Source organism: Streptomyces smaragdinus (assembly GCF_009604385.1).
In the GTDB taxonomy this organism is placed as follows: domain Bacteria; phylum Actinomycetota; class Actinomycetes; order Streptomycetales; family Streptomycetaceae; genus Streptomyces; species Streptomyces smaragdinus.
In genome coordinates, this window is record NZ_WEGJ01000019.1 from 56,816 (window position 1) to 113,753 (window position 56,938).

The 56,938-nt window shown below is 70.0% G+C and carries 53 protein-coding genes, 1 tRNA gene and 2 pseudogenes (2 of these 56 cut by a window edge); 30 read left to right on the forward strand and 26 right to left on the reverse strand.

Annotation, left to right across the window (positions count from 1 at the left end):
• On the reverse strand, positions 1–1,227 hold the 5' portion of the coding sequence (locus tag SRB5_RS21955; protein WP_153454684.1) for a hypothetical protein. 150 nt of this gene lie to the left of the window's left edge; 1,227 of the gene's 1,377 nt are visible here — the first part of the coding sequence; the start codon lies at positions 1,225–1,227; its stop codon lies off the left edge, out of view.
• 130 nt (positions 1,228–1,357) lie between these two features.
• On the opposite strand from SRB5_RS21955, the gene lepB reads away from it, so the two are divergent.
• Complete coding sequence (lepB, locus tag SRB5_RS21960; RefSeq protein ID WP_153454686.1) at positions 1,358–2,011, forward strand: signal peptidase I; 654 nt, start codon at positions 1,358–1,360, stop codon at positions 2,009–2,011.
• A gap of 21 nt (positions 2,012–2,032) precedes the next feature.
• On the opposite strand, the gene SRB5_RS21965 is transcribed toward lepB, so the two are convergent.
• Positions 2,033–2,722 carry a DUF6882 domain-containing protein gene (locus SRB5_RS21965; RefSeq protein WP_153454688.1) on the reverse strand — a complete coding sequence of 230 codons (690 nt, stop codon included), beginning with the start codon at positions 2,720–2,722 and terminating at the stop codon, positions 2,033–2,035.
• A 135-nt stretch (positions 2,723–2,857) separates the two neighbouring features.
• Between SRB5_RS21965 and SRB5_RS21970 the strand changes: the two genes are divergently transcribed.
• Together SRB5_RS21970 and SRB5_RS21975 are read left to right on the forward strand one after the other, a co-directional pair.
• Positions 2,858–3,628 carry a hypothetical protein gene (locus SRB5_RS21970; protein ID WP_153454690.1) on the forward strand — a complete coding sequence of 257 codons (771 nt, stop codon included), beginning with the start codon at positions 2,858–2,860 and terminating at the stop codon, positions 3,626–3,628.
• Between the two features lie 45 nt (positions 3,629–3,673).
• A complete protein-coding gene (locus SRB5_RS21975) occupies positions 3,674–3,913 on the forward strand; it encodes a hypothetical protein (protein WP_153454692.1) in 240 nt (79 codons plus the stop codon).
• 57 nt (positions 3,914–3,970) lie between these two features.
• On the opposite strand, the gene SRB5_RS21980 is transcribed toward SRB5_RS21975, so the two are convergent.
• Complete coding sequence (locus tag SRB5_RS21980; protein WP_194292991.1) at positions 3,971–7,612, reverse strand: DUF7507 domain-containing protein; 3,642 nt, start codon at positions 7,610–7,612, stop codon at positions 3,971–3,973.
• A gap of 328 nt (positions 7,613–7,940) precedes the next feature.
• Here SRB5_RS21980 and SRB5_RS21985 point away from each other — a divergent pair, with 328 nt between their 5' ends.
• Together SRB5_RS21985 and SRB5_RS21990 are read left to right on the forward strand one after the other, a co-directional pair.
• Positions 7,941–8,666: a L,D-transpeptidase family protein gene (locus SRB5_RS21985; protein ID WP_153454696.1), complete on the forward strand. Its 726-nt coding sequence runs from the start codon at positions 7,941–7,943 to the stop codon at positions 8,664–8,666.
• A gap of 373 nt (positions 8,667–9,039) precedes the next feature.
• Positions 9,040–11,466, forward strand: a complete 2,427-nt coding sequence (locus SRB5_RS21990; RefSeq protein ID WP_407703952.1) for an endonuclease/exonuclease/phosphatase family protein — start codon at positions 9,040–9,042, stop codon at positions 11,464–11,466.
• A gap of 76 nt (positions 11,467–11,542) precedes the next feature.
• Here the strand turns inward: SRB5_RS21990 and SRB5_RS21995 are convergent, their stop codons facing one another.
• From SRB5_RS21995 to SRB5_RS22005, 3 genes are all read right to left on the reverse strand, one after another.
• Positions 11,543–11,758, reverse strand: coding sequence for a hypothetical protein (locus tag SRB5_RS21995; RefSeq protein ID WP_153454698.1), 216 nt, complete (start codon positions 11,756–11,758; stop codon positions 11,543–11,545).
• Between the two features lie 283 nt (positions 11,759–12,041).
• Positions 12,042–12,545: an NUDIX domain-containing protein gene (locus SRB5_RS22000; RefSeq protein WP_153454700.1), complete on the reverse strand. Its 504-nt coding sequence runs from the start codon at positions 12,543–12,545 to the stop codon at positions 12,042–12,044.
• Between the two features lie 55 nt (positions 12,546–12,600).
• Positions 12,601–13,890 carry a helix-turn-helix domain-containing protein gene (locus SRB5_RS22005; protein WP_194292992.1) on the reverse strand — a complete coding sequence of 430 codons (1,290 nt, stop codon included), beginning with the start codon at positions 13,888–13,890 and terminating at the stop codon, positions 12,601–12,603.
• A 227-nt stretch (positions 13,891–14,117) separates the two neighbouring features.
• Between SRB5_RS22005 and SRB5_RS22010 the strand changes: the two genes are divergently transcribed.
• The 10 genes and pseudogenes from SRB5_RS22010 (at position 14,118) to SRB5_RS22050 (ending at position 17,915) form a co-directional block, all read left to right on the forward strand.
• A complete protein-coding gene (locus SRB5_RS22010) occupies positions 14,118–14,558 on the forward strand; it encodes an ATP-binding protein (protein WP_153454704.1) in 441 nt (146 codons plus the stop codon).
• 231 nt (positions 14,559–14,789) lie between these two features.
• Positions 14,790–15,035 (forward strand): hypothetical protein, encoded by a 246-nt coding sequence (locus SRB5_RS22015; RefSeq protein WP_153454706.1) that lies wholly within the window; start codon positions 14,790–14,792, stop codon positions 15,033–15,035.
• Complete coding sequence (locus SRB5_RS37560) at positions 15,032–15,154, forward strand: hypothetical protein (RefSeq protein ID WP_323378278.1); 123 nt, start codon at positions 15,032–15,034, stop codon at positions 15,152–15,154. The genes SRB5_RS22015 and SRB5_RS37560 overlap by 4 nt, the downstream gene beginning before the upstream one ends.
• Positions 15,155–15,169: 15 nt before the next feature.
• Positions 15,170–15,346 (forward strand): annotated as a pseudogene (locus tag SRB5_RS37745) (DNA-binding protein); the annotation flags it as partial.
• Positions 15,347–15,359: 13 nt separating this feature from the next.
• Positions 15,360–15,638 carry a type II toxin-antitoxin system Phd/YefM family antitoxin gene (locus SRB5_RS22025; protein ID WP_153454708.1) on the forward strand — a complete coding sequence of 93 codons (279 nt, stop codon included), beginning with the start codon at positions 15,360–15,362 and terminating at the stop codon, positions 15,636–15,638.
• Positions 15,639–15,667: 29 nt separating this feature from the next.
• Positions 15,668–15,784, forward strand: a pseudogene (locus SRB5_RS22030) (type II toxin-antitoxin system YoeB family toxin); the annotation flags it as partial.
• 342 nt (positions 15,785–16,126) lie between these two features.
• Positions 16,127–16,393 (forward strand): hypothetical protein, encoded by a 267-nt coding sequence (locus SRB5_RS22035; protein ID WP_153454710.1) that lies wholly within the window; start codon positions 16,127–16,129, stop codon positions 16,391–16,393.
• Complete coding sequence (locus SRB5_RS22040; RefSeq protein WP_153454712.1) at positions 16,390–16,758, forward strand: hypothetical protein; 369 nt, start codon at positions 16,390–16,392, stop codon at positions 16,756–16,758. The genes SRB5_RS22035 and SRB5_RS22040 overlap by 4 nt, the downstream gene beginning before the upstream one ends.
• Entirely contained in the window at positions 16,755–17,033 is a 279-nt protein-coding gene (locus SRB5_RS22045) for a hypothetical protein (RefSeq protein ID WP_153454714.1), read from the forward strand. Before SRB5_RS22040 ends, SRB5_RS22045 begins: the two co-directional genes overlap by 4 nt.
• A 630-nt stretch (positions 17,034–17,663) precedes the next feature.
• Positions 17,664–17,915 carry a hypothetical protein gene (locus tag SRB5_RS22050; protein ID WP_153454716.1) on the forward strand — a complete coding sequence of 84 codons (252 nt, stop codon included), beginning with the start codon at positions 17,664–17,666 and terminating at the stop codon, positions 17,913–17,915.
• A gap of 805 nt (positions 17,916–18,720) precedes the next feature.
• Here SRB5_RS22050 and SRB5_RS22055 read toward each other — a convergent pair.
• Positions 18,721–19,938: a hypothetical protein gene (locus SRB5_RS22055; protein ID WP_153454718.1), complete on the reverse strand. Its 1,218-nt coding sequence runs from the start codon at positions 19,936–19,938 to the stop codon at positions 18,721–18,723.
• Positions 19,935–20,417, reverse strand: coding sequence for a DUF4365 domain-containing protein (locus SRB5_RS22060; protein WP_228390296.1), 483 nt, complete (start codon positions 20,415–20,417; stop codon positions 19,935–19,937). Before SRB5_RS22060 ends, SRB5_RS22055 begins: the two co-directional genes overlap by 4 nt.
• A 384-nt stretch (positions 20,418–20,801) precedes the next feature.
• Between SRB5_RS22060 and SRB5_RS22065 the strand changes: the two genes are divergently transcribed.
• The 3 genes from SRB5_RS22065 to SRB5_RS22075 all read left to right on the forward strand — a co-directional run bounded on the left by SRB5_RS22065 (position 20,802) and on the right by SRB5_RS22075 (position 23,915).
• Positions 20,802–22,031 (forward strand): helix-turn-helix domain-containing protein, encoded by a 1,230-nt coding sequence (locus SRB5_RS22065; RefSeq protein WP_153454722.1) that lies wholly within the window; start codon positions 20,802–20,804, stop codon positions 22,029–22,031.
• Between the two features lie 55 nt (positions 22,032–22,086).
• Positions 22,087–22,524: a hypothetical protein gene (locus SRB5_RS22070; protein ID WP_153454725.1), complete on the forward strand. Its 438-nt coding sequence runs from the start codon at positions 22,087–22,089 to the stop codon at positions 22,522–22,524.
• A gap of 293 nt (positions 22,525–22,817) precedes the next feature.
• On the forward strand, positions 22,818–23,915 hold the full coding sequence (locus tag SRB5_RS22075) for an NAD-dependent epimerase/dehydratase family protein (RefSeq protein WP_153454726.1): 1,098 nt from the start codon (positions 22,818–22,820) through the stop codon (positions 23,913–23,915).
• Here SRB5_RS22075 and SRB5_RS22080 read toward each other — a convergent pair.
• The gene (locus SRB5_RS22080) at positions 23,912–24,784 is read right to left on the reverse strand and encodes a glycosyltransferase family 2 protein (protein WP_323378279.1); all 873 of its coding nucleotides are present in this window, start codon (positions 24,782–24,784) and stop codon (positions 23,912–23,914) included. The two genes, SRB5_RS22075 and SRB5_RS22080, sit on opposite strands and share 4 nt — an antisense overlap.
• Positions 24,785–24,880: 96 nt before the next feature.
• Between SRB5_RS22080 and SRB5_RS22085 the strand changes: the two genes are divergently transcribed.
• Positions 24,881–25,612 (forward strand): LbetaH domain-containing protein, encoded by a 732-nt coding sequence (locus tag SRB5_RS22085; protein ID WP_153454730.1) that lies wholly within the window; start codon positions 24,881–24,883, stop codon positions 25,610–25,612.
• Between the two features lie 252 nt (positions 25,613–25,864).
• Here the strand turns inward: SRB5_RS22085 and SRB5_RS22090 are convergent.
• Positions 25,865–25,935, reverse strand: a tRNA-Gly gene (locus tag SRB5_RS22090).
• Between the two features lie 449 nt (positions 25,936–26,384).
• Between SRB5_RS22090 and dcd the strand changes: the two genes are divergently transcribed.
• Positions 26,385–26,960 (forward strand): dCTP deaminase, encoded by a 576-nt coding sequence (dcd, locus tag SRB5_RS22095; RefSeq protein ID WP_323378280.1) that lies wholly within the window; start codon positions 26,385–26,387, stop codon positions 26,958–26,960.
• 128 nt (positions 26,961–27,088) lie between these two features.
• A complete protein-coding gene (locus tag SRB5_RS22100) occupies positions 27,089–28,600 on the forward strand; it encodes a ricin-type beta-trefoil lectin domain protein (RefSeq protein WP_153454732.1) in 1,512 nt (503 codons plus the stop codon).
• Between the two features lie 69 nt (positions 28,601–28,669).
• Here the strand turns inward: SRB5_RS22100 and SRB5_RS22105 are convergent, their stop codons facing one another.
• From SRB5_RS22105 to SRB5_RS22120, 4 genes are all read right to left on the reverse strand, one after another.
• Complete coding sequence (locus SRB5_RS22105; protein ID WP_323378281.1) at positions 28,670–29,470, reverse strand: Yip1 family protein; 801 nt, start codon at positions 29,468–29,470, stop codon at positions 28,670–28,672.
• Between the two features lie 142 nt (positions 29,471–29,612).
• Positions 29,613–31,130, reverse strand: coding sequence for an FG-GAP repeat protein (locus tag SRB5_RS22110; protein ID WP_323378282.1), 1,518 nt, complete (start codon positions 31,128–31,130; stop codon positions 29,613–29,615).
• An 86-nt stretch (positions 31,131–31,216) separates the two neighbouring features.
• Positions 31,217–32,674 (reverse strand): FG-GAP and VCBS repeat-containing protein, encoded by a 1,458-nt coding sequence (locus SRB5_RS22115; protein ID WP_153454736.1) that lies wholly within the window; start codon positions 32,672–32,674, stop codon positions 31,217–31,219.
• 102 nt (positions 32,675–32,776) lie between these two features.
• Positions 32,777–33,151 carry a signal peptidase I gene (locus SRB5_RS22120; RefSeq protein WP_153454738.1) on the reverse strand — a complete coding sequence of 125 codons (375 nt, stop codon included), beginning with the start codon at positions 33,149–33,151 and terminating at the stop codon, positions 32,777–32,779.
• A 253-nt stretch (positions 33,152–33,404) separates the two neighbouring features.
• Here SRB5_RS22120 and SRB5_RS22125 point away from each other — a divergent pair, with 253 nt between their 5' ends.
• The 3 genes from SRB5_RS22125 to SRB5_RS22135 all read left to right on the forward strand — a co-directional run bounded on the left by SRB5_RS22125 (position 33,405) and on the right by SRB5_RS22135 (position 35,945).
• Entirely contained in the window at positions 33,405–34,529 is a 1,125-nt protein-coding gene (locus SRB5_RS22125; RefSeq protein WP_323378283.1) for an MFS transporter, read from the forward strand.
• Positions 34,530–34,647: 118 nt separating this feature from the next.
• On the forward strand, positions 34,648–35,484 hold the full coding sequence (locus SRB5_RS22130; RefSeq protein WP_323378284.1) for an undecaprenyl-diphosphate phosphatase: 837 nt from the start codon (positions 34,648–34,650) through the stop codon (positions 35,482–35,484).
• A 41-nt stretch (positions 35,485–35,525) separates the two neighbouring features.
• Positions 35,526–35,945, forward strand: coding sequence for an SRPBCC family protein (locus tag SRB5_RS22135; RefSeq protein ID WP_153454740.1), 420 nt, complete (start codon positions 35,526–35,528; stop codon positions 35,943–35,945).
• 4 nt (positions 35,946–35,949) lie between these two features.
• On the opposite strand, the gene rho is transcribed toward SRB5_RS22135, so the two are convergent.
• From rho to SRB5_RS22175, 8 genes are all read right to left on the reverse strand, one after another.
• The gene (rho, locus tag SRB5_RS22140) at positions 35,950–37,107 is read right to left on the reverse strand and encodes a transcription termination factor Rho (RefSeq protein ID WP_267132602.1); all 1,158 of its coding nucleotides are present in this window, start codon (positions 37,105–37,107) and stop codon (positions 35,950–35,952) included.
• 362 nt (positions 37,108–37,469) lie between these two features.
• Positions 37,470–38,246 carry a phosphate ABC transporter ATP-binding protein PstB gene (pstB, locus tag SRB5_RS22145; protein WP_153454744.1) on the reverse strand — a complete coding sequence of 259 codons (777 nt, stop codon included), beginning with the start codon at positions 38,244–38,246 and terminating at the stop codon, positions 37,470–37,472.
• A gap of 28 nt (positions 38,247–38,274) precedes the next feature.
• Entirely contained in the window at positions 38,275–39,348 is a 1,074-nt protein-coding gene (gene pstA / locus SRB5_RS22150) for a phosphate ABC transporter permease PstA (RefSeq protein ID WP_153454746.1), read from the reverse strand.
• On the reverse strand, positions 39,345–40,340 hold the full coding sequence (gene pstC / locus SRB5_RS22155) for a phosphate ABC transporter permease subunit PstC (RefSeq protein WP_153454748.1): 996 nt from the start codon (positions 40,338–40,340) through the stop codon (positions 39,345–39,347). Before pstC ends, pstA begins: the two co-directional genes overlap by 4 nt.
• A gap of 112 nt (positions 40,341–40,452) precedes the next feature.
• Positions 40,453–41,589, reverse strand: a complete 1,137-nt coding sequence (gene pstS, locus SRB5_RS22160) for a phosphate ABC transporter substrate-binding protein PstS (RefSeq protein ID WP_323378285.1) — start codon at positions 41,587–41,589, stop codon at positions 40,453–40,455.
• Positions 41,590–41,690: 101 nt separating this feature from the next.
• A complete protein-coding gene (locus SRB5_RS22165) occupies positions 41,691–42,401 on the reverse strand; it encodes a response regulator transcription factor (RefSeq protein WP_153454750.1) in 711 nt (236 codons plus the stop codon).
• A gap of 221 nt (positions 42,402–42,622) precedes the next feature.
• Positions 42,623–43,606, reverse strand: coding sequence for a PstS family phosphate ABC transporter substrate-binding protein (locus SRB5_RS22170; RefSeq protein ID WP_323378286.1), 984 nt, complete (start codon positions 43,604–43,606; stop codon positions 42,623–42,625).
• 215 nt (positions 43,607–43,821) lie between these two features.
• The gene (locus tag SRB5_RS22175; protein ID WP_267132603.1) at positions 43,822–46,770 is read right to left on the reverse strand and encodes a glycine--tRNA ligase; all 2,949 of its coding nucleotides are present in this window, start codon (positions 46,768–46,770) and stop codon (positions 43,822–43,824) included.
• 181 nt (positions 46,771–46,951) lie between these two features.
• Between SRB5_RS22175 and SRB5_RS22180 the strand changes: the two genes are divergently transcribed.
• Positions 46,952–48,448, forward strand: coding sequence for a glycoside hydrolase family 3 protein (locus SRB5_RS22180; RefSeq protein WP_153454755.1), 1,497 nt, complete (start codon positions 46,952–46,954; stop codon positions 48,446–48,448).
• A gap of 51 nt (positions 48,449–48,499) precedes the next feature.
• Here SRB5_RS22180 and SRB5_RS22185 read toward each other — a convergent pair whose 3' ends face one another.
• Positions 48,500–50,563: a PhoX family protein gene (locus SRB5_RS22185; protein WP_323378287.1), complete on the reverse strand. Its 2,064-nt coding sequence runs from the start codon at positions 50,561–50,563 to the stop codon at positions 48,500–48,502.
• 189 nt (positions 50,564–50,752) lie between these two features.
• Between SRB5_RS22185 and SRB5_RS22190 the strand changes: the two genes are divergently transcribed.
• A complete protein-coding gene (locus SRB5_RS22190; protein WP_194292993.1) occupies positions 50,753–52,018 on the forward strand; it encodes a YibE/F family protein in 1,266 nt (421 codons plus the stop codon).
• An 8-nt stretch (positions 52,019–52,026) separates the two neighbouring features.
• Here the strand turns inward: SRB5_RS22190 and SRB5_RS22195 are convergent, their stop codons facing one another.
• On the reverse strand, positions 52,027–52,236 hold the full coding sequence (locus SRB5_RS22195) for a hypothetical protein (protein WP_153454823.1): 210 nt from the start codon (positions 52,234–52,236) through the stop codon (positions 52,027–52,029).
• 158 nt (positions 52,237–52,394) lie between these two features.
• Between SRB5_RS22195 and SRB5_RS22200 the strand changes: the two genes are divergently transcribed.
• Positions 52,395–53,867: an SPFH domain-containing protein gene (locus SRB5_RS22200; RefSeq protein ID WP_228390300.1), complete on the forward strand. Its 1,473-nt coding sequence runs from the start codon at positions 52,395–52,397 to the stop codon at positions 53,865–53,867.
• 42 nt (positions 53,868–53,909) lie between these two features.
• Here SRB5_RS22200 and SRB5_RS22205 read toward each other — a convergent pair whose 3' ends face one another.
• A complete protein-coding gene (locus tag SRB5_RS22205; RefSeq protein WP_323378289.1) occupies positions 53,910–54,131 on the reverse strand; it encodes a DUF5326 family protein in 222 nt (73 codons plus the stop codon).
• A gap of 159 nt (positions 54,132–54,290) precedes the next feature.
• Complete coding sequence (locus SRB5_RS22210; RefSeq protein ID WP_153454761.1) at positions 54,291–54,608, reverse strand: cupin domain-containing protein; 318 nt, start codon at positions 54,606–54,608, stop codon at positions 54,291–54,293.
• Positions 54,609–54,681: 73 nt separating this feature from the next.
• Between SRB5_RS22210 and SRB5_RS22215 the strand changes: the two genes are divergently transcribed.
• The 3 genes from SRB5_RS22215 to SRB5_RS22225 all read left to right on the forward strand — a co-directional run.
• A complete protein-coding gene (locus SRB5_RS22215) occupies positions 54,682–55,056 on the forward strand; it encodes a phage holin family protein (RefSeq protein ID WP_153454763.1) in 375 nt (124 codons plus the stop codon).
• A 73-nt stretch (positions 55,057–55,129) separates the two neighbouring features.
• Positions 55,130–56,269, forward strand: a complete 1,140-nt coding sequence (locus SRB5_RS22220) for a cystathionine gamma-lyase (RefSeq protein ID WP_228390302.1) — start codon at positions 55,130–55,132, stop codon at positions 56,267–56,269.
• A gap of 274 nt (positions 56,270–56,543) precedes the next feature.
• Positions 56,544–56,938: the start of a LysR family transcriptional regulator gene (locus SRB5_RS22225; protein WP_153454767.1), read on the forward strand. It continues 454 nt past the right edge of the window; only the first 395 of its 849 coding nucleotides appear in the window; it begins with the start codon at positions 56,544–56,546; its stop codon lies off the right edge, out of view.

Genomic DNA, 56,938 nt, shown 5'->3' on the forward strand with positions numbered 1-56,938 from the left:
CGTGACGACCGCGGCAGCCATCTGGATGCCCAGCATCGCCCAGGTGACGTCCGCGCGCAGGGTGAAGAGCAGCACCAGCACGGCGTACGAGAGGAGCATGGCGGACACGTCGAACTCGGCGGCTCCCCACTCGCCGCTGCTCATGTCGCGGTACCGCATCAGCGTCGCCACCAGGGCGGCAGCCCCTGCGGACATCGGCGCCCAGCGAGGGAGGAACGCCGCGGCCGCGAGCGCGAGCAGCAGGCCGAGAAGCGGGGGCCCGAGGATCCGCCAGGGATCGGCGGCGAGGACGTCACGCATCGGCCCCACCGCCCACTCCCGGCCCCCCAGCCCCGTGAACACCGCGACCCCCACCAGCCCCGCCCCCACGGCAGCCGTCCCCAGCGGCCCCTGACGCGGGTCCGGGACCGTCCTCCGGGCCCGTACCCCCAGCGTGGCGACCGCGAGCACGAGAAGCACACCGGCCGTCGCGTACGCCGGATGCACGGAACCGCCCTCGGGGTGCACCGGCGCCTCCGCCACGGCCGCCCCCACCAGCGCGAGGCCGGCCCCGAGGAGCAGCCCCGACGCGAGCTTCGGGGCGTCGTGCCAGGCCTGGCCGGGGGCGATGTGGGCGATCCCGGTCCGCGTCAGTAGCGGCCCCGCCGCGCCCGTGACCAGCACCAGCGCGAGCACCGGGCCCGGGTGCTGCCACAGAGGGCCGGCGACCTCCTGCGGTGAGGCCAGGGCCAGGCAGGGGAGCGTGAGCACGAGGCCCAGGCCCGTACCGGCGCGGACCCAGTGGCGTACGGCGGGCTGGGCGAGGCGGCACCAGTAGACCAGGCAGACCAGGAGCTGGATCACGACGGCGGTGCGCAGGAAGTGGAGGACCAGCAGCTTCTCGCCGTACTGGACGTAGTCCAGGAACGACAGCGCGGCCAGTGCCGGGAGGCAGTAGCTCAGCTGGCCGGCGAGGAGGCCGGGGCGGTCGACGACGTCGGCGCTGCGGACGCCGATGAGGCCGTTGCCGGCGACGACGATGCCCACGACGGCGGCCATGAACACCTTCCAGCCGCCGCTGCCCGCGAGGCTCGTGTCGTCGCGCAACTGCGGGGCGTCGAGGCTCAGCAGGGCCACGGTCATGGCGAGCGCGGCGAGCAGCAGGGCGGCGGGCCCGGCGAGGGGGCCTTCCGCGCGCTGTCTGCGGGCGTGGTCCGCGGCGGTCATCGCCCGTTCGAGATCGATCACTTCGTCCCCCGAGGTCGTGGTCCTCGCAGTGTCCGGGAACGGGGGGCCTCGGCCCATGGGCCGAAGGTGGAAGGTCCGGGTGTCGGTGGTGGGCGCTAGGGTCTGACGATGAGTGGGGAGGGGTGTCGTCATGGGGACGGGACGGTGGTTGCGGCCGGGGGGCTGGATGCTGGTGGTCGTCGGGGCGGCGCTGCTCGCGGCGGCGGTGTGGGCGCCGGGGGGCGAGGTCGGGCGGGAGACGGTCGGGGGGCAGAGCATGGAGCCGACGTTCGCGCACGGGCAGCGGGTGTACACCGAGGCGGTCGACGGCCCGGACGTGCGGCGCGGTGACGCGGTGCTGTTTGAAGGCGGGGACTGGCTGCCGGAGGGGCACCAGGACGAGCTGCTCGTGAAGCGGGTCATAGCCCTGGGCGGGGACACGGTGTCGGGCGGACCCGGCCTGCCGGTCACCGTCAACGGGAAGCCGCTGGAGGAGCCGTACGTGAAGGACGGCGCCCCGGACACGGCGTCCGGCCCGTACGAGATCACCGTGCCCGAGGGGCGGATGTTCCTGCTCGGGGACAACCGGGGGAACTCCAACGACTCCCGCTTCCAGACCGCCCACGACGGCGGTACGAAGCCGGTGTCGGCGGTGCGGGCACGGGTCAGCGCGGACAAACCCGGGTCCCGCGACTACTCCTGGGCGGTCATACCCGCGGCCCTGATCGTCCTCGCGGGCACAGGTCTGCTCGTCACCGCGTCCCGCCGCGCCCGGCGGGCACCGGGGCACGCCGCCCTGCGCTGACGCCGGCCCCGGGCGCCCGCCTCAGCCGGTGACCGTCGCGCGCACCCCGGCGATGCGGCCGGCCTCGTCGAAGTCGACCTCCGCCCGCCGCCCGTTCGGGAGGTCGGCGACGAGACGCCTGCCGTCCGTACGATGCGCCAGCCCGTGGTGGTCGAAGTACCCGGTCACGACCCGGTGCGGCGACCGCCCCAGCAGCCCCGCCCCCGTGATCAGCATCCGCGGCATGGTGACCGCGTCGAAGCCCGCACGCGGGACCTGCGGGTCGTCGGGGAGGAAGTACACGCGCGTCGTCCCTCCGGCGGGGACCCCGATGTAGCCGGGGGACCGCGTCACGCCCATCCCCGCGAACGCGAGGGTCTCCGCCGCCCGCCCGGGATCCGCGTGCCCCGACAGGTCCAGCATCCCCTCGCCGAACTCCGCGATCCCCCGCTCCTTCCCCACCCGCGCCACCTGCTCGGACAGCGCCGCCACGGGCGTCCCGGCCAGCCCCGGGTTCGCCCACCCCCACATCCACGACCGATCACCGCTGTCGTACGACCCCAGCACCCCGACCCGCAACTCCAGCGCCCCCTGCCGGTAGACGCAGGCGGGCAGGTCCGCCGTCCAGTCGTCGTCGGGCAGGAAGTCGGTCAGGGCCTCGAGCTGCGCGGCGCCCCAGGCGGTGTGCGACTCGGTCTCGTCGAGGAAGGCGGGGGTGAACTCCGTTGTCATGGGCGGGGATTCTACGAGGCGGGGATGGGCGGACGGTCCCGGGGGAAGCTCCCCCACGCCAAACGGAATCCCGGGTCGCAATTGAGGTGGAATTGTGACGTGTGCATGAAGCTGCGGTAGCCGTACGATGCGCGCGTGATCGTTCTGGGAGTCGACCGTACGTCGCAGTCCTACGCGTTCGGCCAGGTCGCAGGCACCGCCCTGCTGGCCGCCGTGGGCATCGCCCTGCTCTGGTTCCTGACCCGCCGGTGGCGCAAGGGCCCCCACGCCGAGGGCCCGGACGAGCTCGCCGCCGCCGAGCGGGTGCGGGCGCAGCGCCGCCGGGTGGCCGTCCTGGCGACGGTCGCGATCCTGGTACTGGCGGTCACCCGCGCGGTGTTCCAGTACTCCTCGGTCGAGGAGGACACCCCGGCGGCCGGCTCCACCGTGCGGTACGCGGTGGAGCCGCCCCGGACCGTACGGGGCTACACGGTGACCGGCGACGAGGACGGTGTGCTGTTCGCCGCCGACGAGGGCGGTGACGTGTTCGACGACGAGGGGACCGGGTACGGCAGGTACTGGCTCCTCAAGCACGACGGTATTCCGGCGGGTGTTCTCCGGGCCAGCGTCAAGTACGACTGGTCCCCGGAGCTCACCGAGGAGAGGCGCTGGGATCCCCCGGAACAGAGCCTGCGCAACTGGTTCGACCAGGAAGACGCACGGGACATCCACTGGTTCGACCCGGGCCCCCTCGGCGGCGCGCTTGTCTGCGGCCACCTCGACGTCGGCAAGGGCGGCGTCGTCAGCACGTGCGGCTGGCTGGACGCCTACACCGACGGCTACCTGGGCCTTGCCGACGTCCTGGATCTCGACACTGTCGCCGACATCACCCGCGACCTCCGCGCCGCCACCGAAAAGCCCCTCTGACCCCACCCCTTCACCCGCCCGCCCCGCCCCCCGTACGCTCCACCGATGGTCGTATTCATCGCGGTCTTCACCGGCCTCGGCGTCGGCATCATCACGTACACCTGCCTCAGGCGGCAGTGGTCCCTGGCCGCCAAGCAGACGATCGCCCTGCTCGCCGGCTTCCTGGGCATCGCCCGCAACCACTCCGGCGAAGGCCCCTCCGTCCTCACCGCGGTGATCGTCGCCGTGCCCGCGGCGGCCCTGGTGTACGCCTGGACCCGCCACCGGGAGCGAGCCGCGGGTTGAGACACGAAACGGCCCGGCCGCCCTCCCGAAGGAGGACGGCCGGGCCGGCGGATCACGTCAGACGACGGCGCGCTCCTTGTCCTTGCACGGGTGCTCCTTGTCGCAGACCGGCACCTCCACCACGGTCGTCGCGTCCGGCGACGTGACCTCGTCGCCGGCCGGGTTACGACCGGTGGCGACGGCGGTGTTCTTCACGTGCCCGAGCCTGACGTCGTCCTCGGTGACCTTGTACGGGCCCGCCTCGCACGTCATCGACTCACCGGGTTCGAGGGTCTGCTTCGGGCAGCGGACCTCGCCGGCGACGGGGTCGTTCACGACAACGTTCGTCAGCGTCGTCCCGCCCGTGTTCGTGACCGTGAACTTCCAGCGGATCACGCCGCGACCGTGACGGCCCTTGGGCTTGCTGTGCTTGCCCTTCTTCACCAGCGCCAGCCCGTCCTCCGCGGCCGGCCGGGTGGTCACCGTCGCGTCGTCGGGCGGCGAGGTGACCCGCTCCCCGTTGTTCGCGGCGCCGACGGCCGTGTTGGTGATCTTCCCGGCCGCCAGGTCCGCCTCCGTGACGATGTACCTGCCGGTGCACGTCATCTCCTCGGACGGCGGCAGCGTCTCCGCCGGGCAGGTCACCCGGGGCGGCTCGCCGCTGCCGGAGAACTCGGTGTCGGTGACCGACGGCGCGTGGAGCGTGACGTTGCCGGTGTTGGTGAGCGTGTAGCGGTAGACGACCTCCTGCCCCGCCTCCGTCACCTCGGCCGGCTCGGCGGTCTTGGCCAGCGTCAGCGAGGCGTTGGTGGTGACGCCGAGCTCCGCGTCGTCCGGCTCGGAGCCGACGTCCTCGCCGTCCGGCCGGTCGGCCACGGCGGTGGCGGTGTTGAAGACGCCTCCCGCGTCGAGGTCGGCCTGGGTGACCCGGTAGGTCGCGGTGCAGGTGGCCGACTCCCCGTGCGGCAGCGGAGCCGCCGGGCACTCGATCTGCAGCGGCCCGTCGGAGCCGGTGAAGCGGTTCTCCAGGATCCGCAGACCGGTCAGCGTGGTCTCGCCGGTGTTGGTGACCTCGAAGGAGTACGTGACCTCGTCACCCACCGCGTTCACGGTCGCCGGTTCGACGGACTTCCGAAGGCTCAGCCCGGACGCGTACTCCCCGGTGAGGATCACCTGGGCGTCCTCCGACTCCAGCCCCTGTCCACCGGGCCCGGTCCCGACGGCGTGCGCGGTGTTGCGCACCTCGTTGCGGTCGATGTCCGCCTGGGTCAGCGTGTAGGTCGCGTAGCAGGTCACCGTGCCGTTCGGGGGCAGCGGTCCGGTCTGCTCCGGGCAGTTGATCTGGGGCGGTCCGCCGCTGCCGGTGAACTCCGTCTCCACGACCCCGACGCCGGTCAGCGAGGTGTTGCCGGTGTTGCGGATCACATAGGTGTACGTGATCTCCTGGCCCTCGTGGAAGTACTCCCGGTCGCTGGGGTCGGCCCACTTCTCCAGGCTCACCCCCGGCCGCCGCTCGGCATCGACGTGCGCTTCCGCCGAGCCGGAGTCCACCGGGTCGCCGTCCGCCGTGCGGGAGGTGAGGTGCGCGGCGTTGTCGAAGCCGCCCCGGTCGATGTCCTCCTGGCGGGTCACATAGGTCGCCGTACACCTCATCCTCGCGCCCGGGGCCAGGGTGCCGTCCCAGCCGGGCTCGCACTCCAGCGGGCCGGGGGCGCCGGCGCCGGTGAAGTCGTCCTCCACGAGCTCGACGTCGTACAGGGTGGTGTTGCCGCTGTTGACGAAGTCGAAGGTGTACCTGACCTCCTCGCCCGCGTTCGACACCGTCGTCGGTTCGACGGACTTGGCCAGGTCGAGGGACGGCGTCTGCGTGACGTCGACGGTCTCCGTGTCGTCGTGCCGCACCTCGGTGCCGTCGGGATCGTTCGCGACGGCGCTCGCCGCGTTGACGATCGCGACGCCCCGGTCGATGTCCTCCTGGCTGACCGTGTACGTGGATCTGCAGGTGGTGGCCTGGGCCGGCTGCAGGGTGACGTCGTCGCACTCGATGCCGGTCTTGCCGCCGGTGCCGCTGAAGTAGGTCTCGTCGATGTGCACGTTCTCGAGGACGGTGTTGCCCTCGTTGACGACGCGATAGCTGTACGTCACTTCCTCACCGGCCGCGGCGACCGTCGTGGGGTTCGCGGTCTTGTCCAGGCTCAGCGCCGGGGACTGCACCTCGACCTCCACCCGGGCGTCCGCGTCGTCCCGCACCTCGCCGCCGTCGCGGTTGCTCGTACCGATCGCGGTGGCGTTGTTGGTGATGTAGCCGCGGGCCACGTCCTCGGCGGTGACGGTGTACGGGAAGCCGCACGTGGTGGTCTGCCCGGGCAGCAGGCCGCCGTCCGGGACCGGGCACGGGACCGGGGTGCCGGACAGGGGGTCCTCGACGCGGATGTCGTGCAGGGCGGTCTGGCCGTCGTTGCGGACGGTGAACTCGTAGTCGACGGTGTCCCCGGCGCGGTGGACGACCGGCGGGTCCGGGGTCTTGGTCAGGTCGATGGCGTCGGCGCCGACCGCCGTGTTGGTGACGACACAGGTGAAGTCACCGTCCATGGGTGGGATCTGCACCGTCCAGTTGCCGGTACCGCCCCAGACGTTGACCGGATTGCCGAACGGGTCGAAGCAGTCGGCGCGGGTGTCGTAGCCCGCGTCCTGCGGCCACTGCCAGGTGCCGTCCATCCACTCGTCGATGACGTAGTCCTGCCCACCGTGGATCGGCATGGGCCCCGTCTCGAAGTGGCTCTCGCCGCCCGAGGTGACCAGCTCGCCGACGTTCCCGGTGTTGGGGCTCCACACGTTCAGCCGGAACTGGTCGTCCGGCAGATTGCGGCCCTCGACCTTCTTGACGAGGTTCAGCGTGCCCTTCCCGATCCAGCCGCCCCCGACCCCGCACTGCGCGCCGTCACCGACGACCCGCGGGCCGGCGCCGTTGGGGAGCTCGGTGGCGTAGTTGCCGAAGACGTCGATGCGGTAGGTGATGCCGTTCGAGTACGAGTGCGTGTAGAGGTAGTAGCCGTCGGTGTAGGTCGCCCGGTGGTCGATGGGATCGGGAGGGAACGGGAGGTACGGCAGATTGCTCACCGGACCCAGGTCCTGGAAGGAGCCGGGGGCCTGGGTGTTGAAGTAGACCAGGTGGGCGTTGCCGCCGCCGTACGGGTCACTCACCCCGTACAGGCCGGGCCCGTACGGCCCCGACCGCATGTACGTCCAGTCGCCGGGCAGCCGGCCGTTGGGGGGCGGGGGCGTGTAACCGCTGCGGACCTGGTAGGCGTACCCCGTCGTCAGGTCGAACTCCGCCCACTGGCCGTCGCTGCTGAGCACCCAGTAGTGCCCGAACTCGTCGACGTCACCGGCGATGGCCCGTTGGAAGGGCACGCCGCCCATGTAAGAGAAATTGCCGTACCGGTCGATCCTGACGATGTCGGAACTGCCGTTCACGACCCCGTAGAAGAAGCCGTCGTGCGGGTTGTACCCGACGGCGTCGACGGGATCCTGGCTGGACCCCACCGGATACATGCTGCCGTCGTTCGAGTTGACCTCGAAGATCGTGGCGGGCCCGTACCCCGGCTCACCGGCCTCGAAGTAGTACCCCGTGCCCTGGTCCCCCGACGTGGGGCACCACCACGGCTCCTGCGCGGCCGCGGGAGACGCCGCCATCGCCACGAGAGGCAGTGCGATCACGGTGGACAGCAGCACCGCCCACAACCGGGCCCACCGTCCGGGCCCCCGGGCCCGCCGTCGTCTCGTCGTCGGCATCATCTGTTTCCTCTCGTGACAGCGCATATCGCCTCAAGAGCAAACAAAATGAAAGGTTCGTATAACGCGAAAGAATCGCTATTGCATCTTATGTTCCATCGAATGGGGGACGTCGTTACGGAGGACGCCGCAGCATTGGACCGTGAGGATGATATGAGGAGTTCTCCCACGTCATGCCGCCCTCAACCGCCCATGACATCTGATAGCCCTGATTCCTGACAGCCACATCAGGGAGGGCAGCAAAATGCACCGAATGACCCGGCACCACGTATGGACCCTGCTCTTAGCGATCGCCACCCTCACCGCGCTCGCAACCCCCGCGGCAGCCGCCGCCCCCAAAATCCCGCTCCCGGACATCGAAATCGTCCCGCCCGCCGAAAAGGGCAAACAGGCCCCCTTCTGCTCCACCACAACGGGCCCCCACCAAAAGGCCCTCGAGCGCTACCTGAAGCTCACCCCCGACGGCAAGCAGTCCCCCGCGGACTGCGCCGCGATCCAGCGCTTCCAGGACACGTACGACATCTGGCCGGACACCGGCTACGCGGGCCCGGTGACCTGGATGGCCGCCAAACTGGCCTACGCCCAGGAACACCCCAACGACAAGAACCGCTGCCACCCGGCCCCCCGGGTCATCTGCATCGACCTGACCCGCCAGATCCTCTGGCTCCAGCAGGACACGAAGACCGTCTACGGCCCCATCCCGATCCGCACGGGCACCGACGCCTACGCCACCCGCGCCGGCACCCACAAGGTGTACCTGCGCAACGTGGACCACTGGTCGACGATCTACGACGCCCCCATGCCGTACGCCCAGTTCTTCGACGGCGGCCAGGCCGTGCACGGCTCGTACGGCAGCCTCTTCAGCCCGTCGGGGTCACACGGCTGCGTCAACCTCCACTACGAGGAGGCGAAGGCGCTGTGGGCCAAGACAAAGAAGGGCGACACGGTGCATGTCTTCGGCCGTAAACCGGCGGAGTAACCCCCCGCCCCAGGTCAGTCGTTGGCGTGGCTCATCGCCCAGTACCCCATGAACGCACCCCGGTTGTGCCAGCACCAGCCGACGACCGCCGCGCCCAGCCCGATCACCACGATCTTCCGCGTCCGTGACACGTCTCACTCCCCCTCCGGCCAATGCCGGCCGGTCCCGGCCGACCTGCGCCAACGACCGTCACACACGCCGCCGTCGGTAGCAAGAAGTTCACGTCGGAAACCTTGTTACGCCATGTTCTACGCGCGTATCTTCACCCCTGGACCCGCGACGGGGCACCCCAGAGGCGCCCCCCGCCGAGACCCCACCGACCTGGCGCCGGCGCGGCGACCGGGCCATCCCGTGATGAAGGAGCTCCGCACCGGTGCCCAGCCACATAACGAACCGCCGCTCCCACCGCTTGCTGCTGCGTGCCGCGCTCCCCACCGCGGTCACCGCGTCCCTGGTGCTCGTCCCGCTGCCCGGCGCCGTCGCCGTGCCCTCGGCCGGTGCGGTCATCGCCGAGGTGTACGGCGGTGGCGGCAACTCCGGTGCGACGCTGAAGAACGACTTCGTCGAGCTCGCCAACCCCTCCGGCGCCGCCTTCGGCCTGACCGGCTACAGCGTGCAGTACCTCCCCGGCAGCCCCAGCGCCACCAGCAAGTGGGGCGTCACCCCGCTGACCGGCGAGGTCGCCCCCGGCGGCCACTACCTGGTCGCCGAGTCCGCCGGTACGGGCGGCACGGTGAACCTCCCGGCGCCCGACGCCTCCGGCAGCATCGCGATGTCCGCCACGACGGGCACCATCGCCCTGGTCAACGGCACCGAGGCGCTGACCTGCAAGACCACCGAGGAGTGCGCCGCCGACGCCCGCATCGTCGACCTGGTCGGCTTCGGCACCGCCGTCGTCCACGAGGGCTCCGGCGCCGCCCCCGGCACGTCGAACACCGCCTCGGTGTCCCGCGCCGCGTCCCTCGCCGACACCGACGACAACGCCGCCGACCTCACGGCCGGCGCGCCCTCCCCCGTCAACAGCGCGGGCGAGACCACCCCCGGCGACGGTGGCGACGACGGCAACCCGACCGAGCCCGGCACCGTCCGCATCCACGACATCCAGGGCACCACCCGCGTCTCCCCGCTGGCCGGCACCACGGTCACCGGCGTCCCCGGCGTGGTCACCGGCGTGCGCACGTACGGCTCGAAGGGCTTCTGGATCCAGGACCCGGCCGCGGACGCGGACCCTGCCACCAGCGAGGGCGTCTTCGTCTACACCGGCAGCGCCCCGATCACCGTCAAGGCCGGCGACTCGGTGCTGGTCACGGCCAAGGTCACCGAGTACTACCCGAACAACTCGGGCGGCTCGCAGTCCCTCACGGAACTCTCCGCGCCGAAGACCACGGTCCTCTCCTCGGGCAACGCGCTGCCCGCCCCGGTCGTCCTGAACGGCTCGAACATCCCGGCCGCGTACACCCCGGAGGCGGACGGCGGCTCGATCGAGTCCCTGCCGCTGCGGCCGGACGCGTACGCGCTCGACCTGTACGAGTCCCTCGAGTCCATGGACGTCGAGGTCCGTGACGTACCGGTGACGCAGGCCAGCAACTCGTACCACGAGCTGTGGGTGGACGCCCGCGAGCAGGACCCGCGTTCGGCGCGCGGCGGCGTGGTCTACCTCGGCTACGACCGGCCGAACTCCGGCCGCATCATGGTCCAGTCGCTGGGCCCGGTCGAGGAGTTCCCGGTCACCGACGTCGGCGACACCCTCACGGGCGCGACGGGCGGTCCGCTGGACTACACGGAGTTCGGCGGCTACACCGTCGCGGCCACCCGGGTCGGCTCGGTCGATTCGGGCGGGCTGGAGCGGGAGGTCACGCAGTCCGGTCTGCCGTCGGAGCTGAAGATCGGCACGTACAACGTCGAGAACCTCGACCCGTCCGACCCCGACGAGAAGTTCGCCGCCCTCGCCACCGGCGTGGTGACGAACCTGCGCTCGCCCGACATCCTGGCCCTCGAGGAGGTCCAGGACAACAACGGCGCGGTCAACGACGGCACGGTGGCCTCGGACGCCACGGTCGCCAAATTCGTGGAGGCGATCAAGGCGGCGGGCGGCCCGGCGTACGACTGGCGCTCGGTCGACCCCGAGGACCTGACGGACGGCGGCGAGCCCGGCGGCAACATCCGCCAGGTGTTCCTCTTCAACCCGGCCCGCGTCTCGTTCACGGACATCCCCGGCGGCGACGCGACGACGCCGGTGGGCGTGACGGGCCACGGCGAGTACACCCGCCTGACGGCCTCCCCCGGCCGGATCGACCCCACGAACGAGGCGTGGGAGGACAGCCGCAAGCCGCTGGTCGGCCAGTTCCTCTTCCACGACAAGCCGGTCTTCGTGATCGCCAACCACTTCAACAGCAAGGGCGGCGACCAGGGCCTCGACAGCCGCTTCCAGCAGCCGAACCGCACCTCGGAGGTCCAGCGCACCAAGCAGGCGGCGGCGGAACAGTCCTTCGTCGCCGACCTCCTGGCGGCGGACCCGTCCGCGGCGGTGGTCTCGCTGGGCGACTTCAACGACTACCAGTTCTCCCCGGCGATGAAGACCCTCACCAAGGACGGCGCCCTGCGCGACCTGGTGAACACCCTCCCGGCGACGGAGCGCTACTCGTACGTCTACCAGGGCAACTCCCAGGTCCTCGACCACATCCTGGTCAGCCCCGGCCTGAAGCCCCAGCAGACGTCGTACGACGTGGTCCACATCAACGCCGAATTCGCCACGCAGGCCTCGGACCACGACCCTCAGGTGGTCCGAATCAAGCCCTGACCTGGGGCTGCTCCTCCGGAGGGCCGTTCCCCGCCGCACGGGCGGGGGCGGCCTTCCGGTCGCTCCCGGGGGGTGCCTACCGCTTCGGGTAATCGTCGTACCGCCGGGGCGTCTCCTCGGGCACACAGACGGCTTCCGCCTTGCCCTCGACCTGCACCGACCGCTCCCCGTCGGGGCAGTCGTCGTCCTCGACCTCGGAGCAGGCCCCGAGACTCACGAGGGCCGCCGCCCCCAGGGCGACGCGACGGGAGCGCTGGGGCGGGAGGGTATCGAGGGCAACGTCACCGGACATCTCCAACTCGTGGGCGGGCGCGGCCCATGGTACGGACGCCTCTTGGTGCGGAGCGTCATCACTGTCGTGCCAGCCCGCTGACGACAAGCTCGGCCTCCCGGCCCACCGGTGCGTCTTCGTCGACGACAGCGAAGCGATTGTCGAGGCATCACACCGACTGGGCATGACGCCGGTCCTCGCACTGGACGAACAGGTGGCGACCACGCGTCTGCGTGACCTGCTCGGCATACCCGACCTGTAGGAACTGGGCTACGGCCGGGTGCGCCACGTACGAGGATCGGGGCTACCAGAGAGCCGTGCCGTCGTGCAGATATGCGGTTCGACCCTCGTGCTGTGCCCTCAGAGCTGCCGCCAAGCGCTTCCGCATGCGCTCCCGCACCAGTCCGAGCGCCTCGTCCACGACGATGAACCGCGCCTCCGCCAGCTCCCCGTCCACCGGGTGCAGGTCGTCCCGATCGAGGATCCCACCGTCGAAAATGAACGCAAGCTGGTCGTCCCACGGCCCGTGCGGGGCCACCCAGTCCACGACCAGCAGGCCGTGGAGGGCAACTGCCAGGCCCAACTCCTCGGCCAGCTCCCGGACGACAGCACCCTCCGGCGGCTCGTTGTCCTCGGCCATCCCCCCGGGTAGGTCCCACCCCGGCTTGTACGTCGGACGCACGAGGAGAACACGGCCGGCGGAGTCCCGAAGTAGCAGGTCAGCGGCAACGCGCTTTCGTGCCTGCTTGGCATTGCCCTCGGCGAGATAGGCGTACCAGGCATCCGGGTCGTCGGGCGTGGGCCTCATACGGGTGGCCTTCCCTCGGAGCGGCGTCGCAGCGCGTCTGCATGACCCGCTTGTCTTACCCAACCTCCAGGAATTCACGGACGGCTGGGTGTGCGACATGCGGAGACAACTGCCCACGCAGCCCCTTCAGCTCCGAGGACGAACGCGCGGAATCCACCGACCCGAGGCATGTCGCGGCGTGCCGTGCGGTAGCGATCGCGGCGTCCAGATCGTGCATGGCGAGGTGTGCTTCGGCAGCGCGGGCCAAATAGATCGCGTGGGTTCGCGGATACTCGAAGTCGCCGGGGTACTCCTCCCTGGCTGCCTCGAAATGCTGGAGGGCTTGACGAGGATCATTGAGCTGCAGCGCAGACGAACCGGCGATCATCTCGATCTCGCCGCGGGAGACCCAGTACAGGGTCCGCGGGTCATCGTCGTGCCGTCCCTTGTCCAGGGCAGTGAGTGCCAGATGCAGCTGTCGGGCGCATCCCCTCTTGTCGCCGACTTTCGACAGTGCCCGTGCGGTACGCGCCGCGAGCATGGCGTGCATACGCGGTGTACCCGCACGGCGTACCTGCTCCGTCGCTGTCTCCAGGAGGGAGACGCTTCTGTTTCCCTGTCCGGGAGTGGAGTAGCACTGAATGGCGGCAAAGGAGAGTGCGTAGGCTCCGCTGATCGGATCGCCGGCCTCTGCCGAGGCTCGGAGGGCGCCGTCGAAGAAGCGCTGGGCGAGTCCCGGACACCCCTGGTCGAAGGCCGCCCACGCGACCTGGCGAGCCGCTTCGGATGCCATCGTGTGCAAGTGGCGCGTCGTGGCGGAGTCGTTGCGACCCGACTTGATCAGACGGACGATGAGAGACAGTTCACTTCGCGCCAGCTGAAGTACATCTCCGCTGCCGATCTTGTCGTCAAGGCGCCGCAAGTGATCGAGTCTGTCGTCCACATGCGCTACGAGGGCCGGACCGCTCGTCGTAGCCGCTGCCGCACTGTCGGATCCGCCGGGTGCCACGGCCTTGGACCAACTGCTCGCCGAGACGGAGAGCGCAATTCCCGCCGACAGTAAGCCCCGACGATCCACATTGCTTCCTTTCAGCAGGTGGGTCAGCACAGACAGAGTCTCAGGCTGATTCCAAGGTACTCCGGCAGGACCCAGCAAGCCGGTGTCGTGCAGCGCGTCCGTGAAGGTGCCTTCGGTCCGCAGCACTCTGTCGTAGGCGGCAGCCACGTCTACGGTCACCGATCGGTTCCCGTTCTCCACGTTGCGCAGGTACGCCTCGCCGAACCCCGCCTCACTCGCGAACCTGGCCCACACCATGCCGGACGCCCTTCGCGCCCGGCGCATCTCGTCACGGAGCTGCTCGGACATCGGCCTCGCCTCCGCTTTGGGATCGGTGCTGGATCGGGTCAAGGCATTGTCCACCGACCGGTAGCGCTGTGTGCTTGTTTCAGCACAGAACGCAAGGTACGTGGGCGACCCCATCGCTGCCACCGACCCCCTGATCGGCGGCCATCCGCACCACATGCCCTGCCGTACCCCTCCCAGGAGGTCGACAGGTGACGTCGTCAACAGATCAACGTGCGCGGATGGCCCCGGTGGCTTCCTGGCCACGGACCATGCCCCACCAGCTGGCTCTCGCCACGACAGCAGATCCGGTGCACCTGGCGTTCCTCCGCCGCACCATCAAGCATCAGCTGGCCGGTTGGGGCCTGGACGACCTGACATCGGACGCGATGACTGTCTCCGGCGAGCTTCTGGCCAACGCAATGGAGCACGCCGGAGGCAATATCTACGCACGGTTCACGGTCCGGCCGTCCCAGCTACTCATCGAAGTACTGGACGGCTCCAGCGACGTGCCCCGGATCCGGCCCATCGCGTCCTGGAGCGAACGAGGACGAGGCCTGTCGGTCGTTCAGGCGCTCAGCGCCGAATGGGGCTACTGGCGTACCCCCACCGGAAAGACCGTCTGGGCCGTACTCACCAACCCGCCGCCCGCCTCGCCCGACGCGGGCATCGGCTCGTCCGAGGCCGCATAGACGACTCCGCCCCCGGTTCCTTGCGCAAGGGCACGTACCGGGGGCGGTTCCACACAGCCGGACACCGACAGTGGACTGGCGCACTGCCTATCGGCAGCTGTCGTAGCGGCCTGTCGACTACCCCGACGTCATCCACCGCGCTTCGGTGGCGTTCCTGGCAGCCTTCGAGTCCGGTTTGGCATCACGCGAGGGTGAACATCCGCGTCGGTAACACCGTGGCATGGTCGTCGTATGGCGAAGACGAAGAAGGTGACGATCACGCTCCCGGCAGAGCTGCTGGAAAGCATGAAGGCGCATACGGACAACGTGTCCGGTTACATCACCGAACTCGTCGAACAGGCCGAGCGGCGCCGGCTTCTGCGGGACGAACTGGACCGCTGCCAGACAGAGAGCGGGACGTTCACGGACGAGGAGATGACCAAGGCCCGCGCGATGCTGCACGGCACCGGGGCCGAGGAGGCGGACCGCGCCGCGTGAACATCGAGACGCTGGTGCTCGACTCACAGGGTTTCTCCTCGTGGATCGTGCAGGACCGTGCAGTGATGAGCTTGCTGGAGCAGGCGGAGCGTGACGGCGTGTCCGGGTCGAGGACGTGACCAAGGACAGCGTCCGCCCGGCGCAGTGCCCAGCTCCTCGAGTCCGCCGGACTGCACGGTCACGAGTACGCCATCGACTCCATGGTCGCCGAGGTGGCCTTGCGCCTGCCGGGGCCGGTGGCGGTCCTCACATCCGATGCCGACGACATGGTGAAGCTGTGCGGGCAACGGGTACGTGTGATCGGTCTATGAGGAGGAGAAGGGCATGACCATAAGCGCCGGCGAGGCCCGCCAGCGCCTCTACCCCCTGCTCAAGCAGGTGAACGACGATCACGCCCCCGTGCGGATCTCCTCGAAGCAGGGAAACGCGGTCCTCATGTCCGAAGAGGACTTCGACGCCTGGCAGGAAACCATGTACCTGCTGTCCACCCCTGCCAATGCGTCTCGGCTGCTCGCCGCCGTCGCACGGGACAAGGCTGGGCAGGAACCCACCGTCACCACCACGGTGGACGAGCTTCATGAGATGGCCGAGGGTTCTGGGTGAGGGACATTACCTGGGGCCCGGAGGCATGGGGCAACCTGTCCGGCTACTGGTCCCGGCGTGTGGACGACGCCCATCGCATCGTCTACCGGTGGGACGACAAAGCGGTGAAGATCATCAAGGCCCGATTCCATTACAGCGACCACTGACTGACCCAGCTGCCGGTGTGGTCCAGGCAAGACAAGAGCCCCGGGCCACTGGCCTGGGGCTTCTTCGTGGAGCGGGTGACGAGAATCGAACTCGCGCTCTGAGCTTGGGAATCACCAGGCGCCGCACTAAGAAATGGCCTGTGACCTGCCAAAATGTGCATTGGCCGCCGCAATGCGGAGTGCCCGATCACCCCGCTGTTGACCGCTGTTCACCAGCCCTACTGGCACGCCGCGGCACGCTGGACCTCATCGTGGCTCTGGCTAACGCAGACCGGCTCGGCACGATGATCGTCGGGCCGTCGGCCATAGCGTTAAGGATTCATGACGGTTTATGCTCGGGCTGTGCGAGCTACGAGTGACCCCCTGACCGAAGACGAGAAGGCCGATCTGGACGAAGCCGTCAAGGCTGTCCGCCGGGCGGAGCAGGCCCTCGCATGTGCACAGAAGCACCTCAATCACACTGCGGGCCGCATCGGCTCCGCCGACCGCTACGGGCAGAAGGCCTCAGTGGGTCGCCGCGTCGGCTGGTCCCGCCAGCACGTCACCACCCTCGCCAACGCCTACGGGGCAGGCGAGCTGGACCAGGAGGAGGAGATCGAAGCCGCATGAGTAGCGCACCCCAGCCGTCTGCCATTCCGCAACCGCCCGCCCAGCCTGAGGCCATCCGTGCCGCCCTCGCCCGGGTCGCCCCTCACCTGCTCGCCGACTTCGACCGCGACCGCGCGGCCAGCACTGCCCGCGCACGCGCCGAGGTGTCCGCCGGGCCCCTCCGCACGTTCGCGGAGGCGTGGGCCGTTGAGGTCGCCATTGCCCGCCACCCGGAGACCGCCGCCCGGCTTCACGCCCTGGAGACTCACGCCGGAGAGGTCACCGATCTCGGCGCGGCGCGTGGCATCGCCGCCGAGATCAGCCGCATCCGCAACGCCGCCGCAGCCGAGGCGGGAATCCGTACTGCCGGTGAGGCCGCCCAGTGACCGACGAGGGTTGGGTATGGGAGTACGCCTTCCACACCGAGGACGAGGCCAGCTACCCGAAGGTTGTGCGCGACGAGGTGAAGGCCGTCGCCGACCAGATCGTCGAACTGGCCAACCTCGGCATCGACCCAGCCGACCTCGGCGAACCCACCCCTGGCACGGCTCGCCGTCACATGCTCCCCTCCGGCGGCTGGTTCGAGGCCCAGGCGCTCCCTCGGATGAGGCCCCGCCTCCTGGCCGTGGTCCTGGTCGTACCACCGCCGCACCTGCTCTGACGCAAGAAGGGGTGGTAGCGCGGCGGTAGTGCCCGGCGCCAGGAAGGTCAGGACAACTGTGAAGCCCCGGGCCGCTGGCCTGGGGCTTCTTCGTGGAGCGGGTGACGAGAATCGAACTCGCGCTCTGAGCTTGGGAATCACCAGGCCCAGCGCCACGCATTGCCCCCGTGACCTGCGAAAACGGACGCCAGCCACGCCCGTGCCTAGTACGTGCTTGCCCCGGCGCTGACCGATGTTGACCGCCCCTACTGGCACGTTGTGGCACGCTCCCTGGCAGTGCAGGTACAGGAAGCAGCGACCGCGGGGCTGTTTGTAGGGAGTCTGGTGCGGGCTGTCGCCTGGGGACGCTACGCAGTGAGGGGCGCTATGGATGCTGGAACTTCGGCTGTGCTCGCTGGAGGTATTGCTGCAGTCGTGTCGTTGGGGGGTACTTGGATCACGTATCGACAGGCCAAACGGCAGACGAAATCAGAGGCTCAGCTTCAGCTCCGTGAGCCCAGAAAGCGTACGTACAGGGACTTCCTGTTGGCTTGCCGGGAAGCCCTCAATGCGCTCGCCGCTCAGCGGGAAGAGGAGACACAGGAAGCCGATGGAGGGTGTATTGAACACACGCTGGACCAGCATCGATCCGTGCTGCAACGCGTCCTCGCGGAGGTAAGCCTGGAGGGTCCCGAGGTCGTCACTGAGGCTGCCAACAAGACCGTCAAAGCATTTGACGAGCTGTACCATCAAGCCTTTACCTGGAACGCGAGCGGGGGAGATGCGCACGACGATGGCCGCCCGATCGGCTTCGGTGGCGACTACACCCGCGACATCAGAGTGGCGCTGGACCGCTACCTGAAGGAAGCACGAAAGGCTCTGGCAACCTCCGCGGATGGGTAGACGATGCAGCTGCTATGCGCTTACGCGAAATCACTCATTTCTGAGTCTTATCCCTATGATTGGCTGGCCGAACGGCAGGCTGAGGTACGTTCCGGGACTTGGCGGGTCCCTGACGTCGGGAGAAGAAGGTCCAGTTCGAGGGCTACGCCTTGACCTGCGTGGCTGAGCAAGGTTTCACGGCCACGGCGGAGGAACTGTACCACCTGCTGCAGCTTCACACTTTTCCCACCTTCGGTGGCCAAGCCCTCAACGAGATTGACCCACCCCGTGGGCGGGCCTGGCGTGCCGAACGTCTTGCTGCCTTCTTGCCGACCAGCGACGCGAGGCGGCTGAGCGACGGAGACAAAAAAATGACACTGGTCGGCCACGTGCGAAGTTTCGCATCGAGCACAGTAACAGGGCCGTTTGAGAGCTGATCAATTTTGGCACCGCGATGCCGAAAACATTCGATGCCTCGATGCGCCTGGTGCGTGGGACGACTGGCTGGCGGGTCTATTCTTGGCAGCGGGGGACGTGCACCCGTTCATGATGGCAGGGTCTATGCAGGAGGCCGTTCCTTCTGTCCTTCGCATTGTCTGGGTAGGGCAGGACGAACCGGTGGCGCTACGCGTCGGGTGAGATAGCCACAACCCCAACTAGATGGCATGCGATTAGCCCGTTCGGACTTGGTTGCCCAGAGGAATATGTGTGGCAATTGCCTAAGCTTCTCTCTGGCTCGGCGGCGACTCCGCGCGTTACGCAAGCGGTAAGGGTTCGCGTGGAGGGTACTACCTAGCACGCGGTTACGATTGAGGGCCCGAGGATTCTATTCGTCCTCAGATCCGAAAAAGGGTAGCGTGGGCTCTTCGGATATCCGTGCGAAATCCACCCCTTCAAGTGGGATGAGTTCAACTTCAGTCGGTTCGTAAAGCCAATAATAGCGACCCTCAATTTCCTGTCGTCCACTGACCTTCAATGCAAGGTTGTCTCTATGCGCATCCACTGCCAAGTCGTAATCCTCAACTTTCAGTCGAACACGCATCTTCTTGGCAGGGGTTCCGCTCATCACATCTAGGCGGACCACGCCAGGAGACCCTGCTGTTGGCCTGTTCAGCAGCGTAACGGTGCCGATCACTGTAACGTTCTGCGGTCGCGCGGTCGCGGCCAGCATGTTTCCCGCCTTCTCCAAGATTGGATAGTCGGCTGGCGTAAATGCCAGCGTGTGGCGATCGACAGAAGGAGGGGCGAAAAGGTCCGCTGCTAAATGCATTTCCACGGACACTTCTGCCCCGTCCGAGTTCCGGACCAGATCCCTAACTGCTTGTGTAATTTCATAGCAGAGGCCGCCGCGTACGTTTTCAATGAAGCCATGCGAAGAGCCGGTCGAGGTGAAATGGTCGACGGCTTCGCGCGTGGTTTGCAGTACTTCCATCAAACCCTTGGTGATCTCACGGCCGCTGTGACTTCCCAGAAGGGGAACTGTGCTGCCAGCAGGAATCATTTTTTCGGTGAATACTTCATCAGGTGGCACGTAGGCGGTGACCACGTAGCTACCGACATCCGTTTGGCCCATTAATACTGAATCGAGAAATGATCGGGCGATGTAAGAATTGGCGTTCCCGTAGTACGGTAGTCGGGATTTTCGCGATTTGGCTGCAACGATCATCGATCTACGAGCGGCCGAGTAGAGATCCTCGCCCGACGGCCAGGGGATAGTTCCACTAATCGTGTGCGCCTCCTTGTGGAAGCGAACCTCATCGCCGAGGGGGGAGGAGGTAACTGCTCGGCCTAGAATTCTCTTAACCGAGGCGTCGCCCACATCCCAGATTTGCGAGATAGCCTGGACAAAGAGCTCACGGTAGTCGGCCATGCTCTGATTTTCGGGAAGCAGAACTCCGCGACCGTGATGTGAGTCCCTCGGCCGCCACCGACTGTAAAGGGTTTCTTGGCCGCCGAATTTTTCCCAACCGCTGCGTTCTAAAATTCGGGCGACTTCGCTATCGGTGAGCGAGGAGGCGATTCGGGAGAAATCAACATCGCTCATGGGGTGCCGCCTTGCCCTATCCTCTGCATTATCCCGCAAAGGGCGATATCGTCAAAAATGCGATCGGTGGGAACCGGGACCGATGTTTCCTCAATCCCGGTGGGGGTCAATCCGTATACGGCTCTCCAATAGGCACAATGACGCAGTGCAAAATAGTCATGAGTTGCCTCGACCCATTTCGCTACATCTTCAGGGACGATCATCGCTACTAGGATCCGATGTACCATGACTGGAGTGTGCGCGAGTTGCTCAAGTCGTTTGTTTTTGAGCTTTACCGAGACCGCTCCTCGCAGCGGGTTCGGTGCAGAAGTCCAGGTGCTCTTCAGTTGAACTTTCAAATTAATTTGACAGTCGACGGTATGATTTTTCGACGAATGCGTCAACTCCCAGTCGATCCCATCGTCCGGGTTGGGCTTTGCCATAGTGCACCCGGCTGCTGCTGCAACGGCTTGGAGATAGCTGTCCTGTAGCATCTCCATACGATCTCTCTTGCGCAGGGTTCCTCGCAGAGGCTTCCCATGCGTGCCCGTTGCTATGACGGCCATACCCAGCTGCCCCCCAAGCTCAGTTTGGATCTCCCACCATAGAGACACGTGCAAACGCTGGGTAGGTCTATGCGTCTGTTTCTGTGATGCCCCTGCTTCGGCTGCGCTTGCGAACGGACTCTCGGTGCGCCTGGTTCAGGTGGTCTCAGTCAGCCATCCTCGAAGGACGTGCTCCAGGCGGTGTCGTGCATGGCTTGCAGGCTGGATGCACATCGCCCCCTGTTGTGAGTACCTTCGAGGGCAGAGGCCACGGCGCGGAGCATCGGTAGTCGGCTGGTCTGCCTGTACGTGGCTCCCCGTCCCTGCGGAGGCTCGCTGATGTTGGAAGAGGCTGAAGAGATTGGTCGTCGGGCGCGTCGGGCTCGGCTGCGGTTGGGGATGACTCAGGCTGATCTTGCTGCTGCGTTGGGGAAGACGCAGGGGTGGGTGTCCAAGATGGAGCGGGGGCACATCGAGCTGGATCGGGTGGGGTTGTTGAACCTGCTTGCGTCCGAGCTGCATGTGCATCCGAATGATCTGATCGGGCGGCCCTACAACAGTTCGCCGGCTGAGAATCAGTGGCAGGTGGCGGCTGGGGCGATCATGCGGGAGCTGCGGCGGTACGACCTGGCGCCGGTTTTCGACGGGGCGCCGCGGGCTGCTCGGTTGCTGTGGGCGGAGATGACGCGGTTGCATCGGCTGCGGGATGCGGCTGCCAATGTGGCGATCATCGAGGTGTTGCCGGATCTGTTCCGGGAGGCGCGGGCTCTCGCGGAGGTGTCCAGTGGGCACGAGCGGGAGGAGGCGTACGCGATCTACGCCGTGTGCTGCAAGTTCGCACACACTGCCGCGCACGCGCTCGGGCACCCGGAGTTGATCGCCATGGCCTGCGAACGGTCCGCATGGGCAGCAAGGCTGTCCGGGGATTCAGTGATGCCGGCGGTGACGGATTGGATGCGCGTGTGGGACATGTGGGCGACGGCCGCTTGGGGCGACGCTCTCGCGCTCTCGGACAAAGCCCTCGGGAGTATCCAGCCGGGGTATGACCGCGGCCAACCGCTCGCTGTCCGCGCCTGGGGCTCCCTCCAGCTCCGCGCGGCTGTGTCAGCGGCTCGCGCCGGACGCCGATCCGAGGCTCAGGACCGTATCGATCATGCCCGTGCCGCTGCCGAGCGGATGACGGAGTACAGCGGGCCTCCGGTCTACGACCGGCACAGTCTGACCTTCTCAAAGGGCAACGTGCACATTCACGCGATCAGCGTCGCCCTGGAGATGCACGAGCAGGGCACAGCGCTGGCCATCAACCGACGCACGACGCCGGATCTCCTTTCCACGCTGCCCAACTCACGGCGCGGGCACCATCACATGGATCTCGCGCGTGCGTGGCTGTGGGACGGGAACCGGGACAAGGCGCTCAGGGAGTTGGAGACCGCCGAGCGGATCGCGCCGCAGCTCGTGCGGAACCATCCCATCGCGCGGTCGACCCTGCGGAGCATCGTGTACGCGGAGCGGGCGGCGACGCGGGAGAAGCTGCGGCGGATGTCGGACCGCTTTCACTTGGACGGATAAGGGTCGTATTCCCGGCATTCATATTGGGTCTGTGATCGCTTCGTAACGTCAAGTCATGACCGACGGACTCACGGAGCAACAGCAGTCAGCCGGTGCCGGGTTACTTGTCGGCGCCCCGTTCCATCCCCGTCTCGGCGATCTCGTGGCCGATCTTGCCCACCAGGGTCGGATCGGGGTCGTGATCGCCCTTCCCGGCGACACGTCGGCGTCGTACCAGCTCCGGCCGCCGGGTGGGGGTGACGACTGGCGGGCCCGAGCCGATGGCGCCACGCTGCGGCTGGTGCCTCCGCGCGTCAGTCACGTCGTGCCCATGCGGCGGGATGCCGAGTACGACCCTCGTGCGGATCAGGCCGCCTTGTCGGCCGTGGTGCACTTCGAGGACGGCAGCAGCAGCGAGACCGTGGTGATCCTCACCGCCGTCCAACTCGAGCACTGGTACGCGCAGATCGGTCGGCTCCTTGCGTCACGGGACGCCGTAAGGCAGCGACGATGAGCACGCTGACGCGGTCGACCCGCATACTCGGCGGCATCCGGCTGCCAGTCCTCCTGCGCTGCGAGATGGCCGCTTCTGATCTCTGCGGCGTTGTTCGCCCCACACCCCGTCGGGACGGGGCACCACCTGGTCCGCTGAGCGATCGCCCCCGACCGCCCGCTCCCGCGCCTCCCCGCCCAGCGGGGGCGGGCTGCCCATGCGGCACGACTCGCGGCGAGCCGCGCCCACTCACCGGACGCCGGAGTACGAGGGCTGTGAAACCCGGCCGACGCTACAACCCCTTGGAGACAACGATGAAGACCGGCCGTCGTCACTGGGCCACTGACCTCAAAGGCTCCACCGTCCTCGTCACCGGCGGAGGCGGCCTGATCGGGAGCCGGATCGCGACCCTGTTACGGGAGCTGGGTGCCAGACCCCTCTCCCTGTGCAGGCGGGACGCGTACCCGGCGTTCGTCTACCGCGAGCTGTTCGGCGTCGACGAAAACGATCCGGACGTCCTGACCGGTGACATCAGCGACGCCCGCCTGGTCCGCCACGCGGTCGAGCAGAGCGACTACGTCATCCACGCCGCCGCCCTGGCCGACGTCGCCGCCTGCACCCGCGAGCCGAGCGCCGCCATCGCCGGCAACATCATGGGCACGCAGACGCTCCTGGACGCGGTAGCCGCCTCCGACCGCATCCGCCGGTTCTGCTTCGTCTCCTCCGCCAGCGTGTACGGCAACGGACTCCGCGGCGAGCCCGCATGCGCGGAGACCCGCACGATGCGGCAGCTTCTGGAGTCGGTGTACGGACGCATGCCGGCGGTGTTCTCCGAGTACGACCGGCTGCATCCGCTGTCCGTCTACGCCAACAGCAAGCTGTGGGGCGAGTTCGAGACTGCCCTGTCGCTGCGCCCGGTCGGGGCGTCGTTCGTGATCCTGCGGTACTTCTCCGTCTACGGAGAGCCGCAGATCGTCAAGCAGGGATCGCACTCCTGGGTGGTCGCCTGGTTCGCCGCCCGCGCCGCAATCGGCCTGCCCCTGCACCTCAACGGCGGCGGACATCAAGTCCGCGATCTCGTGCACGTGGACGACATCGCCGAAGGCACCATCCGCGCCCTGATCGCGCCCCGGGCGCACGGCGAGACGATCAACATCGGCACCGGGAAGCCGACCATGATCCGTACGGTGGCCGAGCTGACCGCCGAACACTTCCCCGACGTGAAGACCCTGCAGACACCCATGCCACCCGGCGATCCGGAGGGCGGATACGCGGCGACGGGGCACATGCTCACCACCTTGAACTGGGTCCCCCAGGTGTCCGTCGCCGACGGTGTGGCCCGCTACGCGGCCTGGCTGAAGCAGACCCCGCAGGCGGTACCCGCTTGGCTCAGACAGCCCACCGCCGCCTAGATCACCGGTGGCCGGCCCAGCTTCGTCATCCGCCACATCGTGCGCCAGCGCATTGGCCGCCGGCCGCATGGGGTGCGCACGCCCTCCACAAAGCCGCCGAGCCAGGCCCTCAGCCCCGGCAGGGAGCGGGTTCGTACGAGCGTCAGTAGCAGCCACGTACCGAGATAGACCGGAACGAGTGGGAGCGGGAGATGACGGCGGGCGAGCCAGACGCGGTTGCGGGCGGTCATCCGGTAGTACACCGCATGCCGGGCGGGAGAGGTCTTGGGGTGCTGGAGGAGCAACTCCGGGGCGTAGACGATCCGCCAGCCGGCGTCGAGGGCGCGCCAGGCGAGGTCGGTTTCCTCATGGGTGAAGAAGAAGGCGTCGGGCCATCCACCGATCTCGTCCAGCATGCGCATGGACAGCGTGTGGCCACCGCCGAGGAACGTCGTCACCTCGCCGCCCTGCATTGGGTCTCCCGCCCTCAGCCGAGGTACGTGCCGGCGCTGGGTCTGGCCCGTCTCGTCGGCGATCCGGAAGCTCAGGATGCCCAACTGGTCATCGGCGGCGTGCAGTTCAGTGATGCGGGAGAAGACCTCGTTGTCGACCAGCAGCCCGTCGTCGTCCAGATCCACGACGACATCGACGTCCCCCAGCTCACGCAGCGTCTCCACGGCCACGTTCCGGCCGCCCGAGACCCCCAGATTCTCGGACAGCTCCACCGAGGTGACCCCCGGACCCAGGTCCGGCAGGCGGCACCCGTTCCCCACCACGACCACCCGCGCGGCCGGCACGCTCTGCTTCTCCACCGACTCCAGCAGCGCACCGAGTTCGGCCGGGCGGGTGCCCATGGTCAGGATCGCCACCCCCAGGCACGGCACAGACACGGGCAAGCCCTCCCACTCAAGCAGCACTGCCCGCGATGCTATCCGTTCACCGCGCTGCCCCATCCCCTCCAGCCCGAGTTCATCAGGAGCGGCACCATGCCCACTCTTCCCCTGTCGGACTACATCTCCGGCCCGCGCTCCGGCGCCCTGGCCTTTACCCCGTACGGCCGGATCACCGACCTCGACCTCGCGGCCTTCCTCGCCGGCTGGGACGGCATCCACGCCACAACCCTCCGGCAGATCCCGTGCCGTATCGACCCGACCGCCCAGGTCCACCCGAATGCGATCATCGGCGACGACGTCATCATCGGACCGCGCGTCCGCGTCCACGAATACTCCACCGTCCGCAGCGGCACGGTGCTGTGCGCGGATGTGTCCGTCGGCTTCAACTGCGAGGTCACCAAAGCTTTCATCGGCGAGGGAACCGTCCTGGGCCACCGCATCTCCCTCGGCCGCGCCATCGTCGGGAGCAATGCCCACCTCTCCGCCAACGTCACAGCAGCCGCCATCAGCATGTGGAGCCCCGACATGCGCCGCCCGGATCGCGAAATCATCATCCGCGTCCCCAACGGCATCTACCGCTGCGGCACCCCCAAGTTCTCCGCCCTCATCGGCGACCGCGTCCAGACCGGCTGCCCCGTCTACCTCGGCCCCGGCGCCGCCATCGGCCGGGACTGCCGCCTCACCGGTGGCGTCACCCTCGCGGGTCGCGCCATCCCGGCCGACCACACCGTCTCCGCACCCCAAGCCGGGGAAGTCAGCGTCCGGAAGCGACGCAGGCGGCCGGGTGCTCTCCGGGTGGCCAGTCGTCCGAGCGGGCGCAGCTGATCTATCAGCACTCCACGAAGGAGCACCAGCACAGGCTCGCCGCGAGCATTGATCTCGACGTAGTCGGCAGCAGGCGGCTGGTGGGGCGGCGAAGGGCGGGGCGAAGGTCGTGCCACTCGCGCCTCGCCCGCCCGTGCCCCGGGCCATGCGGAGGTGAGGGGTTGGCGCTTATGGCACGCGAATGGCACGGAGGTCATAAGTGGTCTAGACAACAAGAGAGGCCCAGGTCGCTGACCTGGGCCTTCATCAAAGAGCGGGTGACGAGAATCGAACTCGCGCTCTGAGCTTGGGAAGCTCATGTTCTACCATTAAACTACACCCGCGTGAGAGAGCCGCTGCCCTCTCCGTGTCCACACACTGTACCCCATGCTGCCTGTGAGACCGAGGTCTCATTACCCGCGCGTGGGGTTTTCGCGTTTCCGGGGCCCGGGGCGCCGGTCTCGGGATGGCCCTGCGGAGGGCCGGAGTTGGGGCGTAGGGTGTGCGATGCGGTGGGACCGGGGGGTCTGGATCATCCCGTAATGTGGCTTATGTCGGAAGCCTCGTTCGGGAAGGAACCGCCGCTTCATGGAGTCGACTGTCGTCCGCTGTGCCGAGGGTCATGTTTTCAGCACCAGCGCGCTGCCCATGCAGCGCCTCGGTCCCGAGCGGATCGGGCCCGGGCGGCTCGTGCGATGTCCCCGGTGCGGGCGGTTGCGGCAGGTCGTGCCCGTGGTCCGGCGCGAGGGGTAGGTAGGCGGCGAGGGGGCACGGGCCGCGTATCCTCGTGCCCGTGCTGCTCTCTGACAAGGACATCCGTGCCCAGATCGACGCCGGACGCGTGCGGATCGACCCCTATGACGCGGGGATGATCCAGCCGTCCAGCGTGGATGTCCGTCTCGACCGGTTTTTCCGCGTGTTCGAGAACCACCGCTATCCGCACATCGACCCCGCCGTCGAACAGCCCGATCTGACGCGGCTCGTGGAGCCCGAGGGCGACGAGGCGTTCATCCTGCATCCCGGGGAGTTCGTGCTGGCCTCGACGTACGAGGTCATCACGCTGCCCGAGGACGTCGCCTCGCGGCTGGAGGGGAAGTCGAGCCTCGGGCGGCTGGGGCTGCTCACGCACTCGACGGCCGGGTTCATCGACCCCGGGTTCAGCGGGCACGTCACGCTCGAGCTGTCCAATGTCGCCACCCTGCCGATCAAGCTCTGGCCGGGGATGAAGATCGGGCAGCTGTGTCTCTTCCGGCTGAGTTCGCCGGCCGAGCACCCGTACGGGTCCGCCAAATACGGGTCGCGGTACCAGGGGCAGCGGGGGCCGACGCCGTCGCGGTCGTACCTCAACTTTCACCGCACACAGGTCTGAAACCCGCCCTTTACGGCGTACGTAGATTTTCGGCCCTTCGTTGATCGTCATGTCCATGGCTATTTCCAAAGGCTCTACCTGCGAGTACAACCCCCGAGTAACCATTGGGCCGCTGAAGGGGTAACCGCATGGTGCGCAGAGGGAGAGCACGACGGATCGCCGTCGGCGTGGCGGGCACGTTACTGCTGCTCGGAAGCGTCATCACGGCACAGGGCGCGAGCGCGAAGGCGGGCGACGACGTCGCGCCGCTGTCGGCCGGGCTCGAGAAGGTACGGGCCGCCGAGGCGAGCAAGCTGTACGGGCAGCAGGGCATCCTGCCCCTCGACGAACGGCCCACGTCACTGATCTCGCTGGGCGACAGCCAGATCAGCGGTGAGGGCGTCGGCAACTACGAGGACGGTACGAACGGCCCCGACAACTGGTGCCACCGGTCCCACGACGCCGCGATCCACCGCACCGGGATCGCCGCCGACGTGACGTACAACGTCTCCTGCTCCGGGGCCGCCACGACCAACATCCGGATCGGCGGGACCAAGCAGTACGCGGACGAGCTGGTGCAGAGCGACAGCCTCGCGATCGCCGCGCGCAACACCAAGGTCAAGATGGTCCTGCTGGTCGCCGGCGCCAACGACGACCTGCAGTTCGGGCCCGTGATCACGGACTGCGTGATCCGCTGGTTCACGCTGCAGGGGGCGTGCGAGTCGAAGTACAAGCCGGGCTGGCAGGCGCGGATCGACGGGCTGGTGCCCAAGGTCGAGGCGACGGTGGCCGATCTGCGGACCGTGATGCGCGGCGCCGGGTACGCGGACAGCGACTACAAGCTCGTCGTGATGGCCTACCCCGGTCCGCTGGGACCCGATGTCGAGGACAACCCGGATTTCCCGGGCAAGATCCCGGGCGGCTGTACCGGCTACACCGAGGACGCCGCCTTCGCCCGCAACTACGCGGTGCCCACCTTCGCCACCGGTCTGCGTGAGGCGGCCCGGCAGTCGGGCGCGATCTTCCTCGACAACTCGCGGCTCTTCCAGGGCCACGAGGTCTGCATGGAGAACACCTGGGCGCGCGGTCTGACCGTGGACCTCTCCAACCCCTTCCCGCCCGACGAGAACTCCGTGCGCCAGTCCTTCCACCCCAACGCCCGCGGCCACGGCGCCTTCGCCGCGTGTCTGACGGCGCTGTACAACACCACCTGGCGCGAGGCGTCCTGCGCCGACCCGGCGAGCACCGGGACCCCGGTGCTGCGGCAGGGGGCGTGGGACGACGCGTTCAAGCCGCTGCGCGGGACCGGGACGGGCAGTTGCGTGGACGCGTACAACCTGAGCTCGCGCAACAACGCCAAGGTCGCCGGGTACGCCTGCAACGGCGGGCGCAACCAGCTGTGGTGGCACGACACCTCGCGCGGGTTCATCTACACCGGGCTCACCCACGACCGGTGCCTGGACGTGCCGGACAGCAACTACGCGTCCGGTACGTCGCTCATCCTGTGGGACTGCCACGGCGGCGTGAACCAGCAGTTCACGCGGTCGGGCGACACCCTGCGGCCGGCCGGGTCCACCGGGATGTGCCTGACGCTGGCTTCGGCGACGGACAATCTGCGGCTGCGGCCCTGTGACGGGTCCGCGGGACAGCGGTTCGCGTAAGGCGGTCGCGTACGACGAAAAAGGGGGCGCTCCGGGAAAACCGGAGCGCCCCCTCTCGCCGTAACGCGCCTAGAAAGTCCCGAGCTTGATCAGGAACAGCAGCGCCAGCAGCTGGATCCCGCTCGCGCCCAGCGCCTTCGGCCACGGGATCTCGTGCGACTTGCTCACCATCGACGTCAGCAGCACGCCCGCCGCGGCGAGGGTGAGCCAGCCGAGGCCCTGGACGACCGTGTTCTCGCCGCCCTTGATCATCGCGGCGACCAGCCGGGGGGTGTCGGTGATCGTGACGATCAGCATCGACAGGCCCACCGTGGGCGCCAGATTGCCGTTGCCGCCGAGCTGGCGGGCCAGGGTGTGCGTGACCACGCCGAGCAGCAGGAAGCCGAGGGTGACGAAGATCCCGGTGGCCAGGGCGTACGGGATCGAGGTGGAGAGCGTGGAGTCCAGGACGTCGTCGCGGGCCTCCTCGAAACCGAAGATCGCCAGCACGCCGTAGATCACGGTCACGATCAGCGCGGTCGCCCACATGCTGTGGTCGCGCATCGCCCAGAACGTGCGGTTGGGGTGGAAGACGATCCCCGTCAGCACCTCCCGCCAGGGCAGCCGCGGGCCGACCGGCACGGGCGGCGGGGCGTAGGCGTCGGGAGACTCGCCGACGCCGTATGGGTGGGTGTGTCCGGGATTGTCCGGGTAGTACGGGCGCGGGCGGCCCCCGTCGTAGTACTCCGGTCCGCCCTGCGGCTCCGGCCCCCGCCACTGTCCGGCGGGCGGCGGGCCCGCGGGCGGGCCGTACCGGGGGTCGTACGGCCCCTGTCCTTGCTGCCTTGAGCCGTGGGGCTGCTGCCCCCGGCGATCCCTGAATCCAGCCACGTAATCGAACGTACCCGAGGCGGACGGCGGACCGGACGGGGACCCGGGGTTTGTGACTGGGCCGGTACAACCCGTAAGGGACATTCCGTACGGGCCGGAGGAACGCGTGGGCCCGGTACCCGGGCCCACGCGGTGGTGCGTATTACTCGTCGATCGCCGCGCCGAACTGTGCGTTCGAGGCCGATGCGCCCAGCGTGCCGCCGCCGTAGGTCCACGAGCCAGAGCCCGTGATACCCGACTTGGACGGCTGGAGGACCCAGACGACGCCGTCGTTCGTGTTCTCGCCGGGGGCCGCCGCCAGCAGGCCGAACAGCTTGTCCCCGTTGGCGTCGAACAGCCGGACCTGGCCGCCCCAGCGGTCCGAGGTCTCGGCCGCGCCGGGGATGGTGGAGAGCGCCTGGTCGAAGCTCTTCACCCCGACGTTCGTGAACCCCCCGCCCCGGCTGCCGCGCAGCACCCACACCGCGCCGGCGTTCGACACGGTGCCGATGTCCTCGCCCGGCGCGCCGACGGCGAGGTCCGGGAGACCGTCGCCGTCGGTGTCACCGGCGGAGAGGTCGGCGCCCCACTGGTCGCCCGTCTCCGAACCGCCGGGAACGCCGTCGGAGTCCTGGTTCCAGTACTGGGCCGGCTCCTGCTCCAGACCGCCCAGGTCACCGCGGCCCAGATAGATGGTGATCGCGCCGCCCTTCGGCGACCCGGTCCCCGTGTCCCCGGTGACGAGGTCGTCCTGGCCCGTACCGTCCCAGTCGCCCGACACGATCGCCGGGCCGCCCTCGAAAACGCCGCCGTCGCCGAGCTCGAGGGCGTCGAAGTCCGGGCCGCCCATCATCACGGCCACCGTGCTCACGCCGGCGCTGTCCACGCCGGAGACCGCCAGGTCGGCGTACATGTCCTCGTCGTAGTTGCCGTGGCTGAGGTTACGGAACTCGAAGCCCGCGGCCGCCTTCGGCGCCACATCCTTCGCCTGCACGCTCCGCTCGGCCGCCGTCAGCCGCGGCGCGCCGGACTTCAGCGCCCCGCCGGGCGGGACGGTGAAGAACAGCAGCGCGTTGTCCTCCAGTACGGCCAGCGAGTCGCGGGCGTTGGCCTCCGGGTTCGCCGGGTCGAGGGCGAAGTAGTGCGCGCCCTCGACCGCGCGGCCGAAGTTGGCTCCGGCCAGGAGCTCGTCGGGGTCCTCCAGCCAGGTGCTGTCGGAGCCGTGCAGGCCGGTCGACGAGCCCCAGAAGACGGTGACGGCGCCGGTGTCGGACAGGCCCGCCAGGTCCTCGCCGGGGATGCCGACGATGGCGTCGTCGTATCCGTCGAAGTCGAGGTCGCTGGAGGCCACCGCCTTGCCGAAGCCGTCGCCGGCCTCGGCGCCGCCGGGGACGCCGGAGGAGTTCTGGCTGAGGACGGTGCGCTTGGCGGTGCTGATCCCCGCGGACGTGCTGTACTGCACGGTGATGTAGCCCGCGCCCTTGGCCCCGCCGACCGTCGCGCCGGGCGCGCCGGTCAGGATGTCGTCCCGGCCGTCGCCGTTGTAGTCGCAGTTGCGCTGTTGCCAGCCGATGGACAGGGCGGGTGTCGCGGCCTGCGCGGCCGGAGCCGCCCAGATCGCACCGCCGCCCAGGGTGAGTAGTGCCGCGGCCGTCAGGGCCGCGCTCTTGAAATGACGCACAGGAGAACCTCCATGCTCTCCTCGGATTCCCACGGCGCATCGGCGCGGCCGCGGACGTACGGTCGTGGGGGGAGCTTTACGGGAGGTCAGTCGCCCAGGAGCGAGCCGAACGCGAGGCCCGCGTGCGGGCCGGGCAGCGCGAGGGACGCCGGGGAGTACCAGCGGACGCCGGCGGGCGCCGCGTTGGGCAGGACGATGACGCGGCCCTGGCCGGTGTCCTCGCCCGGCTGGCCTATGGTCAGGTCGGCCCAGGTGTCGCCGTTGAGGTCGCGGGCGGCGAGGGCTTTGCCGAAGGCGTCGCCCTTCTCGTTGCTTCCGGGGATCCCGGCGGATTCCTGCTGGACGTTGCGTACGGTCTCGGTCGTGAGGCCGAACACGGAGCCGAACAGTACGGTCACCGCTCCCGCGTCGGGCGCGGTCCCGATGTCCTCGCCGGGGAGGCCGATCGCCAGGTCCGCGTAGCCGTCGCCGTTCATGTCGCCGACCGCCAGGGCCTTGCCGAAGCCGTCGCCCTGCTCCGCCGCCCCGAGGCCGGAGCCCGGGATGTTCGGCGTCTCCTGGCTGAGGTCCTGCGGGCGGCGGAAGGAGGCGGGACCCCACTGGGCGCCGTAGAGCACGCGCACACTGCCGCCGACTCCCGTACGCATGGGCCAGTACGGGTCCCAGTCGGGCGAGTCGCTGGAGCCGTGGGTGGCGTTGCCGTAGACGAGGTCGTCGGTGCCGTCGCCGTCGAAGTCGGCGGCGGCCAGGGCGGTGCCGTAGGCCTGCGAGTAGTCCCAGTCGATGGCGTGGTCGAGGCCGTAGTCGGAGCCCTGCCAGAAGGTGGTCGCCGTGAAGTACGGCGAGCTGATCGTCACGGCGAAGTCCGTGCGGCCGTCACCGTTGAAGTCGCCGGCGGCCATGGCGTGGTAGACCGTCTCGGCGCCGGCGGGATCCTCCTGGAACGGGACGGCGGGGACCTCGCCCGGCGCGAAGGGGCCGGGGGCGACGGTCAGGGCGGCTCCGGCGGGGCCCTGATCTGCGGTGACGATCTCGGGGACGCCGTCGCCGGTGGTCTCGGCCACCGCGATGCCGACGGCGCCGTAGCCGCCGCGGGGGATGGTGCCGTCGAGGAGCGTGCCCCGGGTGAAGCCACCGGTGCGGGCGCCCCAGAGGATCGTGATCCGGCCGGTGGCCTCGTCCTCGCCGGGGGCCGAGACGATCAGGTCGGCGCAGCCGTCGGCGTTCAGGTCGGCGGAGGTGAACCGCCCGCCGAAGTGGTCGCCGGCCTCGGAGCCGCCCGGGATGCCGGTGGTGGACTGGCTGACGGTGAAGCGGCGGGCGGCGTCCGGGCCGTTGGGGCCGCCGGGGACGACGCTGAGGTAGCCGGCCTGCGCCTGGCCGTTGGCGGTGCCCCTGGGGACGCCGGTGGTGAGGTCCTGGTAGCCGTCGCCGTTGAAGTCGTACGGCTTCGCCTCCGGCGCGGCGGCGGCGGGCGGCGCGGTGAGGAGTGCTGCGGTCAGGGTCAGTAAGGCTGCTGCTGCGGTGCGTTTCCCGTTCGTCATGCTGGGGTCCCCCGTCGGCGTGGGGCGGTGCTTCTTTGCCCTCACCTTTCAGACATACGAGGTTCACCCAGGGTTGTACGGGGAGTTGGGGCGTTTTTTCGTTTACGCCGGGTCCGGGATCCGGTAGCCGGGGACGGAGGGCCAGCGGACGGTCAGGACGGTGGAGGCCTCCTCGGCCTCCCAGGAGTGGTCCATGCCCTTGCCCCACAGGACGTAGTCGCCCTGCCGGTCGAGGAGCACGCTGCGGTGCGGGAAGTCCAGGCGGAACTTTCCGCTGATCAGGACCAGGAGGGCGGTCCGCACCTCGCCGGTGGCCCACTGTTCGCGGCGGTCGCCCGGGGGGTGGACGCCCCATTTGATCTCGACGTCCTCGCTGTGGCGGGGGTCTGCGGGGTTCTTGAAGTGGCCCATCAGCCAGCCCCGGTCGAGGGCGGCGTCGGTGGGGGCGTGGCCTACGTAGAGGGGGTCGTCGGTCATGCCTCTGATGGTGTCACCCCCCTGTCGGCGCTTCGCGCCTCGCCCTCAAGCGCCGGGCGGGCTGGAATGGGGTTACTTCTGCGTCGTCGGCCGGCGGTCGTCCGCCTCAAACGCCGGGCTGGAATTGGGTCGCTGCTACGTCATCGGCCGACGGTCGTCCGCCTCAAACGCATCGTCCGCGTCGGCGGGCGGTGGCGGTGGGCGGTGAACAATTCGCAACGCCTCCAGTACGCGCCGCGTTACCGTCCCACACGTGAAGCCCCTGATCCCCTACCTCACCTGCGCCACCCTAGCCCGCACCGCCGACGAAGGCGTCGGCATCGCCGTAGTCCTGCTCGCCCAGCAGCGCACCCACAGCGCCGGGATCGCCGCCGCGGTGCTCGCCGCGTGGATGGCGCCCCACGTCGTCGCCGCTCCCGCGGCCGGGGCGCTGGCGGCGCGCGTCCGCAGGCCCGCCGTCTTCTATCGCGGGGCCCTCGCGGGGTTCGCCGTCGCCGTCGGGGCGCTCACCCTCTGCGTCGGGCAGGCGCCCCTCGGGGTGGTCCTCGGGGTCGCCGTCGCCGGGGGTGCCTGCGGGCCCGCCGTCACCGGGGGGCTGTCCTCCGTACTGGCGGAGCTGACCGGGGAGGACGAGCGTGCCCGGGCGTACGGGCTGGACGCCGCCACGTACAACGTCGCCGGACTCGGCGGGCCCGCCCTCGTCACCCTCGTCGCCGCTCTGGCGGGGGCCGGGGTCGCCGGGACGGTGCTCGCGGCGGCAGCGGGCGCGGCGGCGGTGTGCTTCCCCCGGGGGGTGCGGGCGATCCCCGGGGAGAGGGCGCCCAAGAGCTCCGGCCTCCGTGCCCTCTGGCGTATCCGCCCCCTGCGCGCCGTCACCGCCGGGACCACCCTCGCCTTCGTCGGCGTCGGCGGGCTCACCCTCACCGCCGTACAGCTCGAGGAATCCCGGGGCTATCCCGGCGCCGGGGGCGTACTCCTCACCGTCTTCGCCGGTGGCGCCCTCGCCGGGGCCCTCGCCGTCGCCCGCAGGCCACCTCGCGCCGCGCCGCCGCGGATCGCCGCGTACAGCCTCCTCGGCACCGGGGCCGCCCTCGCGGGGGCCGCCGTCGTCGAGCCGTTCGCCGGCTGCGCGGCCCTCTTCGCCGTCGCCGGGTTCTTCGACGGTCCCCTCCTCACGGCCACCCTCCGCATCCGCGCGGATCACGCCCCGGCCGGCGTCCGCACCCAGGTCTTCACCCTGGGCGCCGGCTTCAAGATCACCGCGGCGGCGACGGGCGCGGCGCTCACGGGCGTCGTGGCGGGGAGCGGTCCCGCGACCGTGCTCCTCGGCATAGCCGCCCTCCAGGGCGCGGCGGCGGAGGTGGTCCGGCGGGCCTGACAACTCCCGCGAGAACGTACTCACGATCGACAGCCCGTCCCCTGACGAAAGGCAGGTCCGGGCACACTCCCGGAACTCATAAGCTGTCCCCCCGGATCAGCCACCGCGAGGAGAGCACGTGAGCGAGATCGGAGTCGGCGACGCCGTCATTCTCGGCATCGTCGAAGGGGTGACGGAGTTCCTGCCCGTCTCCTCCACCGGGCATCTGAAGATCAGCGAAGGTCTGATGGGGATCCCCGTGGACGACAAGGCGGTCGTCGCCTTCACCGCGGTGATCCAGGTCGGGGCCATCGCGGCGGTGCTGGTCTACTTCTTCAAGGACATCGTCCGCTTCGCCACCGCCTGGGGCCGCGGCATCCGCGACAAGGACCGGCGCACCGGCCACGACTACAAGTTCGCCTGGTGGGTCATCTACGCCACCATCCCCATCGTCGTCGTGGGCCTGGCCGCCAAGCCCCTCATCGAGGGCCCCCTCGCCAGCCTCTGGGTGGTCGCCGGATCCCTCATCGTCGGCTCCGGCATCATGTGGGCCGCCGACCACTGGGCGACGCTGAAGCGGCAGGAGGCGGACACCACGCTCAACGACGCGATGCTCGTGGGCAGTTCGCAGATCCTCGCGCTGCTCTTCCCCGGCTTCTCCCGCTCCGGCGCGACGATGTCGACCGGTCTGCTGCTGGGCCTGGACCGGGTCGCCGCGACGCGGCTGTCGTTCTTCCTCGGTCTGCCCGCCCTCACGGGCGCGGGGCTGTACGAGCTGAAGGACGCCGTCGGCGGCGGGGTCGGCGTGGCGCCGCTGGTCGTGGGCACGGTGGTGTCGTTCGTCGTCGCGTACGCCTCGATCGCCTGGCTGCTGCGGTACGTCGCGAAGCACAACTTCAATCTGTTCGTCGGCTACCGCGTCGTCGTCGGCGTCCTCCTCTTCGTCCTCCTCGGTACGAACGTCATCGACGCGTAACCGCCTGGCGCCCGGCGCGCCGCGGGAGCACCCTGAATCCCATGCGCTACGAAACCGAACTGGATGTCGCCGTAAGCCCGGAGAAAGTCTGGGAGGTGATGGCCGACGTCGACCACTGGGCGGACTTCATCCCCACCACGACCTGGGTCCGCCGGGAGAGCGGCGACGCGCTCGCCGTCGGCGAGAAGGTCCGTCTCAAGCAGCCGGGGATCCCGGTGCTGGTGTGGCAGGTCACCGAGCTGGAGGAGGGGCGCGTCTTCGTCTGGCAGGCGTCCGCCGCGGGCACCCGCACGGTCGCCGGGCACGAGGTCACGGCGCGCGGTGACGGGTCGCACCTGCGGATCTGGCTGGAGCAGAGCGGTCCGCTGGCGGGGCCGGTGGGCCTGCTGACGGGGGCGCGGACGCGGCGGTACGTACAGACGGAGATCGAGTCGATGAAGGCGCGCTGCGAGGCCGGCTGACCTCTCAGGCCGCCGTGGTGAGGTCGATCTTCCGCAGGAACTCCGCGTTCGTCGCGGTCTGGCGCATCCGGTCCCGGAGCAGCTCCATGGCCGCGACGGCGTCGCGCTCGTGCAGCACGCGGCGCAGCTTGTGCACGACCGCCAGCTCGCCCTGGCCGAGGAGGAGTTCCTCCCGCCGGGTGCCGGAGGGGACGACGTCGACGGCGGGGAAGACGCGCTTCTCGGCGAGGTGACGGTCCAGCCGGAGCTCCATGTTGCCGGTGGACTTCAGCTCCTCAAAGAAGTACTCGTCGCCGCGGGAGCCGGTCTCGACCAGCACGGAGGCGAGGATCGTCAGCGATCCGGCCTCCTCGGTGTTACGGGCGGCCCCGAAGATTCGCTTCGGGTGCCGCACGGCGCCGGCGTCGACGCCGCCGGAGAGCGTACGGCCGCCGGGGCCCGCGCTGTTGTTGTACGCGCGGCACAGCCGGGTCAGGGAGTCCAGGACGATCACGACGTCGTGGCCCAGCTCCACCAGCCGCTTGGCCCGCTCGACGGCGAGGTCGGCGAGCGCGGTGTGGTCCTTCGCCGGGCGGTCGAATGTCGAGGCCAGCACCTCGGTGCGGGGGCCGGCGAAGCGGCGCATGTCGGTGACCTCCTCGGGGCGCTCGTCGAGGAGGACGACCATCAGATGGGCCTCGGGGTGGTTCAGCTCGACGGCGTGGGCGAGCTCCTTGAGGACCGTGGTCTTGCCGGCCTTGGGCGGGGCGACGATCAGGCCGCGCTGGCCCTTGCCCACGGGGGTGAGGAGGTCGATGACCCGGGTCGTGAGCAGCTCGGGGGAGGTCTCCAGACGCAGGCGGGTCTGCGGGTACAGGGGCGTGAGGTCCTCGAACCGGGGGCGCTGGGCGCCCGGCTCGCCGCCGTTGACGGTGTCGACGCGGACGAGGGCGCCCTGGCGGCCCCCGGCGCGGGCGGCGCCGGTGACGACGTCGCCGCGGCGCAGGCCCAGGCGGCGGACGTCGCGCTGGGCGACCTGGACGTCGGCGGCGCCGGGCAGATAGCCGGTGACGCGGATGACGCCGCCCCCGTTCTGCCCGGTCTCGAAAATGCCGCTGACGGGCGTCGTCCGGTCGGCGGCGCCGGTCTCGGGGGGTGTGGTGAGCGTGGTGGTATCGGTCATGGGTTCCGTCCCTTCAGGACGTCGGACAGTTGCTGCTACGGGGATACGCGGCACGCCAGAGCGGCGGCGCGGACACGGACGACGCGACGGGGACGAGGGCTCCGGCGGATGACCGGAGAGCACTGCGGCGGCGACGCTTCGAGGAAGGGGCACGGGAGCCGGAACGATCATCGGCATCCACACGTGCTGTGAGCAGCCTATCACGGGGGACGGACGGCGGGGGTGACGCGGATCACGGACCCGGTCCCGTCGTACCCCCGTAACGACGGAACCGGGCGCAGCCCCGCCCCAGGAGGGGCGGGGCTTGTCACCCCGCGGTGGCACCGCCAATGCAGCACCGCGGGGTGAGACCGGGAGGTCCCTCAGCCGAAGCGGCCGGAGACGTAGTCCTCGGTGGCCTTCACCGAGGGGTTGGAGAAGATGCGCTCCGTCTCGTCGATCTCGATGAGCCGGCCGGGCTGGCCGACGGCCGAGAGGTTGAAGAACGCGGTGCGGTCCGAGACGCGGGCCGCCTGCTGCATGTTGTGCGTGACGATGACGATCGTGAAGCGCTCCTTCAGCTCGCCGATCAGGTCCTCGATGGCGAGGGTGGAGATCGGGTCGAGCGCGGAGCACGGCTCGTCCATCAAGAGCACCTGCGGCTCGACCGCGATGGCGCGGGCGATGCACAGCCGCTGCTGCTGGCCGCCGGAGAGACCGGCGCCGGGGCGGTTCAGCCGGTCCTTGACCTCGTTCCAGAGGTTCGCGCCCTTGAGGGACTTCTCCACGATGCCGTCGAGCTCGGACTTCCTGACCTTGCCGTTGAGCTTGAGGCCGGCCGCCACGTTCTCGTAGATCGACATGGTGGGGAAGGGGTTCGGCCGCTGAAAGACCATGCCGACGACGCGGCGCACGGCGACCGGGTCGACGCCCTGGCCGTACAGGTCCTCGTCGTCCAGGCGCACCTTGCCCTCGACGCGGGCGCCGGTGGTCACCTCGTGCATCCGGTTCAGGGTGCGGATGAAGGTGGACTTGCCGCAGCCGGAGGGGCCGATGAAGGCCGTCACCGAGCGCGGTTCGACGGTCATCGAGATGTCCTCGATGGCCTTGAACTTCCCGTAGTAGGCGCTGAGCCCGCTGACGTCGATTCGCTTGGCCATTGCTGTTACTCCTGTCCGTGGATGGCCGTCAGCGGCCGGTCTTGGGAGCCTTCCAGCGCGCGATGCCGCGGGCCAGAAGGTTGAGGATCATGACGAACGCGATCAGCACCAGTGCCGCCGCCCAGGCGCGGTCCCAGCTGGCCTGGTTGCCGTTCGCCCACTGCTGGTAGACGTACAGCGGCAGCGAGGCCTGGGTGCCGTCGAAGGGGTTGGTGTTGATCGCCTGGCTGCCGAAGACGAGCAGCAGCACCGGGGCGGTCTCGCCGGTGATACGGGCGACGGCCAGCATGACGCCGGTGGTGATGCCGCCGACGGAGGTGGGCAGGACGACCTTGACGATCGTCTTCCACTTCGGCACGCCGAGGGCGTACGACGCCTCGCGCAGCTCGTTCGGTACGAGCTTCAGCATCTCCTCGGTGGAGCGGACCACCACGGGGATCATCAGGATCGCCAGGGCCAGCGAGCCGGCGAAGCCGGAGTAGCCGAGGTCGAGGATCACGATCCACAGGGAGAGGACGAACAGGCCGGCCACGATCGACGGGATGCCGGTCATGACGTCGACGAAGAAGGTGACCGCGGTGGCGAGCCTGCCGCGCCCGTACTCGACCAGGTAGACGGCCGTGAGCAGGGCGATCGGGACGGCGATCACGGTGGCGATGGCGACCTGCTCGATGGTGCCGAGCAGCGCGTGGTAAAGGCCGCCGCCGGGGCCGATGGTCAGGACGCCGTTCATCGAGTGGGTGAGGAAGTCCGCGTCCAGCACGGTCTTGCCGCGGTCGACGGTCTCCCAGATGAGGGAGGCCAGCGGGATCACGGCGATCAGGAACGCGCCCCACATGAGGACGGTGACCAGGCGGTCCTTGGCCTGGCGGACGCCCTCCACGGCGGCGGAGACGGCGAACGTCCCGACGACGTACAGCAGTCCGGCGATCAGGCCGACCTGGACCTTGTTGCCGAGGTCCGCGGCGGCGCCCGCCACGACGGCGAGCACGATCGCGCCGATCGCGACAGCGGCGGGGGTCCAGCGGGGGAGGCGCGCGTGCTGGATGCCCAGGGGGTCCTTGCCGGCGGGGACGGCCACGGCGTCTTCTACGGCGGTCATGCGTCAGCCCCCGAGTACTCCTTGCGCCGCGCGATGATCAGCCGCGCCGCGCCGTTGACGATCAGCGTGATGACGAACAGGACCAGACCGGAGGCGATGAGCGCGTCCCGGCCGTACTGTCCGGCCTCCTTGAACGCGGAGGCGATGTTCTGCGCGAACGTGCCGCCGCCTGCCTCCAGCAGCTGGGGGCGGATCAGCGCGGACGGCGACAGGACGGTGGCGACGGCCATCGTCTCGCCCAGCGCGCGGCCCAGGCCCAGCATGGACGCCGAGATCACACCGGAGCGGCCGAAGGGCAGGACGGTGGTGCGGATGACCTCCCAGCGGGTGGCGCCCAGCGCGAGGGCGGCCTCCTTGTGCATCTGGGGGGTCTGCGCGAAGACCTCGCGGCTGACGTTGGTGATGATCGGCAGGATCATGATCGCGAGCAGGATGCCGACCGTGAAGAGGGACCGCGGGGCGGTGCCGTCGTAGGAGAGGATCTTCGTCCAGCCGAAGTACTCGTCGAGCCAGACGTAGAAGTCGGTGAGGTGCGGCACCAGGAAGAGGGCGCCCCACAGGCCGTACACGATGGAGGGCACGGCGGCGAGCAGGTCGATGACGTACGTCAGCGGGCCGCCGAGGCCGCGCGGCGCGTAGTGCGTGACGAACAGCGCGATGGCGACCGCGAACGGCACGGCTATGAGCATCGCGATCACGGACGAGACAACCGTGCCGAACGCCAGCACCGCGATGCCGAACTTCGGCGGGATCGCGTTGGCGTTCCACTCGAACGTGGTGAGGAAGTTGCCCTCGTTGTCGGCGAGGGCGATCACGGCGCGGATCGTCAGGAACGCGGCGATGGCGCCCATGATGACGAGCACGGCGATCCCGGAGCCCCGGGACAGGCCCAGGAACACCTTGTCGCCGACCCGGCTGGTGCCCTGGTCGGATATGCGGGAGCCGGCCGCCTGCGGGGGCCGGTCGGTGGTCTCCACCGGTGTGGAAGTCATGTCTGTGTGTCTCCGGTCTGGGGTGGGCGGCCGCGGTTGTGTGCGGCCGGCCCGGTGGCGGTGCACCGGACGGCCGGTCCGGGGGTGGTGACCCCCGGACCGGCCGGGTGGATCAGGACAGGCTGTCGACCGTGGTACGGACCTCGGCGATCAGCGCCTGGGGCATCGGGGCGTAGCCGGCCTCGGAGAGGGACGCCTGGCCCTTCTCGGAGGCGGTGAAGGCCAGGAAGGACTTCACGGCGTCCAGGGACTCGGCCTTGTTGCCCTTGTCACAGGCGATCTCGTAGGTCACCAGGGTGATCGGGTAGGCGCCCTCCTCCTTGGAGGCGTAGTCGAGCTCGAGCGCCAGGTCGGAGCCGGTGCCAGCCTTCTTGGCGACGGAGATCGACTTGGACGCGTTCTCCACGGTCGCCGCGACCGGGGTCGCGGCACCGGTGGCGACGTCCACCGTCTTCAGGTTCGAGGCGGTGGCGTAGGAGAGCTCGACGTACGAGATCGTGCCGGCCGTCTGCTGGACCTGGGAGGCGATGCCGGAGGAGCCGTCGGCCGCCTGGCCGCCCTCGAGGGGCCACTTCTTCTCGTGCTCGTGCGCCCACGCGTCGGGGGCGACCGAGTTGAGGTACTTGGTGAAGTTGTCCGTGGTGCCGGACTCGTCGGAGCGGTGCACCGGCTGGATCTTGGTGCTGGGGAGCTTCGCGTCCGGGTTCAGCTTCTTGATGGCCGCGTCGTCCCAGGTCTTGATCTTCCCGGAGAACACGTCCGCCATCGTCTTGGCGTCCATCGACAGCTTGTCGACGCCGTCGACGTTGTAGACGACCGCGATCGGGCCGCCGACCATCGGGATGTTGATGCCCTGGCCGCCGGAGCAGATCTTCTTCGACGCCTCGAGCTCCTCGGGCTTCAGCGGCGAGTCGGAGCCGGCGAAGGCCACCTGGCCGCCGAGCCACGCCTCGATGCCCGCGCCGGAGCCGGCCGGGTTGTAGTTGACCGTGACGTCCGAGCACGCGGCCTGGAAGTCCTGGACCCACTTGTCCACGGCGTTCTTCTGGGCGGAGGAACCCGCGCCCAGCAGCTCACCCTTGCCGGCGCACTTGACGTCGCTCGGGGCGGCGGCGGACGACGAGCTGTCGGAGCCCTTGTCGGCGTCGGTGTTGTCGTCGGACCCGCACGCCGACAGGACCAGGGCGCCGGAGACGGCGAGGGCGCCGAGGGTCAGGGCGCGGAACCCATTCTTGCGCTGCAGCTTCACTTCGGTGACTTTCCTTTTCTCGGGAGCCGCACCTGGGTGGGCGGCGAGCATGGGCTGGTGCCGGTGGATACGAGACCGGGTGGCCTCGCGGCCGGGTGTCCTCATCGCGGTGCCCCCGCCGGGGGCACGAAGCGGTATCCGACGTTGCGAACGGTGAGGATCACCCGGGGATCGTGCGGATCGTCGCCGATCCGGTCGCGGAGCCGTCTGATGTGGACGGCGATGGTGTTCGACTTCGGGGCGGTGCCGCCCCAGAGTTCGGCGCTGATCTGATCGCGGGTGACCACCTTTTCGGCGTGGGCCACGAGCAGGTGCAGCAGTTTGAACTCGCGCAGCGGCAGCTGGACGAGCCGGCCGCCGATCCGCGCCTCGAAGGTGGCCGGGTTGATCGTGTACGGACCCGCCGTCACCGTCCGGTCGAGTTCCTGGACGGGCGGACCCGCCACCCCGAGGAGCTTCAGGACCTCGTACGGCCGGTACGGCCGGGCGACACAGGCGCTGGCCCCCGCGGTCAGCGCCTGCACGGCGTCCTCGGCGTCGTCCGGACCGACACCGATGATCGCCGGGGTGGTGCACCGCCGCCGCAGCACCTCCACCACCTGCGCGCCCGGCACCAGCGGCAGCCTCGCGCTCACCAGGACGGCGTCCGGCTGCTGCAGACCCACCTGCAGCAGCGCCTCGGCGCCGTCGGAGCAGAAGACGACCTTGACCTGGTGTCCGGACAGATGCTCGGCCAGATCGTGTGCCACCTGCTCGTCCGGGTCGGCGAGCAGGAGCACGCGGCCGGGCACCCCGGTATTCGCTATAACCATGTGCTCACCCGGACCCGGTGCATTCGGCGTCCCCCTCGCGTGGCGCGGATCTCCCCTCGGAGGCGGGAAGTGCCTGCCCGGAGCCCCGGGCAGGACCTATGGAACGGCCCGGATACAGACACGAACGGGTGAAGTCGGTTAACGCGAGGTGAATATCGGCAAGCCGATCGGTGTTTGCGTTACCCGAACGTTATTCTTCGCGTCTTCGCAGGTGAACTCCGTTACCCGTGGGCCCTCTTGAGCCCCGCGAGCGCCACGCGCAGCTTCTTCTCCTGGGCGGAGCTGAGCGGTATGTACTTGCTCTCCTCGGCGATGGAGGCGTGGTTGTCGACGTAGAACTCGACGAACGCCAGCACCTCCGGCCGGTCCAGGGCCGCGGCGGAGGGATAGATGAACAGCGGCCGGCTCAGCGGGTACGTATGGTCCTGCACGGTCCCGACGCCGGGCGCCACGCAGCCCTTCCCGGCGTCGATCTTCAGCGCCTTGAGGGTGTCCGCGTTCTCCTCGTAGTACGTGTAGCCGAAGTAGCCGAGGCCGCCCTTGCTGGCCGAGACGCCCTGGACCAGGACGTTGTCGTCCTCGCTGGGGGTGAAGTCGGCGCGGGAGGCCTTCTCCTCGCCGTTGACGGTCTCGGTGAAGTAGTCAAAGGTGCCCGAGTCGACGCCGGGACCGAAGAGCTGCAGGGGCTCGTCGGGGAACGACGGGTCCACCTCCCGCCAGCTCTTGATCTTCGAGCCGGGCTCCCAGATCTTCTTCAGCTGCCCGGTGGTGACGCAGTCGATCCAGTCGTTGTCCTTGTGCACGACGACGGTCAGGGCGTCGTTGGCGACGGTGAACTCCTCCACCGCGATGTCGTTGCGCGCGCAGGTGAGCTTCTCCTCGTCCTGGGCGGGACGTGAGGCGTCGGACATGTCGGTCTCACCGGAGCAGAACGCCTCGAAACCGGCACCGGTGCCGTTGTCCTCGACGGAGACCGCGACGCCCGGGTGCCTGGCCTCGAACCGTTCGGCGGCGGCCCGGGTCAGGGGGGCGACGGTGCTGGAGCCGTCGACGGAGACGGATCCGGTGAGGGAGGAGGCGGACGCGCCCGCCTTGGTATCGGCGTCCTTGCCGGTGTCCAGGATGGCGCCGCAGCCGCTGAGGCCGACCGCGAGGGCGGGGAGCGCGACGAGCGCGCCCAGCCGGAGGGAAAGAGAGGTATGCACGCTCACTGCCTCGATAGCTAGGGGACACGGTGTGTGACCGTGTCCGGATGAAACGGATGAGGGAGGTGAGCCCGGGCAAACGCCATGCAAGTGGCTATGTGCGGATTCCGGTTGTGCGCGGGGGCCAACTACAGGTGAACAACTCGTCCCCGGAAAGTGACGACTGCCGCCCCGGAAGATCCGGAGCGGCAGTCGGGGTGTGGATACGGGCGGGGCTAGCGCAGTTCGTCCCAGGCCAGGACGGGGTCCGCGAGATCGCGGACGGCGGCGAGGAGGCCGAGGCGGTTGGCGCGGACGGCGGGGTCGTCGGCCATGACGAGGACGTCGTCGAAGAAGGTGTCGACGGCGCCGGCGAGGGCGCCGGTCTCCTCGGTGAAGGCCGTCAGCCGGGTGTCGCCCTTCAGGGCCTCGCTCGTACGGGTCAGCTCCCGGTGCAGCGCCCGCTCCGCCTCGTCGGTGAAGAGCGCCGGGTCGTACGCGGCCGTGGTGTCCGCCGGTACGATCCGCCGCACCCGCTGGACGGCCGCCGTGACCCGGTCGAACGCCGGGGTCCCCGCCAGGGTGTCCAGCTCCCCCAGCAGCGCCTCGGCCGCCGCCGGATCCGCCCCCCGGCGCAGCACCGCCTGCACGTGGGCGTGCGCCGTCCCGGCCTCCAGCAGCGACTGCTCGAACCGGCGCACCGTGAACTGCTCCGCCTCCGCGAGCGCCGCCGCATCCGCCGCGACCGGCTGCCGCGCCCCCGCCAGGGCCAGCCCCTCCGACACGGTGAGCCCGGACAGCCCCGGATGCGCCCGCAGGATGTTCACCGCCCCCAGCGCCGCCCGCCGCAGCCCGAACGGATCCGAGGACCCGGTGGGCGCCGACCGCAGGGCGAACAGCCCGGCCAACAAATCGAACCGGTCCGCGAGCGCCAGCAGCGCCCCCGGCACGGTCCCGGGCAGCCCGCCACCGGCGGAGCGCGGCAGCTCCATCTCGTACAGCGCCGTCGCCACCGCCTCCGTCTCCCCCGCCCGCACCGCGTACTCCCGCGCCATCAGCCCCGCCAGCGACGACAGCTCGGTGACCATCTGCGACCCCAGGTCGAACTTGGCCAGCTCCGCCGCCCGCTCCAGCGTCACCCGGTCCTCGCCCGCCAGGCCCACCCGGTCGGCCAGCGCCCGCGCGACGGCGGCGATCCGGTCGGCGCGGTCGGCCATCGAGCCCAGCCGCTCCTCGAAGGTGAGCAGGGACAGCTTGGCCCTCATGTCGGCGAGCGGAGTCTGCAGGTCGGCGCGCCAGAAGAACGCCGCGTCCTCGTAGCGGGCCCGCAGCACGGCCTCGTTCCCGGCCCGTACGACGTCGTGGTCGCACTCGCCGTTGGCGACGGCGACGAAGTGCGGCAGCAGCGCCCCGGCCGGGTCCTGCACGGGGAGGTAGCGCTGGTGCTTGCGCATGACGGTGGTCAGGATGTCCGCCGGGAGGTCCAGGTACTTCGGGTCGTACGAGCCGAGGATGGCGGTGGGGCGCTCGACGAGGTTCGCGATCTCGGCCACGAGCGGCGCGTACGTCTCCACGTCGACGCTCCCGCCCGTCCGGGCCGCCAGCTCCTGAGCCTGCCGCACGACCATCTTCCGCCGGGTGTCCGTGCTCGCCACCACCCCGTGCTCCGCCAGGAACGCCCAGTACTCGTACGCCGTCGCCACGTCCACCACCGGCTGCGCGGACGTCCGGTGCAGATACGTCGTCCGCCCCGACGTCAGATTGCCGACGGTGAACGGCACCACGTCCTCCCCCAGCAGCGCCAGCAGCCACCGGATCGGCCGGGTGAACGACAGCCCGGGCGCGTTCCAGCGCATGTTCTTCTCCGACCGCAGCCCCGTCACCAGCCTCGGCAGCAGCTCCGCCAGCACGTCCAGCGCCGCCCGCCCGGCCACGGTCCGGGTCACGGTGACGTGCTCGTTGCCCTGGTACGTCCCGCGCCCCAGGTCCGCCGGGGTGACGCCCCGGCTGCGGGCGAAGCCCTCGACGGCCTGCGCGGGGGCCGTCGTACGGGGGCCGCGTACCGTCTCCTCGCGGTCGTCCTCGCGCGGCTCCACGCCGCCGAGCATCGCGACGACCCGGCGCGGGGTGGCGTGGACGTACAGCCCGGCGTAGCGCAGGGCGGTGCCGGCGAGCAGGGCGGTCAGGGCGTCGCGTACGGCGCCGGCAGTGCGGTCGACCTCGGCCGGCGGCATCTCCTCGACGCCGATCTCGAAGATCAGCGTCTGCGGGCCGGCCACGTTCTCCGTGTCCTCCACCGGGGCGGGCGGGGCGGTGGACGGCTCGGCGAGGCCCAGCGGGTGGCCGAGCTCCGCGCGCCGGTCGGCCCAGAGCTCCGCGGCCTCGTGGGCGAGGCGGCGCATGCGGGCGAAGGCGCGGGCGCGTTCGGTGGTGGAGACGGCGCCGCGGGCGTCGAGGACGTTGAAGGTGTGCGAGCACTTCAGGACGTAGGAGTACGCGGGGACCGGGAGGCGGGCGTCGAGCATCCGGCGGGCCTCGGCGGCGTAGGTGTCGAAGAGGGCCTGGTTGGCCTGGATGTCGGCCTCGTCCAGGTAGTAGCGGCTCATCTCGTACTCGGCCTGCCCGAACATCTCGCCGTAGGTGAGGCCGGGGGCGTACGCGATGTCCTTGAAGTGGCTGACGCCCTGCAGCGCCATCAGGATCCGTTCGATGCCGTACGTGATCTCGACGGAGACCGGGTCCAGCGCGATACCGCCGGCCTGCTGGAAGTAGGTGAACTGGGTGATCTCCAGGCCGTCCAGCCAGACCTCCCAGCCCAGGCCCCAGGCGCCCAGCGCCGGGGAGGCCCAGTTGTCCTCGACGAAGCGGATGTCGTGGGCGGCGGTGTCGATGCCGATCGCCTCGAGGCTGCCGAGGTAGAGGTCCTGGGCGTTGCCCGGCTCGGGCTTGAGGATCACCTGGTACTGGGTGTGGGTCTGCAGCCGGTTCGGGTTCTCGCCGTAGCGGGAGTCGTCGGGGCGCACGCTCGGCTCCACGTACGCGACGTGCCACGGCTCCGGGCCCTGGACGCGCAGGAACGTCGCCGGGTTCAGGGTTCCCGCGCCGACCTCCGTGTTCATCGGCTGGACCTTCATACAGCCCGCGCGGGTCCAGTAGGCGTCGAGTGCGGTCAGTGCGTCCTGCATGGTGAGCATGGTGCGTCCCTGGTCCGTGGGGATGTCGGCCCGTATGGCGGGCAAGTTTAGGCAGGCCCGGCGCGGGACTTGCAGGGATTTCCCGCCCCGGGAGGGGGATACGCCACGCGCGTGGATTGGTATAGTCCAATCCCCGTCCGTACCGCAGTACCCCGCCTTACCGGAGGAACCCATGGCAGCGAGTCGCCACCCGGATCTGACGCGGCTGGCCAACGCCGTGCTGCAGCCCGGGTTCGAGGGGACCACGGCGCCGGACTGGCTGCTGCGGCGGATCGCGGACGGGCTGGCGTCCGTGGTGCTGTTCGGGCGGAACATCGAGAGCCCCGAGCAGGTGGCCGCGCTCACCGCGACGCTACGCGCGGAGAACCCGGACCTGATCGTCGCGATCGACGAGGAGGCCGGCGACGTCACCCGCCTCGAGGTCGCCACCGGCGCCTCCCGGCCCGGCAACCTGGCGCTCGGCGCCGTCGACGACACCGGGCTCACCGAGCGCGTCGCCCGCGACATCGGCCGCGACCTGCGCGACGTCGGGGTGTCCCTGAACTACGCGCCCAGCGCCGACGTGAACTCCAACCCGAGGAACCCGGTCATCGGCGTGCGCTCCTTCGGCTCGGACACCGCGCTCGTCGCCCGGCACACCGCCGCCTGGGTGCGGGGCCTGCAGTCCGCCGGCGTCGCGGCCTGCGTCAAGCACTTCCCCGGCCACGGCGACACCAGCGTCGACTCCCACCACGACCTCCCCCGCGTCACCGCCGACGCCGCGTCCATCGCCCGCGTCGGCCTCCCGCCGTTCACCGCGGCCGTGGACGCGGGGGTACGGGCGATCATGACCGGCCACCTCCTCATCCCGTCCCTCGACCCGGACCTCCCGGCCACCCTGAGCCCCCGCATCCTGGGCGACCTGCTCCGCGGCGACCTCGGCTACGGGGGCATCGTGGTCAGCGACGGCATCGACATGAGCGCCGTCGCCGACGCCTACGGCATGCCCGGCGCGACGGTACGGGCGATCACGGCCGGGGTCGACGCCGTCTGCACCGGCGGCGAGTACGCGACGGAGTCCGTCACCGCCGACCTGGCCGACGCCCTGGTCGCCGCCGTCCTGGACGGCACGCTGCCCGAGTCCCGCCTGGCCGACGCCGCGGCCCGCGTCGCGGCGTTCGCCGCCTGGTCCGGCGGCCTGGCGCGGAACGCCGCCGCCGGCGAGGACGCGCCGGACATCGGCCTGGCCGCCGCCCGGCGCGCGGTGGACGTGCGCAAGGGGGCCGGCGCGGACTTCCCGCTCGCCGCGGACGCCCACGTCATCGAGCTGTCGACGACCACCACGCCCGCCGTCGACGACGCCACCCCCTGGGGTGTCGCCGCACCGCTGACGGCGCTGCGGCCGGGCACCACGTCCGTGCGGCTGACCGAGGCCGACCTGACGGACGGCGCCCTGGACCGGGCGCTGGCTCCCGCCGCCGGGAGGCCGCTCGTCGTCGCCGTACGGGACGCGGCGCGGCACCGGTGGTCCGCCGAGGCGCTGTCCGCGCTGGTGGGGCGGCGGCCCGACGCGCTGGTGGTCGAGATGGGGCTGCCGACGCGGGACCGGCCCGGTGCGGTGCATCTGGTGACCTACGGGGCGACGCGGGTGTCGGGGATCGCGGCGGCGGAGGTGCTGACGGGGGCGTAACAGCAGGAGGGCGGGGTGCCCACACGCACCCCGCCCTCCGCCCGCGTCACGTCACACGCCGATCGCGCCGCCGTCCTCGCGCCACACCGCGACGACCGACGGGCGGACCATCGTCCCCGGCCCGTCGGGCCACGCCGACAGCGGGTGCTCCACCGTCGCGCCGTCCAGCTCGCCCGGGTGCTGCACGGACACCAGCACGCGGGTCTCCTGGACCAGCGGGCCGCAGGTCTCCGCGCCGTTCGGCATGGTCACGAACTGCTTGACCTGGCCCTCGTAGCGGCCGGTGGTCGCCACGCCGAAGAGGCCGTCGTGGTGGCCGAGCGCGTTGCCGTCGGTGGAGATCCACAGGTTGCCGTGGACGTCGAACGCCACGTTGTCCGGGCAGGAGATGGGGCTGACCTTGTCTTTCGGGAAGCCCGCGAAGTACGTGCCCGGGTCGGCCGGGTCGCCGCAGACCAGGAACAGCCGCCAGGCGAACTTCTTGGCCGACGCGTCGTCGCGGTGCTCGGTGAGCTCGAGGATGTGCCCGTGCTTGTTGTTCGTACGCGGGTTCGCCTCGTCCGGGGCGGCCTTGCCGGCCGTGCCGCGCTGCGTGTTGTTCGTCAGCGCCACGTACAGCTTGCCGGTCCGCGGGGAGCACTCGACGTCCTCGGGGCGGTCCATCTTCGTCGCGCCGACCTTGTCACCGGCGATCCGGGTGTAGACGTACACCTCCTCGGCCGTCATGCCCTCGACGTACGAGATGTCGCCGGACGCCAGCGGGATCCACTCGCCGGAGCCGTCGAAGCCGCCGTCCGCCGGGAGCGTGCCGGTGCCGTCGATCTCGGCGGCGGGGCTGTCGCCGGTGAACCTCGCGACGTACAGGGTGCCCTCGTCCAGCAGCCGCTTGTTGTGCTCGCGGGCCGCCGCCGAGTCGCCCTTCTGCATCCGGTTCTTCGACACGAACTTGTACAGGTAGTCAAAGCGCTCGTCGTCACCGGAGTACGCGACGGCGCGGCCGTCGTCGGTGAGACGGATGTTGGCGCCCTCGTGCTTCACCCGGCCGAGGGCGGTGTGCTTGACGGGGACGGAGTCCGGGTCGTACGGGTCGAACTCGACGACCCAGCCGAAGCGGTTGACCTCGTTGGGCTCCTTGACCAGGTCGAACCGGTCGTCGAAGCGCTCCCACTTGCGCTCGGACTCGCCGGTGGTCAGCCCGTAGCGGGCCAGCTTCGCCGCGCGGTCGGGGTCCGTGACCCGGCCGGCGCCCGCGAAGTACTGGTTGAAGTTCTCCTCGCCGGACAGGATCGTGCCCCACGGGGTGGTGCCGCCGGAGCAGTTGTTCAGCGTGCCGCGGACCCTGGTGCCGGTCGGGTCGGCGGAGGTCTTCAGCAGGTCGCTGCCGGCGGCCGGGCCGGTGAGGCGGAACTCGCTGGTCGCGGTGATGCGGCGGTTGAGCTGATGGCGGGTGACGGCGGTGAGGGCGCCCGTGCGGCGGTCCTCCTGGACCACGACGGCCGACATGCCGTGCGCCGCCCAGGCGATCTCCACCTGCTCGCGGGTGGGGTTGGCCGCGTCGTACCCGGCGTGCATGAGGATCTCGTCGGTGTACTCGTGGTTGGCCACGAGCAGCTGACGACCCGGCTCGCCGCGCAGCGGGAGCAGCGCGAGGAAGTCGTTGTTGTACCCGAACTGACCGGCCTGGGCCTCGGCGCTCTGGTTGTCGGGGTCGAACGCGGGGGCGCCGCGCAGAATCGGTTCGCCCCAGCGGATGACGACGTTCTGCCCGTAGCCGCCGGGCGCGGTCACGGCGTCGGCGGTGTTCGGCGCGACGGGCGTGAACCGCAGCCCGCGGGCGCCGTCGGCGGTCGGGACCGGCGTACGGCCCTGGGCCCCGGCCTTCGGCGCGGCGGCGGCGAGCGCACCGGCGCCGGTGGCGGCGATCACGGTGGCGGCGGCACCGGCGCGGAGCAGGCCGCGGCGGGACAGGGCCTCGTCGATCACATCGCCGACGTAGGCGTTGGAGCTGGTGTTCGGCACCTCGTGGAAGCAGGCGTCACCACAACGGAAGCGGCACGTCAGTGCGGCGCGGCTCCCGCCGTGCGGCGAGCCGATGAGCGGCAGAAACTTGCGCACGGTCCCCTCCGGATCCAGTCGTCTGAGGGCTCGGACGCTAGGCGCACGCGGGTGCGGGACGGCGGACTCCCGGTGAACGACGGGTGAATCCACCGGCCGTCCCGAATGACGCCGCACGGTCACCGTGACGAATCGTACGAAGGCACACCTCTCTCGGCGCCAACCCGGAGCGCCCCGTTCCACCCTGCAATGATGCGCCCTGTGACGCACTCCCACAGCCACAGCCACGACCACGGACCGGCGACCCCCGCGTCGCGCCGACTGCGGACGGTGATCGCGGCGGTGCTGATCCCGTTCGCGCTGCTGGTGTTCGGCGGCATGCTCGCGCTGTGGCCGGGCGACGCGCCGTCGCACGAGCGCACCGGTGTCGGCTTCGACACCCAGCGCCAGCGGGCGCGGGTGACGGAGCTCGAGGAGGTCAAGTGCGCGGAGGTGAACGCCCAGTCGCGGACCGCGGACGGGCACGCGGACCCGGACGAGATGTGCGAGCGGGCGACGATCGAGGTCATCTCCGGGCCGAACAAGGGCCGTACGTTCAAGGACATCGTCACGCCCGGCGCGCTGCGCCGCTACGACGTGGGCCAGGAGCTGGTCGTCTCGTACCAGCCGAAGGCCCCGCCGGAGGTCCAGTACGCGGTCGTCGACGTGGTGCGCTCGGTGCCGCTGATGGTCCTCGCGGTGCTGTTCGCGGTGGCCGTGGTGCTGGTCGGGCGGCTGCGCGGGCTGGCGGCGCTGGTCGCGCTGGCGGTGAGCTTCGCCATCCTCATCCTGTTCATCCTCCCCGCGATCATCGAGGGTTCGAACCCGCTGCTGGTGGCGGTCGTCGGGGGCAGCGCGATCATGCTGATCGCCCTGTACCTCAGTCACGGCTTCAACGCCCGTACGTCCGTCGCGGCCATCGGCACGCTGGCGTCGCTGCTGCTCATCGGGCTGCTGGGGTCGCTGTTCATCGGCTGGACGAAACTCACCGGCTCCACCGACGACTTCACCGGGCTGATCCACCAGCAGTATCCGGGCATCGAGATGAGCGGTCTGCTGCTGGCGGGCGTGCTGATCGGCTCGCTGGGCGTGCTCGACGACGTGACCGTCACCCAGGCGTCGGCGGTGTGGGAGCTGCGGCAGGCGGAGCCGGGCGCGAGCTGGCGCAAGCTCTACGGGTCGGCGATGCGCATCGGCCGCGACCACATCGCGTCCGTGGTGAACACGCTGGTCCTGGCGTACGCGGGCGCGTCCCTGCCGCTGCTGCTGCTGTTCACGACCGCGCGGGTGGGCGTGACGGGGGTGCTGACCAGCGAGCTCGTGACGCAGGAGGTGGTACGGACCCTGGTCGGCTCGATCGGTCTGGTCGCCTCGGTGCCGCTGACGACGATGCTGGCGGCGATGGTCCTGGCCGCGGACACCGGCGGCTCCCCGGCCGCGCCCGCGCAGGGGCGGGGCCGGCGCCGTAAGCGCTGAGCCCGCGCTTACATGGGCTCCACGTACACCGTCCGCGGCGCCTGGTACTCCACGACCACCACCATCGTCCCCACCGGGATCCGCAGCCCGTTCTCAAAGGAGTACGCGTAGAACGCCTCCGCCCCGCCCCGTACCGAGATCATCACCTCGCCGACCAGCCCCGGCCCGACCGTCCCGGTCACCCGCCCCCGCAGCCCCAGCATCCGCGCGTCCCCCATGCCGTCCTCCTCGCCCGTGCCCCTGAGCAGGGTCTCCCCCAACTGTGTATCAAGGCAACGTCAAAGCTGTGTCAGGGACTTATGCGGGTTGACTCCGCAGGAGCACACTGCCCTTGATCGGCCCCAACGGGGGACCGAGGCTCTAGGGGGAGTTGCCGATGTTCGTCGGCGTCATCGCGGGGGGCGCGCTGCTCGCGCTCCTTGTCGTCATCATCGTGTTCAAGCTCATGTGGCGGGTGGCCGAGCCCAACGAGGCCCTCATCATCTCCGGCTCCAAGCACCGCACCGAAGGTCTCGAGGAGGGCATGGGCTTCCGTATCGTCACCGGTCGCGGCACGCTCGTCATGCCCGGTGTCCAGGTCGTACGGAAGCTGTCGCTCGACCTGAACGAGGCCGAGCTCAACGTCGACTGCGTCACCAAGCAGGGCATACCGCTCAAGGTGCACGGCGTCGTCATCTTCAAGGTCGGCGACGACTACGTGTCCGTCGCCAACGCCGCCCGCCGTTTCCTGGACCAGCAGCGGTTCATGGCCGAGCGGGTGCACAACGTGTTCGCGGGACATCTGCGGTCCATCGTCGGCGGGCTGACCGTCGAGGAGATGATCCGCGACCGGGAGCGGCTGACGGGCGAGACCCGGCACGCGTCCGGTACGGAGATGGAGAAGCTGGGTCTGATCATCGACTCGCTGCAGATCCACGAGATCCAGGACCCCACCGGCTACATCACCAACCTCTCCGCCCCGCACGCCGCCGCCGTCCGCCGGGACGCGCGGATCGCGCAGGCCGAGGCGGACCGGCTGGCCACCGAGGCCGAGCAGGCCGCCGCGGCCCGGATGTCCGAGGCCACCCGCGACAGCGAGATCCTGCAGGCCGGCTACCAGGCCGAACGGGACAAGGCGTCCGCCCGCGCCCAGCAGGCCGGACCGCTGGCCGCCGCCGCCGCGCAGCAGGAGGTCGTGGTCGAGGAGACCCGCGTCGCGGAGCTCGAGGCCCAGCGCCGGGAGCAGCAGCTGCAGGCGGACGTGCGCAAGCCGGCCGACGCCCAGGCGTACCAGAAGCGCACCATGGCCGAGGCCGAGCGCGACGCCCGGATCTCCGCCGCCCAGGCCAAGGCCCGCGAGACGGAGCTGGCGGCGGCCGCGGAGGCGACCCGGGTGAAGACCGCGGCGGGCGCGGAGGCCGAGGCCACCCGGGCGCGCGGTGACGCGGCCGCGGCGGCGACGCGGGCGACGGGTGAGGCGGAGGCCGCCGCGTCGAAGGCGCGCGGTCTGGCGAACGCCGAGGCCACGAAGGCGAAGGGGCTGGCCGAGGCGGACGCCATCAAGGCGCGCGCCGCGGCGCTGGCGGAGAACCAGGAGGCGGTCGTCGCCCAGCAGCTCGCCGAGAACTGGCCGCAGATCGTGGAGGCCGGCGCGTCCGCGTTCGGCAACGTCGACAACATGGTCGTGCTGAACGGCGCCGAGGGGATGTCGGACATCTTCGCCCGCGCCCTGACCATGGGCGGTACGGGTCTGGGCCTCGCCCGCCAGCTGCTGGCGGCGATGGACCCGAACGCGAAGAACGGCGAGGTCAAGAACGGGGAGACCAAGCCGGAGAAGATCAAGTCGGAGAAGGTCGCGCTCGATCAGTAGCGGTACCCGCGCGTCGGCCGCCCCGTGCGGCCGACGCGTCCGTCACCAGCTGCCGCGGGACCCGCTGCCGGAGTCCTTGAACTTCCGTACGACAAAGATCAGCGCGGCGACCAGGGCCGCGAAGACCAGCACCTTGAAGAGCAGGGCGACGACGAAGCCGATGAGGCTCATCAGCAGCCCGCCGAAGACGACGAGGGCGATCACCGGTACGGCGACCCACTTGACCCACCACGGCAGGCCCTTGGCGATCTCATTGAGGGACACGGTTGACTCCTGTTGACTGCTGAGGGGCCCGGGAACTTCCCCGGTACCTCCAGGCTAGGACGGCGCCGGTGCGGACGGGAGGGCCGAGGGCCCCGGTCCGTCCCGGAACGAACCCTGAGAGAAACCCTGAGAGCCCGCCCCGACCGCCGCGGCCCGGGATCAGGCCTCCGGCGGGGAGAACACCACCATGACCCGCAGGTCCTCGGTGATGTGGTGGAACTTGTGCGGCACCCCGGCCGGCACGTACACGACACTGCCCCGGGCCACCTGGGTCGTCTCCTGCCCCACGGTGATCGAGGCACGCCCGCTGACGACGAAGTAGACCTCGTCCTGCCGGTGCGGCTGCTGCGGGTCCGGGGCGCCGGCGTCCAGCGCGTACAGACCGACCGACATGTTCCGTTCGCGCAGGAACTGCAGATACGCCCCGTCGTTCGCGCGGCGCTCCGCCTCCAGCTCGTCCAGCCGGAATGCCTTCATCTACGTCTGCCCCGCCTCGTGTGCGATCCGATAGCTTCCGGTTATCCCTGTCCCCCATGGAAACGATCTCATTATGAAGAGCTTTCTCGTCAAGACCCTGGCCAACGCGGCGGCCCTCGCCGTCGCCGTCTGGCTGTTCGAAGGCATCCGGCTGACCGGCGACGACACGGGCAAGGAGGTGCTGGGCCTCATCCTGGTCGCCCTCATCTTCGGCCTCGTCAACGGCATCATCAAGCCCGTCGTCAAGCTGTTCGCCCTGCCCGCGCTGGTGCTGACGCTGGGCCTGTTCACGCTGGTCATCAACGCGCTGATGCTGCTGCTGACCTCGTGGATCGCCGACCAGGCCGACCTCAGCTTCGAGGTGGACGGCTTCTGGACCGCCGTGGGCGGCGCCCTGGTGATCAGCGTCGTGTCGTGGGCCCTGAACATGGTCATGGACCGCGACTGATCAGCCCCTTTACGAGAGACCACGTGTCGAGACGGCGGCCCCCGCCCGGCCGCCGTGACGCATGATGGGGCACATGGCCGACCACCTCGCCGGGACCTCCGACGCCACCCGCGCCGTACACGCGGGTGTCCCCGAGCGCTCCCCGTACGAACCGCCCTTCCCCGGGCCCGTCTTCACCTCGCACTACCACCTCCCGGGCGATCCGGCGGGCGCCCCGTACACCTACGCCCGCGACGGCAACCCGACGTGGACCCGGCTGGAGGACGCCCTCGCGGAGCTGGAGTCGCCGGGGACGCCGGCGCACGCCGTGACCTTCGCCTCGGGGATGGGGGCGATCGCGGCCGTGATGCTGTCGCTGCTGCGGCCCGGGGACGCGGTGGCGGTGCCGTCCGACGCGTACACGCTGATCGGGGGCGTGCTGCGGGACCAGCTGGAGGCGTACGACGTCGAGGTGCGGGCCGCGCCGACCGCCGGCGACGCGCAGCTGGCGCTGCTCGACGGGGTGCGGCTGCTGTGGCTGGAGACGCCGTCCAACCCCAAGCTCGACGTCTGCGACATCCGCCGGCTCGCAGCCGCCGCGCACGAGCGGGGCGCGCTGGTCGCCGTCGACAACACCCTGGCCACCCCGCTGGGCCAGCGGCCCCTGGACCTGGGCGCCGATCTGTCGGTGGCCAGCGGCACCAAGGCCGTCACCGGGCACTCCGACGTCCTCCTCGGCTACGCCGTGACCCGCGACGAGTCCCTCGCCGCCCGGCTGCGGCTGTGGCGCAAGACCACCGGGGCCATCCCCGGCCCGATGGAGGCGTGGCTGGCGCACCGGTCGCTCGCCACGATGGAGCTGCGCACCCGGCAGCAGGCGGCGAACGCGCTGGCCGTGGCGCGGGCGCTGCGGTCGCGGGCGGAGGTCGCCGGCGTACGGCATCCGGGGCTGCCGGAGGATCCGTCGCACGCGCGGGCTGTCGCGCAGATGAGCCGGTTCGGGTGCGTGGTGTCGTTCACCCTGCCGTCGAAGGAGTTCGCCGAGCGGTTCCTGGCGGCGCTGCGGCTGGTCGACGACGCGACGAGCTTCGGGGGCGTACGCAGCTCCGCCGAACGGCGCGGGCGGTGGGGCGACGAGGTGCCGGAGGGCTTCATCCGGCTGTCGGTGGGGGTGGAGGACCCGGCGGACCTGGTCGCGGATCTGACGCAGGCCCTGGAGCGGGCGGCCGGCTGAGGCATTCGTACGCGGTACAGCGCCCCCGGACCGGCTTCACCGGCCCGGGGGCGCTGCCCTGCGGGCTCCCCGCGGCGGGGCGAGGCGTCGCGCCCGGTCCGAGCCTCCCCCCTCTGGCTCGGAGCCGGACGCTCCGCGCACTGGTCGCTACGCGCGAAGAACCGCGAACATCAAGGCTAGTTGACTCTCCGTCAGTGTCCAATCACGGTTTCGATGGAGACCTATCGACATTTTTATAGATGTACGCGGTTCGTGTGGGGAGGGGTGGGCGGGCATGGATCCGGCGCTGCTGCGTACCTTCGTCGCCGTCCACCGGGCCGGCTCCCTCACCCGGGCCGCCGCGCTGCTGGGCCTGTCGCAGCCGGCGGTCACCGGACAGATCCGCGCGCTGGAGCGTCAGCTGGGCCGCCCGCTGTTCGTCCGCGGGGCCCGCGGCGTGACCCCCACCACGCTGGGGGAGGAGCTGGCGCACAAGGCGGCGCCGCATCTGGACGCGCTGCTGGCGCTGACGTACGAGGGGCCGGACGCCCCGGCCACGCTGCATCTGGCGGGACCGCCGGAGTTCCTGGCGCTGCGGGTGCTGCCGGCGCTCGGCCCGCTGGTCGCCGGGGGGCTGGCGGTCCGGGCGGCGTACGGGCCGGACGGCGACACCCTCGAGGGGCTGGCGGC

Coding starts and splice junctions, on each gene's coding strand:
- lepB (WP_153454686.1), top strand. CDS start 1,358: ATGGGGACGGGACGGTGGTTGCGGCCGGGGGGCTGGATGCTGGTGGTC.
- SRB5_RS21965 (WP_153454688.1), bottom strand. CDS start 2,722: ATGACAACGGAGTTCACCCCCGCCTTCCTCGACGAGACCGAGTCGCAC.
- SRB5_RS21975 (WP_153454692.1), top strand. CDS start 3,674: ATGGTCGTATTCATCGCGGTCTTCACCGGCCTCGGCGTCGGCATCATC.
- SRB5_RS21985 (WP_153454696.1), top strand. CDS start 7,941: ATGACCCGGCACCACGTATGGACCCTGCTCTTAGCGATCGCCACCCTC.
- SRB5_RS21995 (WP_153454698.1), bottom strand. CDS start 11,758: ATGTCCGGTGACGTTGCCCTCGATACCCTCCCGCCCCAGCGCTCCCGT.
- SRB5_RS22000 (WP_153454700.1), bottom strand. CDS start 12,545: ATGAGGCCCACGCCCGACGACCCGGATGCCTGGTACGCCTATCTCGCC.
- SRB5_RS22005 (WP_194292992.1), bottom strand. CDS start 13,890: ATGTCCGAGCAGCTCCGTGACGAGATGCGCCGGGCGCGAAGGGCGTCC.
- SRB5_RS22015 (WP_153454706.1), top strand. CDS start 14,790: ATGGCGAAGACGAAGAAGGTGACGATCACGCTCCCGGCAGAGCTGCTG.
- SRB5_RS22025 (WP_153454708.1), top strand. CDS start 15,360: ATGACCATAAGCGCCGGCGAGGCCCGCCAGCGCCTCTACCCCCTGCTC.
- SRB5_RS22040 (WP_153454712.1), top strand. CDS start 16,390: ATGAGTAGCGCACCCCAGCCGTCTGCCATTCCGCAACCGCCCGCCCAG.
- SRB5_RS22055 (WP_153454718.1), bottom strand. CDS start 19,938: ATGAGCGATGTTGATTTCTCCCGAATCGCCTCCTCGCTCACCGATAGC.
- SRB5_RS22060 (WP_228390296.1), bottom strand. CDS start 20,417: ATGGAGATGCTACAGGACAGCTATCTCCAAGCCGTTGCAGCAGCAGCC.
- SRB5_RS22065 (WP_153454722.1), top strand. CDS start 20,802: ATGTTGGAAGAGGCTGAAGAGATTGGTCGTCGGGCGCGTCGGGCTCGG.
- SRB5_RS22070 (WP_153454725.1), top strand. CDS start 22,087: ATGACCGACGGACTCACGGAGCAACAGCAGTCAGCCGGTGCCGGGTTA.
- SRB5_RS22075 (WP_153454726.1), top strand. CDS start 22,818: ATGAAGACCGGCCGTCGTCACTGGGCCACTGACCTCAAAGGCTCCACC.
- SRB5_RS22085 (WP_153454730.1), top strand. CDS start 24,881: ATGCCCACTCTTCCCCTGTCGGACTACATCTCCGGCCCGCGCTCCGGC.
- SRB5_RS22100 (WP_153454732.1), top strand. CDS start 27,089: ATGGTGCGCAGAGGGAGAGCACGACGGATCGCCGTCGGCGTGGCGGGC.
- SRB5_RS22115 (WP_153454736.1), bottom strand. CDS start 32,674: ATGACGAACGGGAAACGCACCGCAGCAGCAGCCTTACTGACCCTGACC.
- SRB5_RS22120 (WP_153454738.1), bottom strand. CDS start 33,151: ATGACCGACGACCCCCTCTACGTAGGCCACGCCCCCACCGACGCCGCC.
- SRB5_RS22135 (WP_153454740.1), top strand. CDS start 35,526: ATGCGCTACGAAACCGAACTGGATGTCGCCGTAAGCCCGGAGAAAGTC.
- rho (WP_267132602.1), bottom strand. CDS start 37,107: ATGACCGATACCACCACGCTCACCACACCCCCCGAGACCGGCGCCGCC.
- pstB (WP_153454744.1), bottom strand. CDS start 38,246: ATGGCCAAGCGAATCGACGTCAGCGGGCTCAGCGCCTACTACGGGAAG.
- pstA (WP_153454746.1), bottom strand. CDS start 39,348: ATGACCGCCGTAGAAGACGCCGTGGCCGTCCCCGCCGGCAAGGACCCC.
- pstC (WP_153454748.1), bottom strand. CDS start 40,340: ATGACTTCCACACCGGTGGAGACCACCGACCGGCCCCCGCAGGCGGCC.
- SRB5_RS22165 (WP_153454750.1), bottom strand. CDS start 42,401: ATGGTTATAGCGAATACCGGGGTGCCCGGCCGCGTGCTCCTGCTCGCC.
- SRB5_RS22175 (WP_267132603.1), bottom strand. CDS start 46,770: ATGCAGGACGCACTGACCGCACTCGACGCCTACTGGACCCGCGCGGGC.
- SRB5_RS22180 (WP_153454755.1), top strand. CDS start 46,952: ATGGCAGCGAGTCGCCACCCGGATCTGACGCGGCTGGCCAACGCCGTG.
- SRB5_RS22190 (WP_194292993.1), top strand. CDS start 50,753: ATGATGCGCCCTGTGACGCACTCCCACAGCCACAGCCACGACCACGGA.
- SRB5_RS22195 (WP_153454823.1), bottom strand. CDS start 52,236: ATGGGGGACGCGCGGATGCTGGGGCTGCGGGGGCGGGTGACCGGGACG.
- SRB5_RS22200 (WP_228390300.1), top strand. CDS start 52,395: ATGTTCGTCGGCGTCATCGCGGGGGGCGCGCTGCTCGCGCTCCTTGTC.
- SRB5_RS22210 (WP_153454761.1), bottom strand. CDS start 54,608: ATGAAGGCATTCCGGCTGGACGAGCTGGAGGCGGAGCGCCGCGCGAAC.
- SRB5_RS22215 (WP_153454763.1), top strand. CDS start 54,682: ATGAAGAGCTTTCTCGTCAAGACCCTGGCCAACGCGGCGGCCCTCGCC.
- SRB5_RS22220 (WP_228390302.1), top strand. CDS start 55,130: ATGGCCGACCACCTCGCCGGGACCTCCGACGCCACCCGCGCCGTACAC.